Consider the following 57,671-nt stretch of genomic DNA (forward strand, 5'->3'; position numbering starts at 1 on the left):
AAGCCGAACTAAATCCTTATAATCTACCTTACCATCCGCTTTTTCAAGCGGCTTGCGATCCTCTTCCAGATCAACAGTGAGCATTATACTTCCGTCGACTCCATTAACTGCTGGTTCACCCGTAGCAATAGCGACTTTGCTCCAAAAAAACTCCTCCGGATGACTACAAATACGTTCAACAACATCTCGCTGGATCCCGTAGCGAATATTGTGACTGTTCAGGAAGCTTTCCAATTCTGTAGGTGAGCAGGAAAATTTCTCATCTTTTTTGGAGAACTGCAAATACGCGATCCCTTTGTCATCCGAAAAAGTAATACTTAAGTACTGATCCAAAGCATTTTGACCGATCAATTTTGCTCCCCCTTGTCACCGCTAACGGTTAATCGTTCTGCATAAGTAGATCGCGATTTTTCTCAAGCGTTCCCCTCAGCCGTAAAATGGCCTTGGAATGAAGCTGCGAAATCCGTGAAGGAGATAATGACATGACCTCTGCGATTTCGCTCAATGATAAATCTTCATAATATAAAAGGGACACGACGGTCCGTTCTTTCACCGTTAATTTCTCAATACCTTTGGTGAGCGCTTCGCGTAAGTAGAACTCATTTACCTTGCTATCCGGATTCTTAGCTTTATCGTCCACCAGTATGGACATTCGGGTCTCTGATTCCTCTTCACGGATCGGGTCTTCTAGTGAACATAGTGACATAACAGCCACATCCTGCAACATATTTTGAAATTCTGTTACACTTATATCCAGGTATAGACTCATTTCCTCATCACTAACGGATCTTAGATACTTCTGTTCCAGTTGCTGATAAGCGTCCTCGATTTTTTTAGCTTTTTCTCGCACAGATCTAGGAACCCAATCACTTTGGCGTAAGGAATCTAAAATTGCACCCCGTACTCGCCAGGAAGCATATGTCTGAAACTGTAATCCTCGTTTGTAGTCGAATTTTTCAATCGCATCAATTAGTCCCATTACTCCATTGCTCGCTAGATCATCTTTAGAAACATTCTTGGGTAATCCCACAGCCAAACGGCTGGATACATAATCAACAATATGGAGGTAACTCTCTATCAGCTTCTTTTTGGCTTCAGGGTTATTGTGTTCTTTCCACTGTTCCCATAGCTCGTCAGTTTCCAATTGAGAAGCTTTACGCTCGTTCAATAGCTTTCACCCTTCCCAAAGTTTAGTCAGAGAGCTTGTCGCGGCGAAACCTGCCTTGTCACAAGCATAAACGCCTTCGGTGTCCTCATATGGACGGCAGCGTTTAAGCGAGAAATATAAGGATAATGTATAGTGGAAGCTTATATATCCTTATATTTTAAGATAACCGATTCCGCCACAGCGCTCGCTTATTCTTCTTTCAGGTGACGAACGGCCTTGGCCAATTCTTCAGGATCTTTCATAGAGACTAGTTTTGGGGGTGTAAGAGGCTTGAACCCCTCACTGTTCCCGCTTCCTTGTCCTGGCTTCGGTTTGAGCAGGTTGATTAACTCTTCATCCTCATCAGGGGTACTGATGTCTAGTTTCGCACCAAGTTCTTCTCCGTCAGCATCCTGTTCAACTGGAGGTGAAGATTGATACATAATAAAACCCAATACCCATCTTAGGAGGAATGCAAGCAGAAACCATATGATAAATCCTAATAGGCTTCGTAATAAACTAGTGCCGAGAACATTATTACTGTAGGTTACAAAAAATGTGAATACAAAACCTATCAAACCAAACAGCAAGTTTATTAAAATGTTTCCTATCATCTTCATATTTATATTTCCTTAGCGCCTTTTTGCACACTGCGGATGAACAATACACCAGTGTTGCAGGCAATTTCTATCGTACGGCCATAATTACCGCCCGTGTCTTCCGCAATTAATGGAATTTTCAAGAGCTCAAGAGCAAGTTTACAAGATTCAACATTACGAGGCCCGATCCTCATGGTGTCGCTCCCCCCGGCAAAGGCAAACATTTGTGATCCTCCTGCCATCTTGGCCACGATCCGACTTCGAACCGCACCAAGTTCCAACAAACGGGATAAGAGCTCCGGCACTGCAGTATCTGCAAACTTAGCGATGTTTAATTGCCCTTCCCTAGCAATCTCAGAAGTAGGGAGCATTACATGCGCCATACCTGCGAGTTTTTTTCCAGGGTCAAACAATGTCAATCCTACGCAGGAGCCAAGACCCGTTGTACGAATCAAACTATCCTGGCTTCCAATGTTAAGATCTGCCATCCCTACTTTAATGATGCTTTGTTCTTCAATCATTTTCGAACGGGACTCCTAGCGATTTGAAGATTTTCGGGAATGATTCCGGATCGGGAATAAGGAAAAATTGCCCTTCAATTTCGTTTTTCCCCTCAAAAAAGGTAGTATCGATCAACAATGCATCGTCGCCCATTTGCCCAAATTGCAGCAAACCGTAGCTTAGGATGGCTCCAGCCATATCCATAGCAAGTGCAGGAACTGTTGGATACATAGAAAGTGAGGTGAAGTCTGCAAGAGAAGATAGGTACGACCCGGCCAAAATATTGCCAATTTCACTCAGCGCAGAAAGCTCCATTTCTCCAAGCTCTTGGTCACTCAAAATCTCGATACCTGCGATGCGACTAAGTAAGTTCAAAGCCGCTTCCGGTGAAAGAATGAAGAACAGGTTGCCCGGAGCTTCACCCTCTACACGTAAGAAAACTGCGTAAACAAATTCTTCAGCTCCACCAACTTTGTCCGTAATCTCTTCAAAGTTGAGAAGCTGTACCTTGGGAACTGCCATATCAATCGGCTTATTCAAAAGCTGTGATAATGCGGTGGCTGCATTTCCAGCTCCAATATTCCCGACTTCCTTAAGCACATCCATTTTGAAATCCTTATAGTGCTTAAATAATTCCACAGGTTAGCCCTCTAGGCTTTCTAATTGAACGATTTCGCCTTTGTTAAGCACTTCTGACAGATTAAGCATGATCAGCAAGCGCTCTTCGCCTATCTTGGCCACCCCATCTAAATACTTTGCTTTGATGCCGCCAACAACATCTGGAGGTGTATCGATAGAATCTCTGTTCAAATCTATTACATCATTTGCTGAATCTACAATGAAACCTACTTCCATTTCATTAACAGATACGATGATTACACGAGTCTGATCCGTGTGCTCCGCCTCTTCAATCCCAAAGCGGCCCCGAAGGTCAATCACGGGAATAACAACTCCACGTAAATTAATTACACCTTTGATAAAAGAATACGTTTTAGGTACGCGTGTAATTGGCATCATACGCTCAATAGTCTGTACCTTCTCAACTTCGATACCGTATTCCTCTGAGCCTAATTTGAACACTATCACTTTAATATCTTCAGCCATGGAATGAACCTCCCTGTTCTATCCTAGTTATTTAATAAAAGCGTTCGGATCGATAATAAGTGCTACTTGACCATCTCCAAGTATCGTTGCACCAGATATCCCTTGAATTTCAGGTAAATATTTACCCAAATTCTTGATAACTATTTCGTTCTGACCAATAAAATCCTGTACTGCTAAAGCCACAAGACGTTCTCCCTTACGAACAACTACGATCTCTGTCTCTTCTTCAGTACTCTCGTCATAATCAGGTACCGAAAATAGACGACTAAGCGAAACCAGTGGAATATGAGAATTCCGGAATTCTAACATTTTGTTGCCATGAATCGTACGAATCTGAGTGTTCTTCACGATTCCAGTTTCCACAATAGAGGATAATGGAATGGCATACTTCTCAGAGCCCAATCGAATAAGCATGGCCGCAATAATGGATAGAGTAAGTGGCAGCTGAACTGAGAAATTCGTTCCTTTTCCTGGAGAAGAATAGATCGTTACATTACCACCCAGAGAAGAAATCTTAGCTTTTACAACATCCAGCCCTACGCCACGACCAGAGACATCAGAAATAACTTCTGCTGTACTGAAACCTGGTGCAAATAACAATTGATAAGCTTCCTCATCCGTCATATTCGCTGCTTGCTCTTGCGTAATCACGCCTTTTTTCACAGCAGACTTCAGGACCTTCTCTGGATAAATACCTGTTCCATCTTCCTCGATTTCAATGAAAACATGATTTCCACTGTGGAAAGCTCGAAGATGAACGGTTCCAGTCTCTGGTTTACCTGCAGCAATGCGGTCAGCAATGGATTCAATCCCGTGATCCACCGCGTTACGCAATAAATGCACTAACGGATCACCAATTTCATCGATTACCGTCCGGTCAAGTTCAGTTTCGGCACCCGTTACGATTAGATCTACTTTCTTATCCAGCGACTTAGCTAGATCACGAACCATACGTGGGAACCGGTTAAATACGGTATCTACTGGAACCATTCGAAGCTTCATAACGATATTCTGTAGATCACCACTTACTCTGCCCATATGCTCTACGGTTTCCGTAAGATCACTATTCTGGACCTCTGAAGCCAGCTGCTCCAAACGAACTCGGTCAATCAGAAGCTCACTAAATAGATTCATGAGCACGTCTAAACGTTCGATATCTACACGAATTGTACGGGAAGGTGCCCCTCCTGTTTTGGCTGCTACCGGCTTATTACTTTCATCTTTGGTAGGTGATGGTTTAGCCGATGCTACTGGAGCAGGAGCTGCTTCCATCTCGACGGCTGTTGCGGCCACCTCTGACACAGCGGATGCAGATTCTTGACCAAGCATTTTCAAGGATTCTTGATCTAGTGCTACTGCCGTTACTTTATCAATTTCAGACAAATTCATAATCATCGCCTGAATTTGATCCGCGGTTTTTTGGGTTATGTAATAGAGTGAGAAGCTTTGGTCAAATTTCTCTTGTTCTATATCTTGAACGGATGGGAAGGATTTAACCACTTCACCCGAACGTTCGAGTAGATCGAACACCATGTATGCACGGACAGCCTTAAGTTGACAATCCTTACGGATTGTTACGTCCACATACAATGCATGATGCCCTTCCTGAATCGATTGCTCTAGAACAGAAAATTGGAACTCGTCCAAATGAATCGGAGTTTCACCTGCTTGTGCAGCAGGAGTTGCAGCAGCAGATGCTCCGCCGCCTTCAACAGGAATCTCTCCTCGAACAATAGCCTGTAGGGATGAAACAATGGCTGATACATCTGCTTTACCTTCGCCACCGCCAGTAATGTCCTCAACCATAGACTCTAAGGCATCCAAACTTTTGAATAACGTATCAAAAATAAAATCCTGCATGCGCAGCTTGTTATTACGTACAAGATCTAACACATTTTCCATTTGGTGTGTAAGTGAAGCCAAATCTTCAAAACCCATAGTTGCTGCCATACCTTTTAAGGTGTGCGCAGAGCGGAATATTACCTGTACGATACTAAGATCCTCAGGATTCGCTTCTAACCCCATCATGCTCTCGTTCAATGACTGCAGATGATCATTCGACTCATCAATAAACATGGATAAATATTGGTTCATGTCCATAGTAGAGCACCTCCCCTTCGAGTTCGCTTTTCCGTTATTTAACGGCTTGCACTAGCCTTGGAGCAATTTCTTGCAAAGGTAGTACATATTTGACGCACTGCAATTCCACCGCAGATCGCGGCATCCCGTATACGACACAGGTCTCTTCACTTTCAGCAAAAGTTGAGGTTACGCCTGAGTCATAGAGAGATTTCATCATCCTTGCACCATCACTGCCCATCCCTGTCATCAGCAACACATGCCGATCTAGAGATGTGAGTGGAAGCAATGATTCGAATAAAACATCCACTGAAGGTCGGTGGCCATTTCGTGCCTCCTCCTTCGTGAGTACAACTGCATATTGCCCTTTAGCTGATGGGGTAACTTGTAAATGATAACCTCCAGGCGCAATGTAAGCAGTCCCTTTTCGTAATATCATCCCCTGCTCTGCCTCTAACACTTCTAGCGGACTGAATGTATTCAGTCGCTGGGCCAGTGATTTCGTGAAGTTAGGTGGCATATGCTGCACAATGACTATCGGAGCCGGAAAATCTGCGGGAATCTTCTCCAGAAGCACCTTTAGTGCACGGGGGCCGCCTGTAGAACAACCGACAGCAACTAATTTTTGCAAATTCTTGCTACCAACCATTCGATCCGGAGGAAGTACCGGAGGATCAGAGGATACCTCCACTAAAGATTCTATCACCGGTTTGCGGGGAGTTGGTTTATTCTCTACTTTAGACTTTGGTTTGGTCTTTTCAGATATCGGTGTTTTAGCAGAGATTATTGGTTTAGTTGCTACTTTAGGGATAGTACTATCTACTGGCTGTTTTCCCCGAGGTTTCCTTACCCCTTCATTTTTGAGAGAAGATTTAGGCGTAGCCTTGGGTTTGTCTGGTATAAATCTTGTAGCAGTCGGCAGTAATGGCTCTAAAGGTGCAATGTCAGGCATCCTAAATGCAGATGCTCGCGCTTCTCGCTGCTCCCGAGCCAACATAGCTTCTTTCATTTGTTCTCTTAGGGATTCCCCTACTCCCGTTATATCCTGAGAGTTTGATATCGAAGGTTTACGAATGAAATCAAAAGCGCCCCATTCCAGTGCAAGAATGGTTTCCTTCATACCCTCTTCATTGATACCTGACAGCATAATCACTGGCAGCGGATCTGACGCCATTATTATTTTCAGCGCTTCCAGGCCGTTCATCTCCGGCATTTCCACATCCATGGTAACTAGATCCGGACGCAGCTTGTTAATTTTCTCGATAGCTTCACGCCCGTTTGTGGCTGTTGCCGTCACCTGAAAGTCAGCGTCATTTTCAATTAAATCGGAAATGATCTTGCGCATAAATGCAGAATCATCAACAACCAAAACTTTATATGGCTTCATATCATTTCCACCTCTGTTCCAGATTCAGAACAATTATTTACTTCGCTTTAACCATTTATGGATAAAGCCTTTAATACCTTGAACTTTTGTATCCTTTTTACCATCTATGGTCAAATAACTTAGGGCTAGCCGATGTATATCTCTTGCAGCAACGCTGTTTGGAAAAGCCAATGAGAATGGCGTTTGCCTTTTGACGGCCTGCACTACATGGGCATCTGAGCTTATATGACCAAGATAGGAAACATCTAATTGTAAAAAACGACTGGCGGCCATACGAATCTTATCACTTGTCACTGACGCTTCTCTTTCATCACCCGCTTGATTCACGATCAGTTTAAATGAAATTTCCGGATGCGTCCGATTCACAACCTTCATTAAAGCATAGGCGTCTGTAATAGCAGTCGGTTCTGGCGTAGTAACTACTAGGCAATCGTCCGCAGAGGTTATAAATTTCATCGTTTCCTTAGATAATCCAGCACCTGTATCAAACAAAATATAATCCATGCTGTCCGCTATATGAGCTATCTGGGCTGTGAAATAATTAAGATCCGATTCCGAAAGGGAGAACAACTCATCCATGCCCGATCCACCAGCTATAAAAGGAAGGCCGTTCGGTCCTAACTGAATAATCTGCTCAATATCCGCTTCTCTTTTTAACAGATGATATAGGTTATACTTCGCCGACACGCCCATTAACACGTCTATGTTAGCCATGCCAATATCTGCATCGAACAGCAATACTCTCTTTCCCATTGCTTTTAAGGTTAAAGCGAAATTAAGCGTAAAATTCGATTTACCTACGCCACCTTTACCACTACAAACAGTAATGATACGGGCGGATGTTTCCCCTTTTTCAGCTAGTTTCGGCTCCTGACTGGATACAAGCTGTCTCAAGGATTGTGCCTGATCCATCATGATTCACCTGTTCCAAGAAGCATTTCACTAAGTTGTTCTTTGGAAGCCATCAATAAATCGTCGGGTACATTTTGACCATTGGTCATATAAGATAATGTGAGAGGGAAATCATTCAGGACGTTAAAGAGTGGTCCATAACTTCCCGTCTCATCTAGCTTGGTAAAAATAACTTTATCCAGCCTGTACCTGCCGAAATGCTCTGCAATCAATTTCATATCACGGCTTTTCGAGGTCAAGCTGAGCACAAGATAGGTCTCACTTCTTAATTCCTTCGCTAACAAGCTTTGCAGTTCTGCTACAAGCATATCATTGCGATAATTCCGTCCAGCTGTATCCATAATTACAAGATCACAACTCTCTAATCGAAAAAGTGCTCTTTGTAAATCACCTGGCGACTGAACCACCTCTAACGGAACATTTAGAATAGATGCGTATGTACGCAACTGCTCCACAGCTGAAATACGATACGTATCAGAGGTGATAAAACCAACCTTGCGTCCGTATTTGAAAAGCTGTTCAGCCGCAAGCTTGGCTATAGTAGTTGTTTTCCCTACTCCGGTGGGACCTGCAATATATACAATTTGGGTATCCTGTGCAATTCCATCAGCGATTCGACCTGACAGAAATCCATCGAGTTGTTCTTTCAAGGACTCCTGAAATTTCTCTGGCCCCCAAGTACGTCCTTCATCTGCCCAACGTTCTGAGATATTACTAATCCATTCTTCAACAAGTACAGTATCCATCTCCTGCTCAATCAAAAGATCTCTAAGCTGCTGAAGACTGTCCGGCAACTCCCTAGCCCCCGAAGATTGTCTAGCGATTCGTTCCATCCACTGCTTCATATCTCTAATCTCACGAAGGACATCATTATCAATAGCCGAAGCAACGGCGGGTGTCTGTTCCAGACCAAGAGACTCATAAAGTGCAGATACAGATGTCATATCCTCCTGATTTGTTTCAGACACTTTGAGATGATCCTTGCTAACATTCCGAGATTCTTGTAAGGGCTCTGGATGCTTTATCGTCGATTGCTCTACATCAATTGCTTCGGACAAGGCTGCGGCGATCTCAGCAAAGGACCTAGGTTCTTCGGGCTTTTCCAACGTAACAGTAGCTGTAGATGTTGTAGATGATGCTTTTTGGTAAGCCTGCGGGACAGCGCTGCGCGGAATGTTCATCGCAGGCTTGACAGGCTTTTCAGGAATACTCCCCTGTTGAGCTTTTTCAACAGCCGCTACAACCTCTATTTTTTTCTTTTTAAACAATCCTAAAAATCCGCCAATCTTGATTTCTTTCGTACTTAAAATGACGGCCTCGCTTCCAAGCTCACTGCGAATGGAATGCATGGCGTCAGGCATCGTATCGACAACATAACGCTTCACTCTCATAAATTCACCACTCCGACGCTCTGTATTTCAATGTTAGGCTCTAGTTCGCTATAAGACAGCACAGGAATATCCTGCATTGTCCGTTCAATCACCTGTCGCAAATACATACGAATGGTTGGTGATGTGAGTACAATGGGCTGTTGTCCAGACTGTAGCAGTCGATTGATCTGTTCGCTTAACCGCTGATAGATCGTTTGAGTCGAAGCTGGATCCAGTGCCAAATAACTGCCCTGTTCTGATTGCTGTACACTCTCAGAAATTTTCTTCTCCAGATTAGGTCCCACCGTGATAACTTTCAGAGTCTCTCCTACTTGCGAGAATTGCTGAGTAATCTGTCTGGACAAGGACTGACGAACATATTCGGTAAGAATATCAGGATCCTTGGTGTACGTCCCATAGTCTGCTAACGTCTCAAAGATAGTGACCAAATCCCTGATCGATATCTTCTCGCGCAGCAACTTGGCAAGTACCTTCTGCACATCCCCAATCGCCAATACGGAAGGAATTAGATCGTCAACAAGCACTGGATAATTATCTCTTAGGTTATCCACCAGCATCTTAGTTTCTTGTCGTCCTATCAGTTCATGTCCATGCCGCTTAATGAGCTCCGTCAAATGTGTTGCAACAACGGATGGTGGATCTACGACGGTATACCCGGACAATTCAGCCCGCTCTTTAACCGACTCGTCAATCCATAGCGCAGGAAGTCCAAACGATGGTTCAATGGTCTCAATACCGTTTATAGATTCATCATCATAACCTGGACTCATAGCCAAGTAGTGATTAAGTAATAATTCACCGCCGCCGACAGTATTTCCTTTAATTTTTATGACATATTCATTCGGTTTTAGTTGAATATTGTCGCGAATGCGAATAACAGGCACTACAAGACCCATTTCAAGGGCACATTGCCGTCGAATCATGATGATACGATCTAGCAAATCGCCACCCTGACCTGTATCTGCCAAAGGTATAAGACCATAACCGAACTCGAATTCAATTGGATCCACAGAGAGTAAATTGATTACACTTTCCGGACTTCGTACCTCTTCAATCTGCTTCTCTTCAACAAGCTGCTCTTCAGCAATCTGTTTTCGATTTAAATTTTGTCCCATACTATAGGCTGCAAAAGCCAGCAAACCTGCTAGAGGGAGCGTAGTAATCATATGTATAGGTGTGAAGAGACCTAGAAAAGCAACAGTAACTGCAACAATGTATAACAGCTTTGGATAGGACAGCAATTGCCCAGTTAGTTCTTCTGCCAGATTTCCTTCCGATGAAGCTCTAGTAACGATAAGACCCGCTGCAGTCGAAATGAGCAAAGCAGGAATTTGGCTGACTAGACCGTCCCCGATCGTCAATACGGAATAAGTAGATAACGCAGTGGAAAAATCCATTCCGTGTACAACCATACCGATAATAAATCCACCAATAAGATTGATCAACAGGATAATGATACTCGCAATCGCGTCTCCTTTAACGAATTTACTCGCACCATCCATGGCTCCGAAAAAATCCGCTTCCCGCTCAACATTGCGGCGCCGCTCACGTGCCTGAGTTTCGTTAATCATGCCTGCATTAAGATCGGCATCAATACTCATCTGCTTGCCGGGCATCGCATCCAAGGTAAATCTCGCCCCTACCTCAGCTACACGCTCTGATCCTTTGGTAATAACAATAAACTGAACCACTACCAAAATTAGAAACACGATAAATCCAACGGCAATTTGTCCGCCGGCGATCCAGCTACCGAAAGTCGATACCACCGAACCGGCATCTGCGTAGGTCAGGATCAGTTTTGTTGTCGAAATGTTTAGTGACAGACGAAACAATGTCGTAACCAGCAATAATGAAGGGAAAATTGAAAACTCGAGTGCATTCTTTGTGTTCATAGCCACTAATATGATAATTAATGCTATAGAGATATTAATGACAAGCAAAACGTCCAAAAGCCAGGACGGGATAGGCAGAATCATCATAAGCACGATACCGATGATGCCTAGCAAAACTGTTAAATCTTTAGCTTTCAATGTCCTAACCCCCCCGCCTTATTTCCTCTTACCTTTTAGCTTATATACATATGCCAGCACTTCAGCCACAGCCTGAAACAGATCATTTGGAACGACATCTCCAATTTCTGCTCTTTGGAATAATGCCCGTGCCAGCGGTTTGTTTTCCATAGTCACGACGCCATGTTCTTTAGCCAGCTCCCGAATACGAAGTGCTACATAATCCTGCCCTTTTGCAATAATCTGAGGCGCTTCCATCTTGGAACCGTCATACTTTAGTGCAACAGCAAAGTGCGTTGGATTTGTAATAATTACATCCGCGTTAGGAACCTCCTGCATCATGCGCTGCATGGCCATTCTACGTTGGCGTTCCCTGATCTTGCCTTTGATTAGAGGGTCACCCTCCATTTTTTTGTATTCATCCTTAATATCCTGTTTAGACATTTTCAGACTCTTTTCGTGTTCGTACTTCTGATACATAAAGTCAAGAAAAGCCATAACTAGCAGAGCAACCCCGATTTTCAAACCAAGACTCATCGTCAGCTTGGCCGCAAACTTAAAAATCCCCTCCGCACTGATATGCGACAGGGATGCAAAGTTCTTCTTTTCTCCCCATAATGTGCTATATACCAGATAAGAAATAATTAGAAGCTTGAATATTGATTTCAGGAATTCTACAAAAGAACGCATAGAGAAAATATTTTTGAAACCTTTTATAGGATTAATCTTACTGAATTTAGGAGTAATCCCCTCTCCCGTAGCCATAAAGCCTACCTGCGCCAAGTTGGAGACAAGCGCCATAACAAACGTAATTCCAAGTAATGGAGCTAGCAAAATCAAGATTTGCAAGCCATACTGATTAAATAGCAGCGTTATATTCTCAGGCGTAACGTCCAGCATCATTCGATTCTGAAATACGTCCGTGTATAGCTTCATAAAACGCTCTTTCATAAAACCGCCAAACATCATCAAGCTAACTACCGCAGCTAACAATACAACCGCACCAGACAGCTCAGCACTTTTGGCTACTTGGCCTTTTTTACGAGCATCCTGCCGTTTCTTCGGGGTTGCTTTTTCCGTCTTTTCACCGGCGAAGAGTTGAAGATCTAGTCTATAACGCTTCGTCTTAGGCATAATACTCTCCCCTTACGGTCACCTACGGCTTCTTCCCCATGAGACCCAGTAAATTCTCCATGGATTCGAACATGATTTCGAAGAGATTCTGAAACAGCACAGCCAGACCTGGCATCAGCACTAAAAGAAGTGCAAGACCTATAATGATTTTGAGAGGAACCCCTATAACGAATACATTATATTGCGGAGCCGTTCTCGCCAAAAAGGCAAGGCCAACATCAGTCAGAAACAGTGCGGTTACTAATGGTGCAGACATTTGAAAAGCTAATACAAACGACTGCGCAAATGTTCGGACCAGAAACTCTGATAAACTACCATCTACCATGCGTAGAAATAAATCATTATTCATAGGAATCCATTTATAGCTGTATACAATGGCATCTAGCAAATGGTGATGTCCATTCATACTCAGAAACATTAGCAGGGCTATCATATATTTGAAATTACCGAGAATAGGTGCTGACGTTCCAGTCATAGGATCAATGACGTTCGCGATACCGAAGCCAATCTGAATATCAATAAAAGAACCCGCTGTCTGAATCGCCATAAACATCAAATATCCAATGAAACCTAGTAAAAGACCTATTAATACCTCTCTCATAATCAGCAAAATATAACTAAAATCCTGCGGAATCGTAATTCCGGTTCCACTAGCACTAAAGACTACCAAAGCTACAAAAAAAGAAATGCCAATCTTAAAAGTTGTCGGTACCCCTTGAGAAGAAAACACTGGAACGACAACAAAAAAAGCGGTAATTCGACAAAAAATAAGCAAAAAGACGGGTAAACTTTGCAATAGGGTATCCATGTTCATTGCTTAACCAATATACATATAAAGATTTCCTAGAATTTGGCTAGTAAAGTCAATTAGCTTCGTGATGATCCACGGACCAAATAGCAATAAAGCCAGCAGTACTGCGACGATTTTGGGAACAAACGCTAGCGTCTGTTCCTGAATCTGTGTCGTAGCTTGAAAAATACTGATTATTAGCCCTACCACCAGACCAAGAATCAGCATGGGAGCGCTGACTTCCAGCACTAAATATACGGCTTGGCTTGCTAGACCGATTATAAACTCCGTACTCAATCCTCATGCCTCCTCTTAAGGTCAGGTGTTAAAACTAAGAAGTAGTGATTTAATGACTAAGTACCAGCCGTCTACCAGTACAAAGAGCATTATTTTAAAAGGTAATGAAATCATGACCGGGGGAAGCATCATCATCCCCATGGCCATCAGCGTACTCGCCACAACAATATCAATAATCAAAAATGGAATGAAAATTAAGAAGCCCATTGTAAAAGCTTTTTTCAATTCCCCAATTGCGAAAGCAGGCACCATCACCGTCAGTGGAATATCACTGTATGTAGCAGGTTTAGCCGATCCCGTATAACCGGTATACTTCATAAATAACAAAAGGTCTTTGGAATTGGTCTGTTTAAACATAAACTCTTTCATCGGATCAGCAGCTTTATCAAAAGCCTCAGTCTGTGTAATTGTCCCCTTCAAATACGGCTGTAACGCCGTTTCATTGACTTGTGCCAAAGTTGGCGACATAACGAACAGGGTCAAAAATAGAGCAAGCCCTACCAGCACCTGATTCGGAGGCATGGACTGAGTACCAAGTGAGGTTCTGACAAAGCCGAGCACGATTACAATTCTAGTAAAACTGGTCATAAGAACTAGAAACGCCGGAGCAATACTCAGAACCGTAACGAGAAGAAGAATTGATATGGAACTGGTACCACCACTTGAACCATCATTACCGACCTGAATATTAACATTAGGTATAGGATCAGCATGTATCGGCCGCATCATAACTATACTAATGAACCCGAACAGCAGAATAGCAAGAATTAGCTTTTTTTTCATAAATTCCTCGACTCATCCTTAGTAGCATCATCCCGGAACAACTCTTCCATTTTCTCTTTACGCTCTGGTGCAGAACGAAGCTTGGATTGCAGTGTCTCGTAAAAAGATGATGTTTCACTAAGCTCGATTTCCTCTGATGGAACCTCCCCACGCAGCTTAACCTTAACCTTGGCAATAAGCGGTGCGAGAAAATTATTCTGGTTAGAGGATTGATCCTCAAATGCTGCAATGATCAAAGCCACCTCATCTGGATCAGTGACTTTATCCAAGATGGATATGTTCTCACCAATCCCGATTAAGTAAAGGCTGCTTCCCAGTTCAATAACCTGCATCGACTTGTTAGGTCCCAACCCTACAGCACCAAGCGTCCGAATGGAGCGCCCGCTCATAAAGGTCTGATTACGACGTCCAAGAAAACGGATCAGCAGCACAATAAGTACAATGATTACCGCAAGGACAATAATAACGTTAAGCAAATTCAGCAGGGTGTTATTGCTACCGAGCGGTTCTGAATTGACGGGCATGTCTCTTTCCTACACACCCAACGTTTTGTTGATAGCTTCGATAACACGGTCTGCTTGGAAAGGCTTCACAATAAAGTCTTTTGCTCCCGCTTGAATAGCATCGATAACCATAGCCTGCTGGCCCATGGCTGAACACATGATAACCTTAGCAGCCGGATCTACTTTCTTGATTTCTTTCAGGGCGGCGATTCCGTCCATCTCAGGCATAGTAATATCCATCGTGATGAGGTCCGGACGCAGTTCTTTAAATTTCTCTATAGCTTGAGAACCGTCCTGAGCTTCGCCCACTACTTCAAATCCGTTTTTCGACAAAATGTCACGGATCATCATTCTCATAAATGCTGCATCGTCCACGATTAGAATTCGGTTAGCCATTTTTACAAAATCCTCCCTAAGTATGCTTATTGTAATTTCTGAATTCGGTCCCACTGGCTGACGATATCCGTAACGCGTACGCCGAAGTTTTCGTCGATAACTACGACTTCGCCTTTGGCAATAAGCTTGTTGTTAACCAAAATATCTACAGGCTCACCGGCGAGCTTGTCCAGCTCAATGATCGAGCCTTGAGACATTTCCAAAATATCTTTAATCTGCTTCTGGGTCCTTCCTAATTCTACGGTTACTCTAAGCGGTATGTCCATCAATAAATTTAAATTATTTTCATCAATATTACCAAAAGCTCCACCGTTAAGGTTAGCAAATTGTACAGGCTGTACATTTACATTGCGATTAGCTTCAGGACTAAGCGGTGGTGTCTGCCCATAAGGCATGCCTTGTGGCGGCATTCCGTATGGCGGCATCCCCGGCATACCATACGCCGGCATGCCTGCTGGAGGATAATAATATCCGCCTTCCGGCATTCCAGGATAACCAGGCATCCCTTGCGGTGGATATGGCGGAGGAGTTTCTCCTGCGGGCTGTGAAGGCGCCTGCTGCACTGGAGGAGCCGCAGGCGGCGTCTCATGCACTGGCTTAGCAGGAGTCTCTGTTGACGTAACTGCAGCCTCCTGTGCTGCAGGACTTACATCACCCAGAAGCATCGTTACCATATCCTTAGCAAACTGGACAGGCAAGAGCTGCATAATGGTAGAGTCTATTAAATCTCCTATTTTAAGACGGAACGAAATACGAATTAAGGTTTCGTCATTCGGCAAGCTGCCTACGCCTTCACCGCTGGACATATTCAGGATGTCTATACCGGGAGGTGAAATATTAACAAAGCGATTGAAAATAGTTGACATTGATGTGGCAGAAGAACCCATCATTTGGTTCATAGCTTCCTGCACAGCACTAATGTGAATTTCATTCAATTCTTCATCCTTGGGTTCACCTTCCCCGCCAAGCATTAAATCGGCGATGACCTGTGCATCTCTAATCTTAATTACAAGTGAATTAATACCTTGAAATCCGTCTACATATTCCACGTGTACTGCTACATGTGGTTTTGGAAAAGCCACTTCAAACTCCCCGCGTGTAATGATGGAAACTTGAGGGGTTGTAATATCAACCTTTTTCCCAAGTAAAGTGGAAAGTGCTGTTGCAGCACTACCGAATGTTATATTACCGATTTCACCCAAAGCATCCTGTTCAAACGGTGTTAAATAGTCATTTACCGTTTTCTCTGTAGGAGCCAATGAGCCTTCCGCAGATTGTCTCAAAAGAGCGTCGATTTCTTCTTGGGATAAATAATCTTTACTCGTCAAATTCTTCAACTCCTTCACTGACAATCTCGTCTATTTGCACGGCTACCCGGTCTTTCACCATTCCAGGACTTCCGATGAACTTAAGCTTCTCTCCTACCTTAATCGAGAGTCCGGAATCTACATTCCTGTTAAGAGAGATCACGTCACCGACGCTAAGCCCAAGAAACTCAGATATTGATAAGCGTGATTCTCCAAGTTCAGCGACAATCGGCAATTTCGCCTTATGAACTCTAGCCTTAATGGCTTCAAGTTCATCTGCATCCCGCGTCTTCTTCTCTGTTACAAACCATTGGTGAACAGATAGTCTAGACATAATAGGTTCCAGAACGACGTGCGGTATGCAAAGATTGATCATGCCTGTTGTATCTCCAATTTTGGTGCTTAACGAGATTAATGCAATGGTCTCGTTGGGGGATACAATTTGCATGAACTGCGGATTCGTTTCGAGCGCTTCCATGCGCGGATGGATATCCAGCACAGTCTTCCAAGCTTCCTGCAAGCTCTCAAAGCATCTGCTGAAGATACGCTCCATGATCGTTGTTTCAATCTCAGTTAAAGCATTAATTTTAGAAGGCGCTGTCCCAAAACCTCCCAGCAATCTGTCCAGCATAGCGAAAGCAATGTTTGGATGAACCTCCATTACCATTCGACCTTCTAAAGGTTCAGCTTCAAAAATGTTCAGTATTGTCATTTTTGGAATGGAACGTATGAATTCATCATAAGGGAGCTGCTCTACTTGAACGACATTAATCTGCACGAAGGTGCGTAATTGGGCTGAAAAGTACGTTGTAAGATAGCGGGCGAAATTGTCATGAATCCTTGTAAGACTACGGATATGATCTTTAGAAAAGCGAACAGCCCGTTTAAAGTCATAAGATCGGATCTTCTTCTGAGTTTCTTCCTTTTTAAGTTCATCGGCATCCATCTCACCTGAAGAAAGTGCAGCAAGTAGAGCATCTATTTCGTTTTGTGATAGTACATCAACCAATTCAATCACCCCCCCATCAAAGAATTATCAGGCCTGAAGCTACATAGAAGCCAAAAGGTATTTGGTGACTTCGATCTGAGTGATTTTGCCTTCGGTCAATGTCTTATTGATCAAATTAACAAGCTTGCTGCTAAGCTGATCTTTGCCATTTGCTCCGTTAAGCTCCTCAGGTTTGGTATCTGCAAGCGTTTTGATAATAATCGGCTTGATTTTGATCTCTTTTATTTTCTCGAATGCTTCCTTTGATTTCGCAGAATTCAATTGGAAAGCGAAATCTATTTGAACGATATAATCGGGATCAGCAAGATTTGTTTTGATGTCTTTGATCTCTGCCGTTAGTTCGACGATTTCATCTGCAGTTAAATGTTTGGTTTCCACACTTTGTACCGCAGCATTTACATCATTCGTATCTTTCGGAAAGATCTTGTCCATTAATAAAAATGCGGCTATCACAATAAGTGTAATCGCAAGCAAAATCGTAAGTAACCACGGCAGCATCTTCTTCATGTTAGCTCCTCCATTGACTGGACTTTAATGGTGGCAGCATATGTGCCTATGTCCCTGTTATAATCCCGGATCTTCGTAATAACTTCATCCGCTTTTTCAAGCACGATCAGTCTTTTTCCGGTTACGAGCGTAATATATGTATCCGGGCTTTCTTCTACCATTTCTACCAGTAGGGCATTGATCCACATCGGTGTTCCATTTAATCTCGTTACCGATATCATAACAGGCCTCCTAACAAAAATAGGGGGAGGGGTACCTCCCCCACGACTCCGCGTTTATCTTTAAAAAAGATATTTAATTATTGATAAAATTAACGCTTCAGGTTAACTACTTCCTGTAGCACTTCATCAGAAGTCGTAATGATACGGGAGTTCGCCTGGAATCCACGTTGCGATACGATCATTTCTGTAAATTCATTCGTAAGATCCACATTGGACATTTCGAGTTGACCAGAAATGATAGCGCCTGTTCCAGTTTCAGTATCATTTGCTACTGTAGGAACAAGCTCACCTTCTGCATTCGCATTAAGTGACATACGGTATAGATTGCCACCAATCTTCTCTAACCCAGATGGATTAGTAACCTTAGCTACACCGATCTTCACACCTGCTTCAGTCGTTCCATCCGACATGGTCTGAACAATCGTTCCATCATTGGAAATGGAGAATGCTGTTACATCATCACCCAGTTGAATGGGTCCGCCATCGGAATCTAGCACATGAAGTCCGTCAGAAGTTACAAGATTACGTGCAGCATCTACATGAAAATCTCCTGCACGAGTCAAGAAAGGTGTTTCTTGATCTTCTGATAGCTTTACTAGGAAAAATCCATCTCCGTCAATGCGTAAATCTGTCGGGTTATTAGTAGTTTGAGCACTACCGGACAAATGGAGTGTATCGATAGAAGCGATACTTACGCCCAGTCCGATTTGTTTAGCATTAATACCACCTGTACCATCATCACTAGGAGCAGTTACACCAGAAACGGTTTGACTCATAATGTCCTTGAACATAACCCGTCCTGATTTAAAACCAATTGTATTGACATTGGCAATGTTATTACCGATTACATCAAGCTTAGTCTGAAAGCCTCTCATCCCCGAAACCCCTGAATACATAGATCTTAACATTTGTGTTGTCCTCCCAGATTATAGAGTCCTAATAACTTACTAAGTGAATGGGACCGCGTCAGTCGGTCAGCGGCCGCCTCGGCTTTCCGTTAGGACCAGCCGGTTATGAAATCACAATTGCACTATCAATTTGCGTAAATACGTTATCTTTAATCGAATTTCCATCCATAGCGGTTACAACCGTACGATTCGGGACACTTACGATAAATGCCAAGTCCTTCATTAATATCAAGGATTCTTTACTGCCTTTGGCAGCAGCTTTATCCACAGCAGAAGATATCTGATCCAGTTGTCTGCTTCCAAGTTCAATTCCTCTTTGTTCAAGACGCTTAGCAGCATGATTGCTGAATTTTAGTAGCTTCTGTTGCAGTACGCTCTCAAAGGTGGCTTCTCTAGCCACAGTCTGCTTCGGTATCGAAGATCGCTGTAACGTTGAGGAATGTAGGGACGACGCAGGATACAGTTGGCCTATGGTCAGCCTGTCACTCATATTGTCGCCTCACTTCCTCCGTTATTCTCAGGAGTATTACTATCTGTACCAGAACCATTCTCTGTTGTTGCGGGATTCTGAATTTGTGTAATATCGGTTAAAGCAATTCTGTCTTTCCCCACAACCGCATATTGAATCCCTTTGCTGACAACGATGGATTCAACATTCCCTGTCTTAGGTAGATTTGTGGCGGTATCCGTCCATGTGATATCTTTACCAATCAAGCCGGATACTGAGCCAAGAGACTGATTCATTGATGTAAGCTGTGTAGAGATATTCATCAGCTGCTCAACAGATGTAAACTGTGCCATTTGAGCAATAAATTCTTTATCTTGCATCGGCTGCATCGGATCTTGATTCTGCAGCTGGGTGATCAATATCTTCAAAAACTGATCCTTACCCAATACAGAATTCCCTGTTGTTTTAGTAGAATCAGGAGTTGTATAATTCCACTGGTCTTTGGTAGAAACAGGAGGAGTTGTTGTTGTCGTCATAACCGTTCACCTCTCTTTCACTTGTGATAAGTTTAAGCTTTGGCAGAGAAGGAGTTCCCTTGATTATCATCTTCTTGCCCTGCGTTTGAAACCCAATCTTTCCATTCACCATTTAGCTCTGCGGCAAGAATGGCATCATTAGCTTCCTCACGACTTTCTTTGGAGCGTCTTCCCTGCTGACCACTTCCAGAACCAGGTTGGCGTCCTTCTTGACCCCATTGTGAATTGAGAGGGGTATTATTTTGTGTGACTTCCAATTTTTCTACTTGGAGGCCTTGAGACTGCAATGCTGCTCGAAGCTGGTTCATCTGCTGTTCCAACATATCCTTTGCTCCGGAATGTTCAGTCATAAACTGTGCAACCAGATGGCCGTTTTGCATAGTAATCTTAACATCTACTTGTCCGAGATTTTCTGGAAAGAGTGATATCGTAGCCTCAGCTACTCCGCCTTTTTGCACAATCTCCAATTTACCTGTAATAAAACCGGTCATTTCCTGTGCAAACTGATGAACGGGTACAGGTGCTACTGGAACCTCAGCCTTCAGTGGAGCTGTAATTCCTCCCCGAAGAGCTAGTTGACCGGCAGTTACAACCTCATGATCTCCTTCAATGGTGGTAGTCCCTGATGTGGAGTCTTGTGCTGATTCGACCAGCTTCGTTTCTCCGGCTGTACTGCTCTTCATCACTGGAGTATTCGCAGGCTCTGCATCAGGATCTTGAATAGTCCCTGAGGTCACAGTCGAAGTAAGGACTCCCTCACTCTTACTTGCAGCAGCTTCTCCAGCACGGTTACTTAGATTTTGAATGGTCTTGTCCACCGTTTTATCGTTGCTTTCAGTTACAATAGGTTGTTGTACAGATACACCAGAACTATCATTCAAACTGGAGACCTTCCCCTTACCCTTATTACTGTTAGCCGAGGTCTGTTCTAGCAGTGCCGTGAAGTTATTTAACAGACTTACTCCCTTACTTGCAACTTCATCATTACCACTTACTGCAGCTTCCTGAATCATAGTAACTAAACTCTGCAAATCATCTTGAACAGCAAATCTTAGCGTATCTGCATTCTGTGCTAACGGTGACAAGCTTCCTGCCGACTCCGTCTCTGACGCAGCATCGCCCTCTGTCGCTTGACTTCCTGATAGAAGAGCAGAGACCTGAAGTAGCCAAGCTTGCAAAGCTACCAAAATAGCAGGATCGCTATGGATGGTATCATCCAGATTTTCAACATCTGCAGTAAGCTTCTCAATGAGATCGGAATTCTGAGTGTCTTGTCCCCCTTGATCTTCTCCAGTCGTTTTAACTTCCTTTAGAAGACCTTGCAATAAAGAGGCTATGTTTCCCAGTAAAGGATCAGTGGGCACCGATGTGTTGTTCGCTGTAGTTCCTCCCATTGTTTGCACTAATGTCTGAGCGAAAGGTACAGCAGTTGATGTTCCAATAGATGTTGATGAACTACCACTTGCAGCTGTTGTATTTGCACTCACAAGCGATTGAACAACTAAACTCATGTTATTTTCACCTCCTTTCAATATTTATTTAGCGCCCATCAAACGATTAACAATCTTCGCAGTTTGCGCACTATCATTTTTAGTCATTTCCCCCAAAATCGAAGAACGGACACTATCACTTACGGTATTCATAATCGTTACTACTTTATCAGGGCTAATCTTGTACATTTCTCCTAGTAGAGAAGCTGCATTGGCAGGCGTCATTGAACTAAAGGTTTGGTTCAACTTTTCCTTATCCAGATTTGTACTGGTTTTAGTCGTTGGAGCAGTGCCTGCTTCTTTTTTCAATCTAGATTGAAGAGCGGCAATAGCCATATCACTCGAAGAGGTAGTTTCTTTCAACTTAATCGTGACATCGGCCGCTTTTTGAGGATCCATTTTTTCCAGAATCGCAGTCTTACTTGCTTTATTCATTACGCTGAATATTTGCACCATTTCTTCTGTAGTCAAATTCTCCATAATCGGCGCAGCTTTGGAAGCTTTCATACCCGCGTAGAGCTTTGCCAGATCAGCAACCTGCTTTTGATATGGGTCTTCTGTTTCCTCCGCGTTTACCTCAGCAGCTGCAGCAGCTTCTGTCTTCATTCCATCGATCTGCGACTCAAGCGCCTGAACCTTGGTATCCTGGGCTGTTTTTTCATCTGTAACCTTCTTCAGGTTCTCTTCCTGTTGGGCGAGCTGAGCTTTAAGCTCCTTAATCGTAGTCGCTGAGCTCACTTCCTGCTTTTTGCTTTCTTCCTTCGGTTTAGAAGGATCTCCAGGCGGATCAGGAACCCATTTTTCCAGGATAGGAATTTTATTCGCAACCTCAAGCACATTATTACGAATGTCCATATTAAAAAGCGTCAACAGTACTCCAAGCAGTACTAGCGTGAAGATAATCGGTATCATTAAAAATAAGAACCGCTCAAATTTCCCCGCTGACCCTTCATTTTCAAGTTCCATATCATTGTTAGCCACTAGCGGAAACCTCCCGGGTTAGAGGGATTTCATCGCGAAGCGGACGGTTGCCATCTCATCCAGTTCGTTTTGTTCCCGTAAAATCATACTTTGCTGAAACTGTGTCTCAGCCTTATCTTTTGCCTTTAACCATACTTTTTCGTCTAATACCTTTGTGCTTAACTGGTCTTGCTTCTTCAAGACTTCCTGATGTGCACTTCTAATGTCCGTATGCTTACGGGCAATGCATATATCCAGGTATTCTACATACTCTTGCATTTCACGAATCTTCGCCATAGGTGTCTTTTGTTCTGCGGCATTTTGTAAGGATAACATGATAGCGCTCCGCTGAAAGGTGAGTTCATCCAGGCTTCTTTCTTGTGCCTGCAATTCTCCAAGCGCGCTTGAGAGCATCCATTCTGCCTGTGTCTTCTCATTGCCCTTCAAGTCAACGACTTTTTGAAAAGTATAATGAAATCTCATAATACTGAATCAACTCCTCGAGAAGTGTGAAATTAAAGACTGTTGAACTTCAGCCAGCGTAACTTTTTCATTCACCCTTTGTTTGGTGAATTCCCATATACTGTCTATATACTCCATCGACTCATCGATTTGAGCATTCGAGCCTCTTTGATACGCTCCGATATTAATTAAATCCTCTGAATCCTTGTATACAGCCATTAGTCGCTTCACATTCTCTGCTGCAGCGATCTGTTCTTCTGGCGCAATATCCTTCATTACACGACTAATGCTGGAAAGCACATCTATTGCTGGAAAATGTCCTTTGTTCGCAATACTTCGATTAAGGACGATATGACCATCGAGTATCCCTCTAACAGCATCAGCGATCGGTTCATTCATGTCATCGCCATCAACCAGTACAGTGTAAAAGGCTGTTATAGACCCCGTAGGTCCAGTTCCAGCACGTTCTAGTAGTTTGGGCAAGCTTGCAAACACCGATGGTGTGTAACCCCTCATAGCTGGCGGTTCCCCTACTGCAAGTCCAACTTCACGTTGAGCCATAGCATACCTAGTCACCGAATCCATCATCAGCATCACATTAAGTCCTCGATCCCGAAAATACTCAGCAATCGTTGTAGCAATAAGAGCTCCCTTAATTCGAATTAATGCAGGCTGATCAGATGTAGCAACGATAACGACTGACCGCTGCAAACCCTCAGGTCCCAGATCGCGTTCTATAAAATCCAGCACTTCCCTGCCACGTTCTCCTATCAAAGCGATAACATTTACGTCTGCCGATGTATTACGCGCAATCATTCCCATGAGCGTACTTTTGCCGACCCCTGAACCAGCGAAAATCCCCACCCGCTGACCTTTACCGATCGTTAGCAAGCCATCTATCGCTCTTACTCCGATGCTAATAGGTTCTTGGACTCGTGGTCTATTGAGTGGATTGGACGGAATGTTAAAGGTAGAACTATGTGGCATTCGAGCTGGGATTAGAGAACCATCAAGCGGTTGTCCAAGTCCATCCAGTACCTTGCCCAACAATTCTGAACCCACTTGCACACTAAGCGGCTTGCCAGTACCCACTACATCACAGCCAGGTCCAATAGCTTGCAGTTCTCCAAGTGGCATTAATAGCACCTTGTTGTCACGGAAACCAACGACTTCAGCTTGCAGCGGCTTATTTCCTTTAGAAGGATAGATGTAGCAGACATCTCCAATGCTAGCATCAGGTCCTTCCGATTCAACCATAAGACCGATAACCTGCGTCACTTTCCCATTGATCCTCACCGGATCGAGATTACGAAGTTGCTCCTTATAACGGTTACTATCAAGCATCTTCTTCCCCATTTCTCTGCTCATCGGTGTCCAGCGCGATTCTAACCAGCTCTTTCTTGATTTCTGCAAGCTGAGTATCAATTCGGGCATCTATGCTGCCAAAGGAAGAGCGGATTACACAACCTTGATCTTTCACAGTCGAGTCAGGCAAGATCTGTAATTCAGCCTGTGAGTCAACCGCTAATGACAGTTCTTCCCTTGCTGCGTTTACGAAAGCGAACTGCGCAGGTGATACGCACAGCGAGATCAACCCCTGTTCACGTTTACGAGCCAGATTCTTCCGAATCAAATCCATTGCAAACTGCGGCTCTACCGTTAACTGCTTGTCCACAATTTTCTCGGCAATATCACAGCTTAACTCTACTAAGAAAGGTTCAGCTTCCTGAATAATGACATCTCTTGCCTTATATGCCTCAGCTAAAACAGCACGTGCTTCATCCATCATCGCTGCAACCTTGAGCTTCATCTCTTGTTCAGCTTGAGAGACACCCTCCTGATACCCTAGCTGATAAGCCTCGGCTTTGACAGCCTCTACCAGATGTTCATCCTGCTCACGCCGCTTCTTCCACCACTCTTCAGCCTCCGCTTTTGAGGATTCAACAATCTGTTCCGCTTCTAGAGAGGCATTTCGAACCTGCTCTTCAGCAAATTCTTGGGCGTCTTTAAGCATTTGCTTACGTGCTACTTCTGCCTCTTCACGAGCGGGATCATGATAGTGAGTCTCGCTTACAGCCTCCTCTGGAACGGGCTCCTCAGTTAGGCCCGCATAGTGCCGGGCCTGCTCCAATCTTTTCAGTACATCAACTGGAACATACTGAGAATGCTTAATCAGCTTAGACAATGATGTCATCTCCTCCGCCACGAGCGATGATAATTTCTCCAGACTCTTCGAGTCTGCGAATCGTACCTACAATGCGCGTTTGTGCTTCTTCTACATCACGCAACCGCACCGGGCCCATGTACTCCATTTCTTCTCGGAATGTCTCTGCCATACGTTTGGACATATTCCGGAAAATGACATCTCGTACTTCTTCGCTTGCAACCTTAAGGGCAAGCTGCAGGTCCGCATTATCAATATCACGAATAATACGCTGAATCGAACGATTGTCCACATTGACGATATCCTCGAATACGAACATCCGCTTCTTGATTTCCTCGGCGAGCTCTGGATCTTGAATTTCGAGAGAATCCAGAATTGTGCGCTCTGTCCCCCGGTCAACTCCATTCAAGATTTGTACGATTGATTCGATACCGCCAGCATTTGTATAATCCTGAGTTACAGTAGCAGAAAGCTTCTGCTCCAGCACTCGTTCAATTTGTGTAATGACCTCTGGAGAGGTGCTGTCCATTACAGCAATTCTTCTAGCTACCTCTGCCTGCTTCTCTTGAGGTAACGAGGAGAGAATGGCTGCTGCTTGTTCGAATTGCAGATAAGACAATACAAGTGCGATAGTCTGAACATTCTCATTCTGGATAAAGTTCAAGATCTGATTTGGATCAGCTTTGCGTGCAAAATCGAAGGGTCTTACCTGTAAAGTTGCAGTTAGACGGTTAATGACCTCCATCGCTTTTGCTGAACCAAGTGCTTTCTCCAAAATCTCTTTGGCGTAGTTAATACCGCCTTGTGAAATATATTCCTGAGCGAGGCATATCTGATGAAACTCAGACATGATTGACTCTTTCTCACTGCTGTCCACTTTACGGACATTGGCGATTTCAAGAGTGAGTTGTTCAATCTCCTCGTCTCTTAAATGTTTGAATATTTGCGCCGATACCTCGGGCCCTAGTGTGATAAGCAGGATCGCGGCCTTTTGACGACCACTAAGCCCCTGCTGACTAGCCTTTGCCATTAGTTCACCTCTGTTCGTCTGCAAGCCATGTACGCAGCAAATTCACGAATTCGTCTGGCTTCTTCTTCGCCAAACTTTCCAATTGCTTACGAACTTGACTGTCATTCGTCACACTTTCCAAATTAATAGATGGAAATTCGGTAGGAACCTGCAATGGAATGTCTTCATCTTCCTCTTCCACAGTCTTCTTACGACTCCGATAGATTAGATATCCTCCACCTGCTCCAACCAGTAATGCAGCTGCTCCGATAGCCCATAACATCCATGTGGCAAGACCACCTGGTGCGGTATTAGCAGCATTACCACCAAATTGTTGAGAATACACCGAAACCTTTTTGGTTAAATCAGCGTCTGTATATGTAGTACCTGAATCTGCAAGAGAAGCACGAACAATATTTACCAAAATGTTTTGAATCGCTGCCGATGTAGCAGCATCCAAAGTATTTTGTCCTGTAGGTGGTTCAACCGCAACATTTATGGTTAAATCTTTTACAGTAAAGGGACTAGCAATAACATCCTTTGTAATTCGGTTAACTTCATAGTTCCTCGTCTCAGAAGATTCCTCTGAAGTAGAAGTATCCGTGCCGGCTTGTGAAGGGTAGCCCGTTACATCTTGTGAACCAGTGCCTGCCACTCCGCCAGTTGTATTTCCCTGACCCGAATACGAATTACTGATAATTTGTGAACTGATCTCAATCCCCTTCATGTTCTCTGTATCCACAGGGGTTACAAGATTTTCCTTCCGGTTTTCCTTGTCAAAGTTCAGCTTCGAAAATACAAGTACATCAACTTTATCTGGACCCGTAAGAGTGCTAAGGAATTGTTTCACATCTTTCTTGACTTCTTCTTCGAATTTCTTCTGTAGAGCGAAGTTCTCTTCGACCTGGTTAGAAACTCCTGCTTGTCCACCTTTGGCCGTTGGCATTAACTCAACTTCATTATTAGCAATCGTAATGTTATCAATTGGTAGATTTGGAACCGCAGTCTTTACAAGGTTGAAATACCCATCGATATTATCTTGACTGGGTCTGAATCCCGGATTAAATGAAAGCACAACGGATGCAGATGCTTGTTCTTGATCCGCCTGAGATGCAAATACTGTCTCTTTAGGCAGATTAATCAGTACTTTAGCATCCTTAATTCCTTGCATGCGTCTCATTAGCTGTTCTACTTCACCGTTTAATGCATTATTATACTTCACATTAAACTCACTATCTGTCGTTCCTATCATTGACGAATTTTCATTAAAGACCTTATAACCGATAGAGCCCCCCTGAACAATCCCCTGAGAACCGATATCCACCTTTATTCGAGCCGCTTCTGTGCTTGGCACTGAGATGCTCTTTCCATCTTGGCTTAATCGGTATGAAACACCTGCTGTATCCAAGTAGTTCATTACTCCCGCTGAATCTGTGCTGTCCAAATCTTGAAACGCCACTTCATATTCTGTCTTTGAAAGCTGCATGGTTAATACTACGATTATTATTAGAATGATAAACAATGTTGAAAAGAATAAAATCTTCTGTTTACCACTAAATCTGTTCCAATACAGGGTAACCTTCTCCCGATATTGGGCAAATCTTTCATTCACAGTGTCACCCCATCCGGAACTAAGCTAGGATTTAATTAAATTTGAGTTCTCATAATTTCTTGATAGGCTTCAATCACTTTGTTCCGGACTTGTGTAGTCAACTGCAAACTCAGTAAAGCCTGTTGGGAAGAAATCATTACTTCGTCTATATTCACTTCTCCCAATACAAATTTATTACTCATATCCTTTGCTTGTTGTTCCTGATCTGCTACTTGATTGAGTGCATTCTCAAGATAAGAACCAAAGCTCTCCATAGAATTAGCAGGAGTGGACGAAGCTTCGGTAGATGTTGGTTTCATGGCAAGCTGCTGTACAGCTTGAACTCCATTAGTGATATTCTGTATCAACTGTTTCCCTCCTAAAAGTTTTGTAAGCCTATGCTTCCTAAATTCACTTCGTACAAAACTCACTTTGGAAGCGTTCCTTGTGAATTACGTTTAGCGACCAATTTCTAGCGCTTTACTTACCATAGCTTTAGATGCATTCAGCATCGTTACATTGGCTTCATATGAACGTGATGCAGATAACATATCTACCATTTCTTTGGTAATATCCACATTTGGCATATAAACATAACCTTCGGCATCCGCATCAGGATGACTTGGATTGTATACCGGCTTTAACGGAGAATCATCTTCTATAATGGATTGAACCTTTACGCCTTCACTGCTACTACCGTTCATTTTCGAATTTAGTATATTCGAGAACTTATTACTTTCTGTAGCCTCCATAACAACAAGCTTACGCCGGTAAGGAACGGCTTTGCCATCAACCACCGATGCTCTGGTAGTTTCCGCATTGGCCACGTTGGAGGAGATTACGTCCATCCGTAATCGTTGAGCTGTTAACGCTGATGCACTTATTCCAAAACTACTCCCAAAGTTCATGCAATCTTATCCTCCTTGAATTACAGCTCGCATCATCGAAATCTGACTGTTAATCTGTTCGACATAAGAACTATACCTGAGTTGGTTCTCAGCGCTTAACGCCATTTCTCGTTCTACATCCACATTGTTCTCGTTATTATTCATAGAGGTAGTCTCATCCGTACTAACGACAGCAGCCGGTACAATGGTGTTGGTACCAAATTGAAAATGTCGGGAGTCCGTTACCTTCGCGTTAAGTGTAGGTTTTATTCCACTTTCCTGTTGCTGAAGGAAACTTTCGAATGAAACATCAGAACGTTTGAAATTTGGCGTATCTTCGTTAGCCACGTTATTTGCTAGAACATTTTGTCGTTTATAGGCAGCATCAATGCCTCCCTGCAATCGTTGAAAACTGACACTATTCAGCAATCCCAAGATAATTCCTCCTTTCAAAGCTATCATAATGAAATGAATTCCACAACTTTCCTCAAAAAACCTGCTTAATTTCGACAAATAAAGTATAAAAGTCCTCTATTTATCAGCTTTCACGTCGAACCTTGTCGCAAAGTATAACTTATTAGTATTTTCACATACATTGATTTTCATTTAATTTGTATATTATTACAATAAGAAATAAGCCCTATCTTTTAAAAAAAGACAGGGCTTTAAGCACTTTATTGCTATTTTATTCCTTTTTTCATTCAATAATATCTTTTTAATTGCATATTTTTACATTTTTTTCCCTATAACTGACACTATATTGTAATTTTCTAATTCCTTATGCCCAAATTCCAATGAATAAATTTTGTCGCTTTAGAGAATATACTGACTTAAATCACGATCCTGTGCAATACTTGCCAATTTCTCACGCACATACTCAGGTGTAATTACCATTGTGTCCAAAGTCAACTCTGGTGCTTCAAACGATAAATCCTCTAATAACTTCTCCAAAATGGTATGAAGTCGCCGAGCACCTATGTTCTCCATATTTTGGTTCACTGAAGCCGCTATTTTGGCGATTTCATAAATAGCATCCTTCTGGAACTCCACTTCAATGTCCTCAGTCTTTAACAAATTAACATATTGTTTTGTCAAAGCATTCTCTGGCTCTGTTAAAATGGATACAAAATCCTCCAGCGTCAGACTGCTCAGTTCTACGCGGATCGGAAAACGACCCTGAAGCTCAGGAATCAAATCAGAAGGTTTAGCAACATGAAATGCCCCGGCAGCCATGAAGAGCACATAATCCGTCTTTACAGGACCGTATTTTGTCATGATTGTAGAACCCTCTACAATTGGAAGAATATCTCTTTGCACACCCTCACGTGATACATCGGGACCGGAACCCTTGCCTTGACTTGCAACCTTATCAATCTCATCGATAAAAATAATACCCGATTGTTCAGCGCGTGTCACAGATTCCTGAATAACATCGTCCATATCAATCAGTTTGGTCGCTTCATCCTGAATCAGTACTTTACGAGCCTCACGGATAGGAAGCTTGCGCTTCTTCGTCCGCTTCGGAAGTAAACTACCAAACATTTCTTGCATATTCATCCCCATCTGGTCGTTCCCTTGCCCTGCAAACATATCCAGCATAGATGGCGCTGTATCCTCAACGTCTATTTCAATGATATCGTCTTCCAATTGACCAGCTAGCAGCTTAAATCTAACCCCGCGACGGCGTTCACTTAAGCTTCCATCCGGTTCGGAATCTTCTTTAGAATCCTCTTGCGAAGAGTTCCCGCCAAAAATCATCTCAAAAGGATTCTTCTGAGATTTATTTTTTGAAGACGAAGGCACTAAAATAGAGACAATCCGCTCGTTAGCCAGTTCTTCTGCACGGTCCTTGACCTTTTCCGTACGTTCTAGCTTCACCATACGAATAGAGGTCTCTACCAGATCACGTACCATAGACTCCACATCTCGCCCTACATAACCCACCTCTGTGAATTTGGTTGCCTCCACCTTGATGAACGGAGCATTAACAAGCTTAGCAAGACGCCGGGCAATCTCGGTTTTCCCTACACCAGTAGGTCCGATCATCAAGATGTTCTTAGGAACAACTTCATCACGCAGTTCCTCAGCGAGTAGACTGCGCCGATAACGATTACGAAGCGCGACAGCTACCGATTTCTTAGCTTGTTTCTGACCTACAATATATTTATCCAATTCGGCTACAATTTGACGGGGTGTTAGCGATTGATTCACCATCGTGAATTCCTCCTTGTCTCTATGGCACTGAGCCTATAATTGCTCAACAATAATATTGGAGTTAGTGTACACACATATTTCAGATGCAATCTGAAGAGCCTCTCGAGCTATATCCGCAGCAGCAAGTGCTGGAGCATGACGTTTAAGCGCACGACCGGAAGCAAGTGCAAAATTACCACCTGAACCAATAGCAAGCACATCATCATCCGGCTCGATAATTTCACCGTTTCCGGAGATCAATAGCATGCCTTCCTTGTCCATAACAATCATCAATGCCTCAAGTTTTCGAAGAATACGATCTTGACGCCAGTCTTTCGCTAATTCTACGGCTGCGCGCTGCAGGTTTCCATGATGCTCCTCCAGCTTGCCTTCAAATTTTTCGAACAAGGTGATCGCATCCGCCACAGAACCTGCAAACCCCGCTATTACTTGTCCCCGGTATAAGCGACGAACTTTTCTAGCCGTCGTCTTCATAATTACACTCTCTCCGAATGTAACCTGACCATCACCTGCTATAGCTGCCTGTCCGTTATGTCTTACAGCACAAATTGTAGTCGCATGAAAGCTGGGTACCATGATTGTAGTTACCTCCTTAAGATGATGGACTTTCGTTATCGACAGCCTCCGGCTCAGTATAAGCGATGCCCGTACGATTAGCATACTCGGCAAGACTGTCAAGTGCACGATGCGCTAGCATCTCATTCTTTTCTTTTTTATTACGGATTTTCTTCTCTACCTTCGGCAAAAGGCCAAAATTGGCATTCATAGGCTGAAAATGCTCCGGATCAGCAGAAGTGATATAAGCAGGCATACTGCCAAGCACCGTGTCCTGAGGGAAGATCAGTCCTTCTTGACCGAGTGCGGCTCTAGCAGCATTAATGCCGGCAATCAAGCCTGAGGCCGCTGATTCTACATAACCTTCTACACCTGTCATCTGTCCAGCAAAGTACAGCCTTTCCTTGCCCTTCATTTGATAAGTAGGATGCAAGAGTTTAGGGGAATTAATAAAGGTATTTCTATGCATTACGCCATACCGAACGTACTCAGCGTTCTCAAGACCCGGAATCAGCGAGAATACACGCTTCTGTTCGCCCCATTTCAAATGCGTTTGAAAGCCAACAAGATTGTAAAGCGTTCCAGCAGCGTTATCCTGGCGAAGCTGAACTACCGCATATGGAAGCTTACCTGTGTGCGGATTAATAAGTCCTACAGGTTTCATCGGTCCAAATAATGCTGTTTGCTTACCGCGCTTCATCATGATTTCAATAGGCATACAGCCCTCGAAGTATATCTCTTTCTCAAAATCCTTGAGCGCTGCCGTCTCCGCAGAAATCAACGCATCATAAAACACGTCAAACTCCTCTTCAGTCATTGGACAGTTCAGATATGCCGCTTCTCCTTTGTCATAACGGGAAGCCAGATATACTTTATTCATATCAATACTGTCTTTCTCAACAATCGGTGCAGCAGCATCATAAAAATAGAAATACTCTTCACCTAACAGTCCCTTAATTTCTGCAGATAAAGCGGGTGAGGTAAGCGGACCTGTTGCAATAACAACAATCCCTTCCTCCGGTATATGCGTAAGTTCTTCATTTATGACTTCCACGAGCGGATGATTATGCAATGTACTCGTAATTTCTCCCGAAAAACCGTCCCTATCTACGGCAAGTGCGCCGCCAGCAGGTACAGCGTGGCGATCAGCTGCACCTAATACAAGGGAATTCAAACGTCGCATTTCTTCCTTTAATACACCTACCGCATTGCCTAGACCATTTGCACGCAAAGAGTTACTGCACACTAGCTCTGCGAATTGATTCGTGTGGTGTGCCGGTGTCTTCACCACTGGTCTCATTTCATACAATCTTACCGGTACGCCTTGAGAAGCTATTTGCCAGGCCGCTTCACTTCCTGCTAGACCTGCTCCAATTACTGTTACCTTTGCTGTATCTGTCACTGTCTTCTTTCCTCCTGTGGAGACTATTATTCTGCTAACTCTTCTTCGTTGTCTAAAACTGCCTCTGTATGATCACAAGACGTACATTGCAGCTTGGTGCCTTGCTTATTGCGTTTCTCAATCATCCAAGCCCCGCAAGATGGACATGGCTTAGTGGAAGGTCTATCCCAAGAGACGAAATCACAGCCGGGATATTGATCGCAGCCATAGAAGACACGTCCTTTTTTGCTACGACGCTCTACAACTTTACCTTCATGACACTTAGGACAAGTTACACCGATATCTTTGATGATCGGCTTCGTATTCCGGCAATCTGGAAAGCCAGAGCATGCTAGAAATTTCCCGAAACGCCCTAATTTATATACTAGTGGTTTACCACATTTCTCGCAGATCTCATCAGAGACTTCATCTTCAATCTCAATTTCTTTCATCTCTTCTTCGGCAAACACTAAGCGCTTCTCGAAAGACTCATAGAATTCGGAAAGAACCTTTACCCAATCTTCTGATCCTTCTTCCACATGGTCAAGATCCCCTTCCATATTCGCCGTAAACTCTACGTTCAATATTTCCGGAAAAAATTGTTCCATCTGCTCGATGACTAGTTCTCCAAGCTCTGTAGGCATGAATTTTTTCTCTTCAATAGCTACATAACCACGCTTCTGAATAGTTTCAAGTGTTGGTGCATACGTACTTGGGCGTCCTATTCCTAATTCCTCAAGAGTCTTTACAAGCCTTGCTTCTGTATAACGCGGCGGCGGCTGTGTAAAATGCTGCTTCGGCTCGATCTCTTGCTTATTTAAAGCATCTCCCGCTTGAAGAGGCGGTAAATACTTATCTTCATCTGTAGTCCCATCATCGTTGCCTTCCACATAAACCTTCATGAACCCTGGGAATGAAACCTTCGAACCTACGGCTCTGAATGTTGCCGTACCCGCTTCTATATCAACTGAGAGTGTATCAAGAAGAGCTGAAGCCATTTGACTGGATACGAACCGCTCCCAAACCAGCTTGTAAAGACGGAATTGATCGCGGCTCAAGAACTCTTTAACCATCTCAGGTTCACGAAGTGCTGAAGTTGGTCGAATCGCTTCATGCGCTTCTTGGGCTCCAGCTGCTTTCTTTGAATACTGGCGCGGCGCCTCTGGTAAGAACTTTTCACCATATTTAGCAGTAATCAGCTCTTTAGCTTCATCCTGTGCTGTGACAGATAAGCGAGTCGAGTCCGTACGCATATAAGTGATCAAACCTACGGTTCCCTCTTTGCCTAGTTCCACACCTTCGTATAGTTGCTGGGCAACAGACATTGTCTTAGCTGCTCGGAATCCAAGCTTACGTGCGGCTTCTTGTTGAAGGGAACTTGTTGTAAAAGGAGCCGAAGGATGCCGTTGTCTTTCCTTCTCTTTCACATTACTCACCTTAAAAGCTGCGTTCTTGATTGCCTCAAGGACCTCTTGAACATCGCTCTCTTGATTAAGTTCTTTCTTCACACCGTTCAGCTTATGAAACTTAGCTTCAAAGACGGAATCTCGAATCCCTAGCTTTGCCGTAATGCTCCAATATTCAGTAGGCACAAAAGCGGAGATTTCATTCTCACGATCCATTATGATCTTTACAGCTACTGATTGAACACGTCCAGCCGATAACCCTTTTTTGACTTTCTTCCATAATAGGGGGCTAATCTTGTAACCTACCAGCCGATCCAGTATACGTCTTGCTTGCTGGGCATTCACAAGATCCATGTTTATCTTGCGTGGCGTCTTAAAAGCATCCTTCACCGCTTGTTTGGTGATCTCATTAAATACAACTCGACATTCCTGTGTTTGATCCAAATTTAGTGCATGCGCCAAGTGCCAGGCGATCGCTTCCCCTTCGCGGTCAGGGTCAGCTGCGAGATATACTTTTTTCACTTTTTTACTGGCGTCTTTCAATTCCTTCAATATAGAACCTTTACCACGAATAGTAATATATTTAGGATTAAAATTATTCTCCACTTCGACACCCGTTTGGCTCTTCGGTAGATCTCTGATGTGTCCCATAGATGCCTTCACAATATACTTACTACCTAGATATTTGCCAATTGTCTTCGCTTTTGCGGGCGATTCGACAATTACTAATGCATCTGCCATAGACTCTTCCTCCTCGTTAACACTCGTACCTCTATATTAAATTACCTTATAAATAGCTCCTGGTAATTGTACTACCGCTTTTTTTATGATTAAAGATAACAGAACTGAATGCAAATGTCCAAAATCCCATCCAGTCTTCACAAGCAGATCGTCCAAAATAAAGGGGCCTTGATGCAGTATATGGTATAGGTGTGACTCCTCATTTGTCAATTTCTTTTCAATTAATAAGTCATCAATCACCTGTTTTGGGGGACAGCTTTCATCCGCTTTTAAACGGTTTATCGGGAGATAAGAAGTATATTCTTCTAAAATATCTAATGCACTGGTTACCAGTTTTGCCCCCTGTTTAATTAGATCAAGAGCACCTCTACTTTTAGGAGATGTTATCGGTCCAGGGACAGCAAAAACATCACGTCCTGCTTCCAAGGCAGCATCAGCGGTAATGAGTGACCCACTTCTACTATCCGCCTCTACAACTACTGTCCCGTATGTGAGACCTGCAATAATACGATTGCGCTGCGGAAATAACCCAGGATGACTTTTGGTTCCAAGGGGATACTCTGTGATCACTAGCCCATCACTGGAAATCAATCGCTCAAGCTCTTTATTCTCGGGAGGGTAGACCCGATCAAGTCCTGTAGCTACTACCGCTATAGTGCCTCCACCGCGTCTTAGTGCAGCTTCATGACACACACTATCAATCCCCCTAGCTAATCCGCTAACCACTGTTAGACCAGCTGTACAAAGCTCTTCCGCGAGGATCTCCCCTACCTTCCGTCCATAAGCTGTTGGCACACGAGTACCGACCATCGCCACACTGGGTGTCGATAACAGTTCCAAACACCCACGATAATAAAGAATCCATGGCGGCTGAACTGTCTCCTTCAATAAATTTGGATAGCCTGAATCAAAAACCGTAACCATGTTCACAGCACTTTCTTTCATTAGTAAGCGGCGGTTTGCTATCCACTCCAATGTGTATATGGAAGCAAGATGAATCGACATTTTCTCGGTCAGCCCAATCTTTTCCCAGTCTTCTGCGCTACAAGAAAATGCTTTTTCTGACAAAAGCCCGGCTCTGCGAATCTTGTCGATTGTTTTCCAGCCAATACCTTCCACTTCATTAAAGCCGAATAGTAGTTCCCGTTCTTCCATATCATTTTTCGCTCCTTAACATGGAAGGCCTAGCCTTCCCTATTTTGTGTTACACATTCTGAAAACGCAAGCATTTCTTTAAATTCTATAAATTTCTATTTAAAATAAAAAAAGCAACCTTTCATCCCTGGATAGGAACAAAAGGTTGCTTACCTCTTAAATTAATTATACACGAAATAACCTCACTACGTGGAGTGATTTACATGTCATAACGTCAATCATTAGTGCGATGTAAAAGCATTGAGAATACCGCGTTCTTCTAGCACACTTACGAGCGTTGAGCCCATTTCAGCAGGTGTAGGGGCTACCTTAATTCCGCAAGCTTCCAGTACGGCAATTTTTTCACTAGCCGTACCTTTACCTCCAGAAATGATAGCGCCAGCATGCCCCATGCGTTTGCCTGGAGGAGCAGTTGCTCCTCCAATGAAACCTACAACCGGTTTGGTCATATGTTCACGAATCCACTCTGCCGCTTCTTCCTCTGCAGTACCACCGATCTCTCCGATCATGATAACTGCCTTTGTACCCGGATCCTCATTAAACAGCTTCAAAATATCAATAAACTCAGAGCCTTTAACCGGGTCCCCGCCAATACCTACAGCAGAAGATTGCCCAATTCCACGTGTGGTTAGCTGATGAACAGCCTCATAGGTTAGCGTTCCGCTACGTGAGACTACTCCAACATAACCAGGCATATGAATATAACCAGGCATGATTCCAATCTTACACTCTCCAGGAGTGATAACACCCGGACAGTTTGGACCGATCAACACTGTAGAACGGCCTTCCATATAACGTGAGACTTTTACCATATCAAGTACGGGAATTCCTTCGGTAATACAAATAACCAAATCCAGCTCTGCATCAACTGCCTCCATGATGGAGTCTGCTGCGAATGCTGGTGGTACATAAATTACACTAGCAGTTGCTCCAGTAGCTGCCTTAGCGGCTGCAACAGTATCAAATACCGGAAGACTAACTTCACTGCCATTTTCAAGGGTGATATTAACTGTCGTTCCACCTTTGCCCGGCGTTACTCCTCCAACCATTTGTGTCCCATAATCCAGCGCACCCTTAGTATGGAACAAGCCCGTTGCTCCCGTAATACCTTGCGTGATAACTTTCGTATTTTTATCTACAAGAATGCTCATGCCTTAAGTCACATCCCTACTTATATTGTCAAATACGATAACTGGCTCCTACTTCCAAGCCATTATTGCACAAGAGATACAATCTTACGGGCACCGTCCGCCATAGAATCAGCAGCTACAATGTTAAGTCCCGATCCAGCCAAAATTTGCTTGCCCAATCCAACATTTGTTCCTTCTAGACGCACAACAAGCGGTTTGGTCAATCCCAATTGACTGGCCGCTTCCACAACACCGTTAGCAATAACATCACAGCGCATAATACCGCCGAATATGTTAACGAAAATTCCATTTACCTTTTCATCCGATAGAATGATTTTAAAAGCTTCAGTAACTTTCTCGGTTGTTGCACCGCCCCCTACATCGAGGAAGTTAGCGGGTTCGCCTCCGTAATATTTAATAATATCCATCGTTGCCATCGCTAGGCCTGCACCGTTCACCATACAACCAATATTGCCATCAAGCGCAATATAGCTTAGGTCATACTTCGAGGCTTCGATTTCTTTCAAATCTTCTTCATCTAGATCCCGAAGCTCTTGAATATCCTTGTGGCGGAACAAAGCATTGGGATCAAAATTTAACTTAGCGTCTAGAGCCATCACATTACCATCCGCAGTAACTACCAATGGGTTAATTTCGGCAATAGAGCAATCTTTATCCACAAAAGCTAGATATAGCGCTTGCATAAACTTTACAGTCTTGCCTACCAATTCATTCGGAATAGAGATGCTGTAAGCTAGCTTACGAGCTTGGAAAGTCTGCAAACCTACTGCCGGATCAATGATTTCTTTAAAAATCTTCTCCGGATGTGTTGCTGCAACCTCTTCAATCTCTGTGCCTCCTTCTTCAGAAGCCATCATGACCACTCGACCCGTTCCTCGATCAACAACGATACCGATGTAATACTCTTTAACAATTTGACAGCCCTCTTCTATGAGAAGCCGCTTTACTACCTTACCCTCCGGACCAGTCTGGTGAGTAACCAAGGTCTTGCCTAGAATCTCGGTTGCGTAAGTACGCACTTCATCGATATTCTTAGCAACCTTTACGCCTCCAGCTTTACCGCGTCCACCTGCGTGAATCTGAGCTTTGACTACAACAACCGGTGTACTCAGTGACTCTGCGGCTTCTACCGCTTCCTCCACTGTATAAGCTACTTTTCCATTCGGTACGGCCACACCGTACTTCTTAAGCACTTCTTTTCCCTGATACTCGTGGATATTCATAGCGGTAGCCTCCTAAAGTAGCGTGGTGACCTAACAGGCAGCCTGTTGTCATCTCGCCTTCCGTTTTGATTGCCGCGGGGTTAGGGATAGGCTCATGCTAAACATGCAGCACTATTCCGGAACCAGCAGAAACTGTTCTACCACTCCTATAAGAATGGCCTTGTTTCTGTGAGAGACATTGAGTAAATCTATAAGACTAAGCTTATACTTACCTATATGCCATATAAAGGAACCCAGAATAGTGTAACATGTTTTTAAAACGCTTTCCTTAAATATATTCATGATTTGTACACATTTTTTCGCTTGGTTTCATGCCGGAATGCGAACGATCGCATTGACTGCGGAAGACACTTACTTTTTACTAACCTGAGTATTCGCCTCATGAACACGGTTCAGCAAGCTTTTGAACTGTTCAAGCAGCTCTAAAGTCTCAACACTGGACATCGTTGTTTCTTCCATCATTTTACCTGGAATGCAAGCCGCATTACTTTGAAGAGCCCAGCCCTGTTCCGTTAGTGATATCAGAACTTTTCGCTCATCTTGTGTCGAACGCTCACGCACGATTAAACCTGCAGCCTGCAGACGTTTCAAAAGAGGCGTCAGCGTACCCGAATCCAAAAATAGCGCCTCACCGATTTCCTTAACTGTACATTGCTGCCGTTCCCATAATACAAGCATTACTAGATATTGCGAGTATGTTAAACCGATCTTATCCAAATAAGGTTGATACAGCTTTGTCATCTCACGAGAGCAAGCATAAATGGTAAAACAAAGTTGATTCTCAATCAGCAGCTCAGGTGTGGTCGTCATCTTTTGCGTATCTTCTTCATTCATTTTCATATCTTATTCACCTGCCTTATTCCTTTATTTTATCATAATTCACTCATAACATCATGTTAATAGCGAAAAATCAATTTGACTTTTATATTAATTGTGTTAAATTAGATTGTACACAAACTAATTTGGAATTGGAGAGATACAATATGATGACCATTCAGCAAAAAATGTATGAAACAACTGTTAAAGCTGTAGGAGGAAGAAACGGTTATATCGAATCAGAAAGCCCTAAGCTCAATCTTACAATCAGTACACCACGCGAAATGGGTGGTGCCGGCGGCGAAGGTACAAACCCTGAACAACTATTTGCATCGGGATATTCCGCTTGTTTCGATAGCGCGCTAAACATGGTTGCTCGACTCGGAAAGGTGAAAATTGAAGGTAGTGAAGTAACAGCTACGGTCAGCTTCGGTAAAGTTGAAGATGGAGGTTTCGGCATCGCAGTTAAGCTTGATGTGCTGGTTAAAGGTGTTGACAGAGAAACTGCAACTTCTCTAGTAGAAGCTGCTCATGGCGCGTGCCCTTACTCCCGCGCAACTCGTGGCAATATCGCTGTTGAATTGAATGTACTGTAAGCAGCTATAAAAACATCCTCGGGCGGAATTGTTGGCCCAAAATACCAGAGCAGCCATTCGCCATTATCGGGAATCGCTGCTCTATTTTATTTATTCTTCTGTCATCACTTGCCGGTCTAAATTACGGTACTGAACAGCCTCCGCAAGATGAGCAGAAGTAATATCCTGTACGCCTTCCAGATCAGCTATTGTACGGGATAGCTTAATTATTCGATCATGCGCTCGCATACTTAGACCTAAATTCTCCAGAATATCATACAGCAATTCGGCACCTTCACGGCTAAGACTTGCATAGCGCCGAAGTGAAGCGCCAGAAAGTTCACTGTTCCAAGAAATAGGCAAGCGTTTAAACCGTTTAGCTTGTATCGCCTGTGCCGCCATCACCGCTGCATACATCTCAGCCGAAGATAAAGCATGCCCCTGTCGACCCCATTCCTTGGGGCGAGGAACATCCACTTGTAAATCAATACGATCCAATAAGGGGCCTGATATCTTTGCGCGATATTGAGCAATCCTAGCGGGACTGCAAGTACAATGTTGTTGGGAAAGCCCACTCCCAAAATAACCACAGCTACATGGATTCATCGATGCAGCGAGCATGAATTTTGCAGGATAGGTAAAGGAAGCACGAGCACGACTTATAGTAACAACCCCATCTTCGAGCGGTTGACGCAACACTTCTAGTACATTCCGAGAAAATTCGGGCAATTCATCTAGAAAGAGAATACCTCGATGGGCGAGACTGACTTCACCCGGCTTCGGAATTCCCCCACCCCCAATAAGGCCTGCGGCTGATATCGTATGATGCGGAGAGCGAAAAGGACGACTACGCAGCAAGCCGTTGTGGGCATCTTTTAAAGTTCCTGCTGCGCTAAAAATTTTGGTTACCTCAAGTGCCTCACTCTCAGTCAATTTTGGAAGTATGCTCGGGAGTCGTTTAATCAGCATCGTCTTCCCTGTACCGGGTGGACCCATGAGCAAAATATTATGCATGCCCGCTGCCGCAATGGTTAGGGCTCTTTTTACATGCTGTTGACCAAGCACATCACTGTAATCATCCATCATCTCATTCATTGCACACGAGGAGACCTCAGAAGTACCGTAAATCGGGGTATATTTAAGATGTTCCAAAGAAAGGACAAGTACCGGAGGTCGTTCATTTAGATCCATCCCCTTGCTTACAGATACAGGAAAAGGAAGAGTTGATATAGACGGTTTTTCTACCGAATCTCTCCCATTCAATTGATACTGCTCGTTGCTCCCTTTTATATCCATTGCTGAGTTGGACTGCTGTTCTTCTGGGTTCGCTAAAGCTCGCAAATGGTCGATTGCGTAAATGTTAATGCCACTGATCAAAGCTGCCTCGACTGCATTGCCTTCCGGGAGCAGAACAGCCTTAAATCCATTCTTCCGGGCAGCTTCCACCATCGGCAGTACTCCTGATACTGGCCGCAGACTGCCATCGAGCGCAAGCTCTCCAATGAAGAGTACCTCTTTAGCTGAGGGCATAACCACTTGACCACTAGTAATCAGTATTCCCAGAGCAATCGCAAGATCAAAGGCGGAGCCTTCTTTTCGTAGGTCGGCTGGAGCTAGATTTATCGTGATGCGCTGCTGTGGATAGCGATAACCGCAGTTCTTAACGGCGGCTCTTACTCGTTCTACCGCCTCACGAATCGCTGAATCCGGTAAGCCAATGATATTTGTCTGCGGTAATCCATTCGCAAGATCAATTTCAACACCAATCATTACCCCTTCAATTCCATACAAGCACGCACTATGCATTTTTCCATACATAAAAACACCTCATCTCCTGAAATACACCCCTGATTGGGCGTCAAATCTTCAAGAAAAAAGGTGCTTCCTTATTTTCCGACTATAAAATAGCTATTATATCTTATTATATAGAGAGAAACTTATCGTAATCAACAATTATTCAATAATTATCAGCAAAAAACTATATTGCATAAATGCGCATCCGTAACCCTTTAGACCTAAATCATCCTTCTTCACTGACTACTACAGAGTCTCTGATCTGTTCAAAGGTCAACGGTTTATAGTTCCAATGCTCCACACAAATATTAAAATAATTATTCCCCTCATATTTTTGACCGTGAATATGACCGTGCACATTTACGTAAGGCATATGCTTATTCATATACATTGGTTCATGGGAGAGAAAAAAGAAGTCCTTGTAAATCAGCGGATATTCACTTACCTCGTCAAAGCCTGCTTCAAGCCACCACCTACGACTGCGCCCGCGATCATGATTGCCGAGAATCAGAGTCTTATAACCATGTAACCTCCGCACAATAGCACGTGTCGCTTCCTTGTTAAGAAACGAAAAGTCACCCAAATGAAACACTTTATCATCCGGACCCACTACTGAATTCCAACTCTCAATCATGGCTTCATTCATTTGCTCAACATCTATAAAGGGTCTGGATTCAAAATCAATAATCAACTTATGTCCAAAATGATGGTCGGATGTAAAAAAAACGTTAGCCATGTTCACCCTTCTTTCTTTTTTGATCATAGTTTGTATGATTATCTCCAGTCACGCCGCTTATGTGATCTTTTTTTATTATCGCTCTGGATCAGTTCAGCTAGAGGAGGAGTCTCTTCATTCTCAATGAGCCAGCCACGCATCTCTTTAATCGCTTCTACCTGTCCATTTCCTTTATCACGCCATGTAAGAAGCTCTATGACTTTTATAACAAGCGCTAAGAGACTGCTATTGCTGTTTTGTGATTTATCAGCACGGATTTTTTGAAATAGCGCCTCATTTTTCCAATCGATTAATATTTCCTCAGCTATAGTGGGCCGCATAACCGTGAAGTTCTTATTGCAATTTGCACAACAGACAACGGATACTGGTTCTGCGGTAAATTTCACTTCAATCTTCTGCTGGCAATATTGGCAAGCAAAACTAACCTGCATTTCAAAAGGTTTATTCTTCACTTAAACAGCCCTCCTCATGATGACATTAAAAAGTTACTCTAATGTTTACCCATTTCTTTTGAGAAATGACCCACTGCGCGGAGGCTATGTAAAGACTTTTTTACAAGAATGCTAGTGCCCATAATGAATGGAGCGAGAATATGGGGTGCAGCTTAAAAAGCCTCACGTATATGCCCCAAAGAAGCGATGCTTAAATCTTCATTCAGTAAAATGCTAATGACGTCAAAAGTTACTCTTCGATCACCATAACCTTTCATATGCAAATAAACCTGTGCTGTATTTCGCACTTGATGTATTTTTCGAGTATTCACTGATTCCTCCGGAGTCCCCTGATATAGCTCTCCACTACGACTGCGAACTTCAACAATAATAATACAGCCTTCGTTCTCCGCAATAATATCAAGTTCTCCAGTTCGACAACGCCAATTTCGTTCTAAGATCTTGTATCCACAAGTAGATAAGTACTGCACAGCCCCGTCTTCAGCAGCGGCCCCCTTCTGTTTGCGGTTATAGCGCTCTCTTGTGTATCGCTCTTTCATTCCGGTCTCCGTTCACCGGCGGAACGGTCGCTCTGATACACAAAGCTGAGGATTTCAGCCACTAGCTGATAAAGTTCAGATGGAATCTGTTGATCTAGATCGAGCTTTGAAAGAACTTCTACGAGAGCTGCGTCCTCTTGGACAGCAACCCCACTCTCTTTAGCTTTTTGCAGAATCAGATCCGCTATCGCCCCTTGTCCTTTGGCAACAACGACAGGCGCCTCGCTTTGTCCTGGGCTATATTTGAGAGCGACCGCTTTTTTGAGCCCTTGTGAAATTGGAGGTACAGGCTCATTTTCGTTCATATACGGTAATCCACTCCTTTATAAGCATCAGGAACATAATCAACAAGCTTGCTATGGGGATTGGCAAGTTCTGTAGATAGTTTTAGTTCCGGTAAAGGTTCAGTTCTTAATCCCGACAACTGATAACCAATAGATTCCACTGCCGTTTTAATATCATCACGCCGCTGTTCCAGCAGCTCAAGCACCCAAGGATGATCATTATGCAGCTTAAGACTAACGATTCGATCAACAACCTGTACATCAACCAGCGTCTGACCGATCTGCTTCATGTCCAAATCAAACCAGAGACGGCAATTAGCTGCATCCAATTCACCCTTGCGTCCCCGACGCGACTGAATATGAACGGAAGCTGTCTCCTGCCCATCTGGACCTTGCAGCGGCAAAAATAAAGTCACTTGCGCGAAAGGAGCCGTTCGATCTGTATTGAGCAACAGCTGTTGTCCTGTCAGCTGCTGCACTAGTCCGCTCGCGGCTTCTTTGACCGCGGGCGGCACCTCACTGCTGCTCATGATCTGCAGCAGCACGCCTTTCAGGGTGTCGGCAGCTTGATCGCTGCCGACACCTGCACTGCCAAGCGCGGCCGTACCTGCCGCCGCGCGGGCCGTCTCAGCGGCGGCTACTGCGCCGCCGCGCACTGCCTGCTGCTCGTGCTCCGCACCGAGCAGCTTCAGCACCCGCCCCACCCACGACTCCGCGTCCGCGGGTGGGGCGGTGTCCGGCTGTATCGGCGAAGCCGTCACAGCCGGGGTCTCCCCGCGCGGCGCAGCAGCCGCGGGGGCAGGGCTTGCTCCCGCCGCGTCAGCGAGCGGGAGCATGGCGAGCTGCGGCAGGGAACCGCGCAGCTCGGTGAGCACGCCCTGCAGCTTCGCGAGCAGGGCGGCACCGCTAGGTGCAGCTGCCTGGGGCGCAGCACCAGCAGCAGTGCTTTCGGCGCTCACACTCGCGCCACCAGCCCCTGCCCCGCTCTTATCAATATTCATTGCCAAGCTCTTATCTGCAAGAATAGCACTATCCAGTGCTCCATCCTTATTCAAATTTAAGGTATTACCTTGAATCTCACCTTTACTGGAGCTGATGAGATTGCTCGCCGCAACATCAGCTTGAGCGCTTAAAGCATTATTCAGAACGCTAGAAGCCGTAGCAGCTGTCGTTTTACCAGCCGCAGGTTCCGTAACCAGTGTACCCTTGGAAATCTGTGCACCTTCAGCCGCTTCATCAAGAGCTACTGGTTTACCAGTTGCAACACCCGTTTCATTATCAGTAACTATGTTAAGATCCGCTTTAACTGGTGCAACTTGTTCATCCGATGTCATAGTAGCCGTAAGGCCGGAGGCATCTACAGCGGCTCCTCCCGAAAGAGAAGTACTTCCGCTTGTGACAGTACCATCAGTAGCTTTACTCACAGCTTGTGCATTTCCTCTGGCTGCCAATTGGATGGCATCCGCCTCTGTAGTGTCACTCTCCACAACACCCACTTTATTCCCACTTGTTGCACTTGTATTTACAGAAGGATCGAGCTTTCCAGTACTGGTGCCCATTCCAGCTTTAGGTTCCGCGGTTATTGTTTCTTCACTAACGATTTGCCCTGCCCATATCGTAATCTGATCTTCTAGTGCTGACAAAAGCTGATGCAGCTGCGGACCAAATACAGCCTGTTGCAATCCTTTTACACTCTCAGCTGTAACAGGGAGTCCACGCTTTACAGAAATGACTGCCGCGTCAAGCCACTCTGATGTAGGCACACCAGCTGGCTTGGCATTCATTACCGCATTCAGCGCAGCCGCTGTCTCTTTGGTCAGCGGGACGCCCCCTGATTGCATCGCTAATACGATTTCTCTACCTGCCTTGGAATCAGCTAGCCCTAGTGATTCCAAGGCTTCCCCCATGCTTTGAGGGGTGACTAACGCCGTTTCACCGAGGGAGACCGGCTTCAATACGGGTAATCCGCCTTCTCCGGGTGGTCCGACCTGTAAATTCATGGTTTCTCCAGGCAGCAGCGGTGTTTCTAATTCCGCACGAACAGGTGTACCTTGGATTTGTACAACCGCTTCTTTTCCTGAATCCGATACAGAGAGAACAACACCCCGAACAACTTGCCCTTCTTTTAACTCTAAAGACTTGGCCGCGCCCGGTTTTTGATCTCCAAGTAATCCACGGATCAATGTTCCGATATTCATACCGTTTCTCCTCCCTCCATTTTCTCTCTTCTTACTATATCGGTATTCATCCTACTTTTTTAAGCATGGCTTCTAGAATAACGTTTGCTGCTCCGCGAGAATCCGCCCAATAAAACTGCGCCGATGCATAGGTGTTGGACCTAGAGCCGTAATTTGTTCCCGGTGAAGCTTGGTCGCGTAACCTTTATGTATCGCAATCCCATACTCAGGGTATAATTCCTCCCACAGACCTTCACACAGCCTGTCTCGTGTCACTTTCGCAATAATCGAAGCTGCTGCAATAGACTGACTATTTGCATCCCCCTTAATAATTGCCCGTTGCGGCAAAGGGAGGTCTACCTTTTCAGCATCGATCAGCATATAGTCAGGAACGTGTTCCAGACTCTCTACCGCTTTTTTCATGGCTAAGCGTGAAGCTTGCTTGATATTAATTTCGTCAATGACAGTAGAATCCACATACCCCACACCTACCGCCAGCGCTTGCTCCATAATAATCTCGTATAAAGCGTCTCTCTTTTTAGCTGTAAGCTTTTTGGAATCATTTACACCATCAATAATAAGCCCCTCTGGCAAAATCACCGCTGCTGCTACGACGTCCCCAAACAAGCAGCCTCTTCCCACTTCATCTACGCCTGCTATACGGCGATAAGACTGTTCCCAGCCCTCTTTTTCATAGGCTAACATATCTAACGAACTCACTATTTTGTCACCGCCAATTATGAATTATTCAATGATCTATATAAGTCAGCTTATCACAGTAAAGCTTACATGGTCATCTTAAAATAGACGTTCCAATTTGATCCATTCCCATAAAAAAAGAGCCTCCGAAATTTCGGATGGCTCTTCCATACCTAGTCATTAAACACTGAATTCAATGCACTTAAGGCGTTTCCAGCGTAAAACGTCCAAGCTTACCTGCCCGCAGCTCATGCAACAAGGCTCGGGAAGCTTTTTCCAGATCTACACGTCCACCGCTAATCAGACAACCGCGCTTACGACCCACGGCTTCCATAACAGCTACAATCTCATCTGGATTCTCCAGATCCTCAGGAAGCTTCTCAATGCCAAAGCGTTCTTGAAATCTAGATCCGTAGTCTTTCACCAAATATTTCACCGCGTAAAAGGCGATGTCCTCAACATTCAGAATTTCTTCTTTTATTGCACCCGTTACCGCTAGGCGATAACCTACATCCTGGTCCTCAAACTTCGGCCAAAGAATACCCGGGGTATCCAGAAGCTCCAAATTACCGGCTGTCTTAATCCACTGTTGACCCTTGGTTACCCCAGGGCGGTCACCAGTAGCAGCGATACTCTTACCAGCCATCCGGTTAATGAGTGTTGATTTACCAACGTTAGGAATACCGACAATCAATGCACGCATAGCTCGCGGATTCATTCCCCTTGCGATCTGCCGGTCAATCTTTTCTTTTAGCAGCAGTTTGACCTGCTCTGGTATTTCCTTAATACCCGTTCCAGTAGATGCATCAACAGGATAAGCAACATGCCCTTGTCCCTTGAAGTACGCCAGCCACTTCCGTGTAATCTCCGGATCTGCCAGATCCGCCTTGTTCAAAATAATCAATCTTGGCTTGTCCCGCAAAATATCGTCAATCATCGGATTGCGGCTGGAAAGCGGCAGACGGGAATCGAGCAATTCTATTACAACATCAATCAGCTTCAGCTTATCCTCGATTTGCCGCCTAGCCTTCGTCATATGACCAGGAAACCATTGAATGGCCATTGCCGTCACCTCCTTTGACTTCTGTCAACTTAATGGTTAATCAGTGTAATATCCTTTAAAGGCCAGAAGATTAAATCTGCACGACCCACTATATCCCCCAGTGGTACATAACCGATCATTCGGCTATCCGTACTATCCGAGCGATTATCCCCCATAACAAATACATGTCCTTCAGGTACGGTACCATCCGTAAACTTTTCATTAGGGAAGTCTTTATTATTATACAGAGCGTTGTTACTATGCGCAGCATCAATAGCGCCTTGGATATATGTCTCGTTAACAACCTCTCCGTTAACTGTAACTACATCCCCTTCTACTTTCACGGTATCTCCAGCCACACCAATTACACGTTTAATAAAATCTCTACCCTCAGAAGGCACGTGGAATACTATAACCTCGCCCCGTTGCGGAGATCTAATATCGTACAAAATCTCATTTACGATAACTCGTTCACCCGTATGGAAATTAGGCTGCATGGAAGGTCCATCTACAATAAAAGGCTTGAACAAAAGCCAGCGGATCAGAAAAACCAATACTAAAGCAATCGCAATGGCTTTAATCCATTCCAAAACTTCATTTTTGGGTTTACGTGGGTTCTGCGCGCTTGATTCCAAAGTTTCACTTTGTTCCTGCTGCATAGTTCACCGTCCTCTCTAAAATACTACTCTTACTATACAACACAAAAAAACTCCTGCCAAAAACCCCTCCACAGATACTCCTTCAGGAGGCCTTTTCGGAGAAGCTGATCCCCAAGCGTATATGTCGTACGCATTGTATACCAAGTTAAAACGCCATTGCGTCCTTTAAGGACAGAAAGCGTTTATGCGAGAAATATAAGAATAATGTATAACGTGAAACTTATACTTTCTTATATTTTCAAAAAAAATAATAAAACGAAAGGGGCTTGAACTCAAGCCCCTTTCCTTTGTCACTATTCTAGCGACGAATTTCTTTAATTCTCGCTGCTTTACCACGTAGTTCACGAAGGTAATAAAGTTTAGCACGACGCACTTTACCACGACGAGCCACTTCGATTTTCTCGATTTTAGGCGAGTTGATTGGGAATGTTCTTTCCACACCAACACCGTAAGAAATTTTACGAACCGTAAAAGTCTCACTGATTCCACCGCCACGACGTTTGATTACAACGCCTTCGAACAACTGGATACGCTCACGAGTTCCCTCGATAACTTTTACATGCACCTTCAAAGTGTCACCCGGGCGAAAACTCGGGATATCTTTACGAAGTTGCTCTTGCGTAATAGCTTGTAGGATATTCATTAAGGACTTCCTCCTTCCGTACAGGTGTTCTTGCCTCTTCCGGAGAGATCTTTCTCTCCCTCATTATCCGCAGCGGACCACCGTATTCCACACAACAGAAATAATAATACCATAAAGGACGGGCTAATACAACTTATTTTTCTTAATTTTGTCTATTTAAAGCGGCAACATATCTCTTTTTTTCGCCTTCGATTGGCAATCCTTACACAGGCCAACTACAGTTCCATTATCTTGAGCGTAGAAGATTAATTTTCCATTCTTCTTCTTACAAGAAGAACAAGGCTGCTCCCCTGGGCTCTGTTTGGCTTTTCGATGACTGTCCATTGAGATCACGTTACTCCGTGTGGTGTACGAATGATTGCTTGTCGTGTTTATTTTCTGCTTCTTGACTAAAAAATACACGACTGCCAAAACTACTAAGGCAAGCAAAATGGCTACATATTTCATTTGGCTCCCTCCACCCTTCAGGATTTATTAAATGAAAGTAAAAAGACCGCCCTGTTCTTCAAGTGAGGTAACGGTCTATATCTGTATACAAAGTAGCCTTAGCACACCTAAGCACTTCTATCCGAAAAAAGCGGTTTCCAGAAGCAGCTGAAGGTTCTATATGAGGGCTGGCTTCCACGCCCTTTTTATATGTACCTATACCGTATTTCAATAAGAGATCTTTCATTTATTTTAGCACAATTAAAAATCGAAGTGTAGTGGACACTTTAGTGACCTAGTCTTTGGTCCAGTATAATAACCCGCCTCCAGCCGTTTTTACAGAAAAATTCCATAAGCTATACTTACAGAAGTACATAACGAAGTCACATTGTAAGATCACATACACCCATATATGAGGAGGAGTTCGTTTCATGAGGAAAAGAAATAGCAATAGCGTATTAGCAGCAGTAGCCGTATTATCTATCGTACTTTTGGCAGGTTGTACAGAATTACCAGGCAGACAATCCGCGAAAAATGAGGTGGAAAAGAGTATTTCTGAGGATGCACACCAGAACTTTGGTGAAGTTGTCAAGCAAGAGCTAGGTAAAGCAGCTGCAACTGTACAGCAAGCCGTTGAGGAAACTGCTACTACGGTAGTTGACGAAGTTAAAGCAGATAGCATTAGCAAAGAACTATCAGTATCACAAGCGATCGGTACAGCATCCGTACTCAGCATGGACAACGCAGTAGGAGAAATAGAAGTTGCAGCTGTTACAGGAGATCTGATCCATGTAAGTGCAACCATCTCTTCCCACAACAGTTCCTTCCATACCTCTGACCGTCAAAAGATTATGGATGATGCTGAAGTTTCAGTTAAGGTGAGCGGCGATACATTAAAGGTGTCCACGCATTCTAAATCAAATCCTAAGAAGGATTTATGGACATGGGCGCAAGACAAATATGGTTATTCCGATTTTAGCATAAGCTATAATATAGAGCTCCCTGCCAGCATGAATAAATATATCATCACAAATAACGTAGGACAAATTCGTCTTCGTAATCTGGAGGGGAATTATCAAATCGTCAGCAACGTTGGAGCAATCAATATTGAAGGAGCTAAATTCACTGGAAAATCTATTGTAAAGTCCGATACGGGTAGCATACGTATGGATATAGCAGGGATGAAGGGTGACAGCAGCCTACAAGCTAAAACAGAGGTTGGCAGCCTCAGCGCTGTCCTAGCCGATGGAATGAAATGCAGCTTGGAAGCCAAAAGCGATCTCGGACAAATCAAAGGGGTAGAAGGCGGAAAGACCGATATCAATGGAGGCGGTCCTTTGGTGTCCCTCAGCTCAGATATAGGTGCAATTACAGTACAGTAAATAGACAATAAAAAGACCGCCGGGATAATCGGGCGGTCTTTTTTTGATTCCTGATGATTAGATTAATGCGATGGCCAACAAAGTGAATAAACTCAAAGTTAAAATCTGATTTGAGGCAAAAGGATTTCCCCAAAAAGCAGAAGTATGCACAGAGCCATTGTCAGTTCTTAAGTAAACATTGTATCTGTCTACATCTGTTATAACGCCTTCGTGCTGTCTACCATCTCTAGTCAGAATCCGCACCCTTCTATCCTTACAACGCAAACAGTTATAATATGCTTCCACTAGTGTACTCCTCCTTGTCAGTAATGATATACTCTATGTGTAGGAGTACAGGTCGGTAACGGCGAAGTTACATAGGTCGGAGTTTGGGTCAATATTTACTTTTTCGTCCCCTGTATCTTTCGTATTCCTCTTTCACCTGTAGTTCGTCTTATTCCATCCATTCGAGGAGGCCAATCTCATGAATGTAGAAAGAAAACAGTTTATTAAGGAAGGCGTACTGCGTATTACCATTTTCGTTATTTTAGCATCGCTTACTTACACCGTTCGCAACTATGCATGGGCTGTTACTGTTCTCGTATGTGTTGCGCTGTACTCCCTCCTTACAGGAGTACACAAAATCTTACGCAAAGAATAACATGTGCCTCCACGAACTCTTATAGCAAGCTAAAACGCCTTAAGCGTCCTTTTAAGGACGGTAAGCGTTTGTGCGAGAATTATAAGAATAAAGTATATCGTGAATCGTGTACTTTCTTATAATTTCAAAGAATAACCACTTTCTCTCTAGATCCTAGATCTCGAAGGAAAGTGGTTATTTACAGTTTAATCGGGGTAACAGAGTTCAAACCATGTTACATTCTAAAAAAATAAAACCATTAGCGACAGCGAATACAAAATTCACTGTATCTAATGGTTTTATTCAGCCTAACAATCAATCCCTAACGTTCGATCTTATATGTTCACTCTTTATATGGCGAATGGGAATTGCGATTTGTATAAAAATCGATAATATCATTCACGGTGCGGAGCGGCTCCGCTTCCTTGTGGATCGTGTCCACGTTAGGCTTGAATTCTTCATGCGTCTTCGTAGTCACTTCAGTTCATTCCTTTCAATAGTTAAGCTTGCTGTATCTTCAGCTGCATATATTAGTGCGGCACCTCTATTCATTACCCTAAAAAGAAGCTTTCAACGCACCAATAAGCATATTAATTTGAAAACTATTATTTTATTTGTTCTCAGGTTCACATAACAAAAACGCCTCCTTAACGTAAGATACGTTAAAAAGACGTCAGATATACCTGTTTCATTAAATTATCACTCCGGCTTGTCCACATTTCTTAGACGTTCCAGTGTCTTCTTGTCTTTCAACGTAAGTTCTGCAGTCTCAAGCAGGTCCGGTCTGCGTTCCAACGTGCGCAGAAGTGCCTGCTCTCTCCGCCATATATCAATATTTGCATGATGACCACTCAGTAAAATATCTGGTACCTTCCAGCCACGAAACTCGGCAGGACGTGTGTAGTGTGGATATTCTAGCAGTCCAGTGCTGAACGAGTCAGATATCGCAGAGGTTTCATTTCCCAGTGCTCCTGGCTGAAGCCGGACTACGGAATCTATAACCGTCAAAGCAGGCAACTCTCCGCCAGTTAGCACATAATCACCGATTGAAAGCTCATCTGTTACCAAATGCTCACGAATCCGTTCATCATACCCCTCATAATGCCCACAAATGAAGATTAAATGCTGCTCTTGTGCCAGTTCCTCAGCAATCTTCTGATTGTAGGTTTTTCCTTGTGGACACATAAGGATGATACGTGGTTTTACAGAAACCTCTTCATCAGATGGACGTTTATCTTCCTCATTCGATGTAATACCGAGCACATGCTCGACTGCATTAAAAATCGGATCAGGCTTGAGCACCATGCCCCCGCCGCCTCCATACGGAGTATCATCCACACTATTGTGTTTATTCCCTGAGAACTCGCGGAAGTTCACAGCATTTAAGGATACGATTCCTTTTTCACGCGCTTTACCAAGAATACTTGTGCTGAATACGCCTTCGCACATTTCTGGAAACAGCGTAAGCACATCAATTCTCATCATGGCAATAGCCCTTCCATCAAATGAACAGTAATTCTTTTGGCTTCTATGTCTACATTCAGCACTACATCATTGATTACAGGAATAAGGATGTCTTGTCCTTTTGCAGGCTTAACAACCCACACATCATTCGCGCCTGGCTGTAAGATTTCCGTTATTGTACCAAGTGGTGTGCTTTCATCTTCATCCGTGTATACCTCACAACCGACGATTTGGTGGAAGTAGTATTCGTTCTCAGGCAGATCAACCAGATCATTACTTGGAACCTTCAGGAGGCTTCCTTTGTACTTTTCCACTTCGTTGATGTTCGTATATCCCTTGAGCTTAACGATGAACATCCCCTTATGCTCACGAGCGGATTCTACAGTTACTTCGAATTTCGCACCGCCATCTGCAGGGATCACCAGCAGCTTCTTGCCTGTAGCAAAACGAACTTCAGGGAAATCGGTATGTGATAATACTTTAATCTCCCCGCGAATACCATGCGTATTCACAAGTCTGCCTACGGTTAACTCTTCTGTCATACAACCCTCTCCTTTACAAGCTTCATCTAATCTATATTTCAAGCATAAACGCCTTCGGCGTCCTTATAAGGACGGCAAGCGTTAATGCGAGAAATATAAGACATAAAGTATGGTGTGAAACTTATACTTTCTTATATTTGAACAAAAAGGAGCCGGGATATACTATCCCTAGCCCCTCATTGTACGCATCATTTAAGATAAAATATCTACAGTTACGCGTTTATCGCTCTTGACTGCTGCAGATGTGACTACTGTACGGAGCGCCTTAGCGATCCTTCCTTGTTTGCCAATGACCTTTCCTACATCATCAGGATGCACGGACAGTTCATAGACAATTAGGTGATCCTTCTCCACCGCTCGTACCGTCACATCTTCTGGATGATCCACTAAAGCCTTAGCAATTACTCCAACTAATTCTTCCATAGAGGACCCTCGCAATCAGTCATTATTTCTGTTGCTTAAGCTCATGAAACTTCTTCATTACGCCTGCTTTGGAAAGCAAGTTGCGTACTGTATCAGATGCTTGCGCACCTGTTTGAAGCCATTTAAGAGCTTTTTCCTCATCGATCTTAACTACTGCCGGTTGTTCAATCGGATTATAATAACCGATTTCCTCGATAAAACGACCGTCACGAGGGGACCGGGAATCGGAAACCACTACACGATAGAAAGGCGCTTTATGCGCTCCCATTCTTTTTAGACGAATACGTACTGCCACGAAAAATCACCTCCTTATAATAGTTTCGAGATATTAGAACAGCAAGATCATTTAAAAGGGAACTTCATCCCTTTTCCGCCTAGTCCTTTAAGCTGCTTCATGGCATTCTTCTTGGAGGCCTTACCGCCTCCGCCCATCATGCCGGAGAATTGCTTCATCATCTTACGCATCTCATCAAATTGCTTGATGAGGCGGTTGACCTCAGCGACCGAGGTTCCGCTACCGGCAGCAATACGCTTGCGGCGGTTATGGTTAATGATCTCAGGCTGGCGTTTCTCCGTTTTCGTCATAGAATGAACTATGGCTTCAACGCGACCCATTTGCTTATCATCAACTTTTAAATCTTTAATGCCCTTGGCTTTGTTCATGCCAGGCAGCATATCAAGTATTTGATCGATCGGACCCAGCTTTTTCACCTGATCCATTTGCTCAAGGAAATCATCAAACGTAAATTCTGCATTACGCATCTTACGTTCCATTTCCTTAGCTTTATCTGTGTCTATATTCGCTTGGGCTTTCTCAATCAGCGACAGCATGTCACCCATACCTAAAATCCGTGAAGCCATACGTTCCGGATGGAACGGCTCCAGCGCGTCGATCTTCTCACCTAACGCAGCGAATTTGATCGGACAACCAGTAACAGCTTTGACGGATAGTGCAGCACCACCACGGCTATCGCCGTCGAGCTTTGTCAATACAACCCCTGTAAGCTCAAGCTGCTTATTGAAGCTCTCAGCCACGTTCACAGCGTCTTGACCGGTCATTGCATCTACTACTAACAGAACTTCATCTGGATTTACAACATTGTGAATCTGCTTCAGTTCTTCCATCAATTCTTCATCAATATGCAGGCGGCCTGCAGTATCGATAATGACGTAATCAAGTCCGTTATCCTTGGCATGTTGTACAGCTTGTCTGGCAATCTCTACCGGACTAGTCTGATCACCTAGCGAAAATACCGGAACTTTAATTTGTTCTCCCAGCACCTGAAGCTGTTTGATCGCAGCAGGACGGTAAATATCTCCCGCAACGAGTAATGGACGATGATTGCCCTTCTGTAACAGCTTGGCCAGCTTACCCGAAGTGGTTGTCTTACCTGCCCCTTGTAGACCCGCCATCATAATGACAGTCGGTGGCTTGTTCGACTTGGCCAGCTTCGCTTGGCTTCCGCCCATCAGCTCGGTTAGTTCCTTGTTAACGATGTCGATAATGACCATACCTGGTGTAAAGCTGTCCATAACTTCTTTACCAATAGACTTTTCTTTCACCTTGGCCACGAATTCTTTAACTACCTTGAAGTTTACATCGGCTTCCAGAAGGGCCAGCCGCACTTCGCGCATAGCTTCGTTTACGTCATCTTCGGATACTTTACCTTTACCGCGCAGCTTGCTGAACACATTCTGCAATCTTCCGGTTAAACCTTCAAACGCCATATGCAGATTTCTCCCTTCATGCTACTCTAACCTCTGCAAGCGATCCACGATCTCCGCGAACCGAAGTTTATATTGCTCAGGCAGCATCCCATTCTCCGGCAGTCTGCGCAGTTCATCTAAATATTTGGTACGACTCTCATGTTTCTCTAATAAACCAAGTTTTTCTTCATAATTCTCTAAGACTTGCTCCGCCCGTTTAATATGCTCATAAACGGCTTGGCGACTGATTTCAAATTCAGCGGCGATCTCTCCCAAGGAAAAATCATCGTGAAAATAATATTTAAGAAACGTTTGCTGCTTATCTGTAAGCAGTCGTTCATAGAAGGCAAAAAGCAAATTGATACGATTCGTTTTCTCGAGTCTATTCTCCTGACTCATTAAGGGCACTCCCTTCGTCAAGGAAAAACACTTTACACCTTCACAACGTCCCTTATGATACCTAAAAGAAAGAGAGATGTCAAGCATTTTTGCTTGTCATCTCTTTCTTTATTAAAAATCCTTTTTTCATGCAATTTATTCGCTTGAAATTATTGGATCGGCAGTACATAAATCAACACGGCGAAGAAGTGTGTGACACTACCTGCAAGGACAAATACATGCCAAATCGCATGATGGTACGGAAACCCTCTCCATACATAAAACACCGTACCTAATGTATAGAGCACCCCACCAGCCATCAGCAGGATCATACCACCGTCTGCTACAACAGCCGAAAGAGGGTTCCAGGCGATTACAATCAGCCACCCCATCGCGATGTAGAATATGGTAGACATGAACAGAAACTTTTTCACAAAAAATGCTTTGAAGAAAACGCCAAACACTGCGATCCCCCAAATAACTCCGAATAAACTCCAACCAAGCGTACCCCGAATGGCGACTAACAAAAAGGGTGTATACGTGCCTGCAATAAACAGATAAATAGCGGAATGATCGAAAAATTCGAACAAATCCTTCGCCTTACCCTCTTTGAGACTATGCACTAGTGTTGAATTTAGATATAGAAGCAGCATTGTCGTTCCATAAATGGAGAAGCTGACCACATGCCATGTCGTTCCTTTTAGACTTGCAAAAACAACAAGCAGGACAAGTGCAGCCACGCTTAATACTGTTCCGATCCCGTGCGTAATCGCATTCGCGACTTCTTCTCTCCGGCTGTAGGTGTGAGTATTTGCCATATCCATATCCTTCCGTCTAAGCTTTCTTTCTATTATACCACGCGTACCCTACTTGATTACAGTTTGTAAATCTCCGTATACTTCGCTTCTAAATAATCAGCCAAATAATCCGGACTTAGCGGTTCACCTGTTACTTGTTCAATGATTTGGGATGGCGTTAAACTATTTCCGAAACGATAGATCTTTTCCGTTAGCCATTCTTTAATAGGGAGTAGGTTTCCTGCTGCAATCAATTCATCAAACTCCGGTAACTCTTTGCGAAGTGTATTCAAAATTTGTGCAGCGTACATATTACCTAAGGAGTAGGAAGCAAAGTATCCGAAATCCCCACCAGACCAGTGGACATCTTGCAGCACACCAAGTGCGTTAGAAGGTGGAGTAATACCCAAATACTCTTGATACTTAGCATTCCATACTTGAGGCAAGTCTTTTACAGAAAGTCCTTCATTAAAAATAAGCTTCTCGATCTCATAACGCACGATAATGTGCAGATTGTATGTAAGCTCATCTGCTTCGATCCGGATAAATGAGTTCTCCACGCTATTGATCGCCCGGTAGAAATCTTCCAAATCCACATTTGCAAGCTGCTCTGGGAATTGTTGTTGAAGATCCCCGTAATAACGTTGCCAGAAGGCCCTGCTGCGTCCGATCATGTTCTCCCATAGTCTCGACTGAGATTCATGAATCCCCATCGATGCACCTTGTGCCAGTGGTGTTCCAACAAAATCCTTGCTGATATTTTGCTCATAAAGCGCATGTCCACCTTCATGTAGTGAGCTGAATATGGCACTAGTCACATTATCAAGCAAGTAAGCAGTCGTGATACGAACGTCGCCAGGATTCAATCCTGTAGCAAAAGGATGCACACTCTCATCTAAACGACCTGCGTCAAAATCGTAGCCCATTTGCTCTAAAATAAAGTTGCCGAACTTTTCCTGCTGCTCTTTAGGGAAGATCTGCTGTAAGAAGCTTGTGTCCGGCTTATTAGGCGAAGCTGCGATAGCTTCAACGAGTGGAACCAAACGGCTACGCAGCCGGCTGAATACTTCATCCACTTTTTCTACCGTAAGATCGGGCTCATACATATCCAGAAGCGTATCGTACCGTGTTCCTTTTACACCCCAATAATCGATAAATTC

The 57,671-nt window shown here is 43.9% G+C and carries 66 protein-coding genes (2 of these 66 only partly in view); 3 read left to right on the top strand and 63 right to left on the bottom strand.

The genetic code is table 11. The features are described from left to right. The 42 genes from NSU15_RS18285 to NSU15_RS18490 all read right to left on the bottom strand — a co-directional run. Positions 1-351: the start of a FapA family protein gene (locus NSU15_RS18285; RefSeq protein ID WP_042128888.1), read on the bottom strand. The gene continues 1,053 nt to the left of window position 1, outside the view; only the first 351 of its 1,404 coding nucleotides appear in the window; it begins with the start codon at positions 349-351; its stop codon lies off the left edge, out of view. A 28-nt stretch (positions 352-379) separates the two neighbouring features. Next, positions 380-1,168, bottom strand: a complete 789-nt coding sequence (locus tag NSU15_RS18290) for a FliA/WhiG family RNA polymerase sigma factor (RefSeq protein WP_042128890.1) — start codon at positions 1,166-1,168, stop codon at positions 380-382. 188 nt (positions 1,169-1,356) lie between these two features. Further along, on the bottom strand, positions 1,357-1,767 hold the full coding sequence (locus tag NSU15_RS18295) for a hypothetical protein (RefSeq protein WP_331281337.1): 411 nt from the start codon (positions 1,765-1,767) through the stop codon (positions 1,357-1,359). Positions 1,768-1,769: 2 nt separating this feature from the next. Continuing rightward, the gene (locus NSU15_RS18300) at positions 1,770-2,267 is read right to left on the bottom strand and encodes a chemotaxis protein CheD (protein WP_042128892.1); all 498 of its coding nucleotides are present in this window, start codon (positions 2,265-2,267) and stop codon (positions 1,770-1,772) included. Next, a complete protein-coding gene (locus tag NSU15_RS18305) occupies positions 2,260-2,886 on the bottom strand; it encodes a chemotaxis protein CheC (RefSeq protein WP_042128893.1) in 627 nt (208 codons plus the stop codon). Before NSU15_RS18305 ends, NSU15_RS18300 begins: the two co-directional genes overlap by 8 nt. 3 nt (positions 2,887-2,889) lie before the next feature. Continuing rightward, positions 2,890-3,351: a chemotaxis protein CheW gene (locus tag NSU15_RS18310; protein WP_042128895.1), complete on the bottom strand. Its 462-nt coding sequence runs from the start codon at positions 3,349-3,351 to the stop codon at positions 2,890-2,892. Between the two features lie 27 nt (positions 3,352-3,378). After that, positions 3,379-5,451, bottom strand: coding sequence for a chemotaxis protein CheA (locus tag NSU15_RS18315; RefSeq protein WP_339287133.1), 2,073 nt, complete (start codon positions 5,449-5,451; stop codon positions 3,379-3,381). Between the two features lie 34 nt (positions 5,452-5,485). Then, entirely contained in the window at positions 5,486-6,817 is a 1,332-nt protein-coding gene (locus tag NSU15_RS18320; RefSeq protein ID WP_339287135.1) for a chemotaxis response regulator protein-glutamate methylesterase, read from the bottom strand. Between the two features lie 33 nt (positions 6,818-6,850). Continuing rightward, entirely contained in the window at positions 6,851-7,732 is an 882-nt protein-coding gene (locus NSU15_RS18325; RefSeq protein WP_042128902.1) for a MinD/ParA family protein, read from the bottom strand. Then, positions 7,729-9,120, bottom strand: a complete 1,392-nt coding sequence (gene flhF, locus NSU15_RS18330) for a flagellar biosynthesis protein FlhF (RefSeq protein WP_339287137.1) — start codon at positions 9,118-9,120, stop codon at positions 7,729-7,731. The genes NSU15_RS18325 and flhF overlap by 4 nt, the downstream gene beginning before the upstream one ends. Beyond that, entirely contained in the window at positions 9,117-11,150 is a 2,034-nt protein-coding gene (gene flhA / locus NSU15_RS18335; RefSeq protein ID WP_042128906.1) for a flagellar biosynthesis protein FlhA, read from the bottom strand. Before flhA ends, flhF begins: the two co-directional genes overlap by 4 nt. A gap of 18 nt (positions 11,151-11,168) precedes the next feature. Next, the gene (flhB, locus tag NSU15_RS18340; protein WP_042128908.1) at positions 11,169-12,263 is read right to left on the bottom strand and encodes a flagellar biosynthesis protein FlhB; all 1,095 of its coding nucleotides are present in this window, start codon (positions 12,261-12,263) and stop codon (positions 11,169-11,171) included. Positions 12,264-12,285: 22 nt separating this feature from the next. Next, positions 12,286-13,071: a flagellar biosynthetic protein FliR gene (gene fliR / locus NSU15_RS18345; RefSeq protein WP_042132278.1), complete on the bottom strand. Its 786-nt coding sequence runs from the start codon at positions 13,069-13,071 to the stop codon at positions 12,286-12,288. A gap of 9 nt (positions 13,072-13,080) precedes the next feature. Further along, positions 13,081-13,350 (bottom strand): flagellar biosynthesis protein FliQ, encoded by a 270-nt coding sequence (gene fliQ / locus NSU15_RS18350; protein WP_036688516.1) that lies wholly within the window; start codon positions 13,348-13,350, stop codon positions 13,081-13,083. Positions 13,351-13,371: 21 nt separating this feature from the next. Then, positions 13,372-14,133, bottom strand: a complete 762-nt coding sequence (fliP, locus tag NSU15_RS18355) for a flagellar type III secretion system pore protein FliP (RefSeq protein WP_042128910.1) — start codon at positions 14,131-14,133, stop codon at positions 13,372-13,374. Then, positions 14,130-14,657, bottom strand: a complete 528-nt coding sequence (locus NSU15_RS18360) for a flagellar biosynthetic protein FliO (protein WP_042128914.1) — start codon at positions 14,655-14,657, stop codon at positions 14,130-14,132. Before NSU15_RS18360 ends, fliP begins: the two co-directional genes overlap by 4 nt. 9 nt (positions 14,658-14,666) lie before the next feature. Continuing rightward, positions 14,667-15,032, bottom strand: a complete 366-nt coding sequence (locus NSU15_RS18365) for a response regulator (protein ID WP_036688523.1) — start codon at positions 15,030-15,032, stop codon at positions 14,667-14,669. Positions 15,033-15,058: 26 nt separating this feature from the next. Then, positions 15,059-16,360 (bottom strand): flagellar motor switch phosphatase FliY, encoded by a 1,302-nt coding sequence (gene fliY, locus NSU15_RS18370; protein WP_339287139.1) that lies wholly within the window; start codon positions 16,358-16,360, stop codon positions 15,059-15,061. Then, a complete protein-coding gene (fliM, locus tag NSU15_RS18375) occupies positions 16,350-17,348 on the bottom strand; it encodes a flagellar motor switch protein FliM (RefSeq protein WP_042128918.1) in 999 nt (332 codons plus the stop codon). The genes fliY and fliM overlap by 11 nt, the downstream gene beginning before the upstream one ends. A gap of 39 nt (positions 17,349-17,387) precedes the next feature. Beyond that, on the bottom strand, positions 17,388-17,855 hold the full coding sequence (locus NSU15_RS18380) for a flagellar basal body-associated FliL family protein (RefSeq protein ID WP_042128920.1): 468 nt from the start codon (positions 17,853-17,855) through the stop codon (positions 17,388-17,390). Then, positions 17,852-18,076, bottom strand: a complete 225-nt coding sequence (locus NSU15_RS18385; protein ID WP_042128923.1) for a flagellar FlbD family protein — start codon at positions 18,074-18,076, stop codon at positions 17,852-17,854. Before NSU15_RS18385 ends, NSU15_RS18380 begins: the two co-directional genes overlap by 4 nt. 89 nt (positions 18,077-18,165) lie before the next feature. Then, entirely contained in the window at positions 18,166-18,984 is an 819-nt protein-coding gene (gene flgG, locus NSU15_RS18390; RefSeq protein WP_339287141.1) for a flagellar basal body rod protein FlgG, read from the bottom strand. A gap of 103 nt (positions 18,985-19,087) precedes the next feature. Then, positions 19,088-19,474 carry a TIGR02530 family flagellar biosynthesis protein gene (locus tag NSU15_RS18395; RefSeq protein WP_339287142.1) on the bottom strand — a complete coding sequence of 129 codons (387 nt, stop codon included), beginning with the start codon at positions 19,472-19,474 and terminating at the stop codon, positions 19,088-19,090. Then, positions 19,471-19,968 carry a flagellar hook capping FlgD N-terminal domain-containing protein gene (locus NSU15_RS18400; protein WP_339287144.1) on the bottom strand — a complete coding sequence of 166 codons (498 nt, stop codon included), beginning with the start codon at positions 19,966-19,968 and terminating at the stop codon, positions 19,471-19,473. Before NSU15_RS18400 ends, NSU15_RS18395 begins: the two co-directional genes overlap by 4 nt. Positions 19,969-20,000: 32 nt before the next feature. Beyond that, a complete protein-coding gene (locus NSU15_RS18405) occupies positions 20,001-21,479 on the bottom strand; it encodes a flagellar hook-length control protein FliK (protein WP_339287146.1) in 1,479 nt (492 codons plus the stop codon). Between the two features lie 24 nt (positions 21,480-21,503). Continuing rightward, positions 21,504-22,439, bottom strand: a complete 936-nt coding sequence (locus NSU15_RS18410) for a kinesin (RefSeq protein WP_339287147.1) — start codon at positions 22,437-22,439, stop codon at positions 21,504-21,506. An 18-nt stretch (positions 22,440-22,457) separates the two neighbouring features. After that, positions 22,458-22,901: a flagellar export protein FliJ gene (fliJ, locus tag NSU15_RS18415; RefSeq protein ID WP_042128929.1), complete on the bottom strand. Its 444-nt coding sequence runs from the start codon at positions 22,899-22,901 to the stop codon at positions 22,458-22,460. A gap of 9 nt (positions 22,902-22,910) precedes the next feature. After that, positions 22,911-24,236, bottom strand: coding sequence for a flagellar protein export ATPase FliI (fliI, locus tag NSU15_RS18420; protein ID WP_042128931.1), 1,326 nt, complete (start codon positions 24,234-24,236; stop codon positions 22,911-22,913). Then, positions 24,217-25,065: a FliH/SctL family protein gene (locus NSU15_RS18425; RefSeq protein WP_339287150.1), complete on the bottom strand. Its 849-nt coding sequence runs from the start codon at positions 25,063-25,065 to the stop codon at positions 24,217-24,219. The genes fliI and NSU15_RS18425 overlap by 20 nt, the downstream gene beginning before the upstream one ends. Beyond that, the gene (gene fliG, locus NSU15_RS18430) at positions 25,058-26,074 is read right to left on the bottom strand and encodes a flagellar motor switch protein FliG (protein ID WP_042128934.1); all 1,017 of its coding nucleotides are present in this window, start codon (positions 26,072-26,074) and stop codon (positions 25,058-25,060) included. The genes NSU15_RS18425 and fliG overlap by 8 nt, the downstream gene beginning before the upstream one ends. A gap of 4 nt (positions 26,075-26,078) precedes the next feature. After that, the gene (fliF, locus tag NSU15_RS18435) at positions 26,079-27,665 is read right to left on the bottom strand and encodes a flagellar basal-body MS-ring/collar protein FliF (protein ID WP_042128936.1); all 1,587 of its coding nucleotides are present in this window, start codon (positions 27,663-27,665) and stop codon (positions 26,079-26,081) included. A 35-nt stretch (positions 27,666-27,700) separates the two neighbouring features. Further along, complete coding sequence (fliE, locus tag NSU15_RS18440) at positions 27,701-28,012, bottom strand: flagellar hook-basal body complex protein FliE (RefSeq protein WP_339287152.1); 312 nt, start codon at positions 28,010-28,012, stop codon at positions 27,701-27,703. A 90-nt stretch (positions 28,013-28,102) separates the two neighbouring features. Beyond that, complete coding sequence (gene flgC / locus NSU15_RS18445) at positions 28,103-28,552, bottom strand: flagellar basal body rod protein FlgC (protein WP_042128940.1); 450 nt, start codon at positions 28,550-28,552, stop codon at positions 28,103-28,105. A 6-nt stretch (positions 28,553-28,558) separates the two neighbouring features. After that, a complete protein-coding gene (flgB, locus tag NSU15_RS18450; protein ID WP_042128942.1) occupies positions 28,559-28,966 on the bottom strand; it encodes a flagellar basal body rod protein FlgB in 408 nt (135 codons plus the stop codon). A 378-nt stretch (positions 28,967-29,344) separates the two neighbouring features. Then, positions 29,345-30,745, bottom strand: a complete 1,401-nt coding sequence (gene hslU, locus NSU15_RS18455) for an ATP-dependent protease ATPase subunit HslU (RefSeq protein ID WP_042128943.1) — start codon at positions 30,743-30,745, stop codon at positions 29,345-29,347. 33 nt (positions 30,746-30,778) lie between these two features. Beyond that, positions 30,779-31,321 carry an ATP-dependent protease subunit HslV gene (gene hslV, locus NSU15_RS18460; protein WP_042128945.1) on the bottom strand — a complete coding sequence of 181 codons (543 nt, stop codon included), beginning with the start codon at positions 31,319-31,321 and terminating at the stop codon, positions 30,779-30,781. 16 nt (positions 31,322-31,337) lie between these two features. Next, positions 31,338-32,729 carry an FADH(2)-oxidizing methylenetetrahydrofolate--tRNA-(uracil(54)-C(5))-methyltransferase TrmFO gene (gene trmFO / locus NSU15_RS18465; protein WP_339291389.1) on the bottom strand — a complete coding sequence of 464 codons (1,392 nt, stop codon included), beginning with the start codon at positions 32,727-32,729 and terminating at the stop codon, positions 31,338-31,340. Further along, complete coding sequence (gene topA / locus NSU15_RS18470; protein WP_042128949.1) at positions 32,729-34,828, bottom strand: type I DNA topoisomerase; 2,100 nt, start codon at positions 34,826-34,828, stop codon at positions 32,729-32,731. Before topA ends, trmFO begins: the two co-directional genes overlap by 1 nt. 36 nt (positions 34,829-34,864) lie before the next feature. Then, complete coding sequence (dprA, locus tag NSU15_RS18475) at positions 34,865-35,983, bottom strand: DNA-processing protein DprA (protein WP_339287156.1); 1,119 nt, start codon at positions 35,981-35,983, stop codon at positions 34,865-34,867. 221 nt (positions 35,984-36,204) lie between these two features. Beyond that, positions 36,205-37,134: a succinate--CoA ligase subunit alpha gene (gene sucD / locus NSU15_RS18480; protein WP_042128953.1), complete on the bottom strand. Its 930-nt coding sequence runs from the start codon at positions 37,132-37,134 to the stop codon at positions 36,205-36,207. Positions 37,135-37,196: 62 nt separating this feature from the next. Beyond that, positions 37,197-38,357, bottom strand: a complete 1,161-nt coding sequence (gene sucC / locus NSU15_RS18485; protein ID WP_042128955.1) for an ADP-forming succinate--CoA ligase subunit beta — start codon at positions 38,355-38,357, stop codon at positions 37,197-37,199. Between the two features lie 351 nt (positions 38,358-38,708). Then, entirely contained in the window at positions 38,709-39,197 is a 489-nt protein-coding gene (locus NSU15_RS18490; protein WP_212567874.1) for a MarR family transcriptional regulator, read from the bottom strand. Positions 39,198-39,340: 143 nt separating this feature from the next. On the opposite strand from NSU15_RS18490, the gene NSU15_RS18495 reads away from it, so the two are divergent. Further along, complete coding sequence (locus NSU15_RS18495; protein ID WP_339287159.1) at positions 39,341-39,769, top strand: organic hydroperoxide resistance protein; 429 nt, start codon at positions 39,341-39,343, stop codon at positions 39,767-39,769. A 90-nt stretch (positions 39,770-39,859) separates the two neighbouring features. Here NSU15_RS18495 and NSU15_RS18500 read toward each other — a convergent pair whose 3' ends face one another. From NSU15_RS18500 to NSU15_RS18550, 11 genes are all read right to left on the bottom strand, one after another. After that, on the bottom strand, positions 39,860-41,566 hold the full coding sequence (locus tag NSU15_RS18500) for a YifB family Mg chelatase-like AAA ATPase (protein ID WP_339287161.1): 1,707 nt from the start codon (positions 41,564-41,566) through the stop codon (positions 39,860-39,862). 202 nt (positions 41,567-41,768) lie between these two features. Continuing rightward, complete coding sequence (locus tag NSU15_RS18505) at positions 41,769-42,278, bottom strand: phosphoesterase (protein WP_339287163.1); 510 nt, start codon at positions 42,276-42,278, stop codon at positions 41,769-41,771. A 38-nt stretch (positions 42,279-42,316) separates the two neighbouring features. Then, positions 42,317-42,730 (bottom strand): hypothetical protein, encoded by a 414-nt coding sequence (locus NSU15_RS18510; protein WP_139328534.1) that lies wholly within the window; start codon positions 42,728-42,730, stop codon positions 42,317-42,319. A gap of 152 nt (positions 42,731-42,882) precedes the next feature. Next, positions 42,883-43,269: a YraN family protein gene (locus NSU15_RS18515; RefSeq protein WP_339287166.1), complete on the bottom strand. Its 387-nt coding sequence runs from the start codon at positions 43,267-43,269 to the stop codon at positions 42,883-42,885. Continuing rightward, on the bottom strand, positions 43,266-43,574 hold the full coding sequence (locus tag NSU15_RS18520) for an EscU/YscU/HrcU family type III secretion system export apparatus switch protein (RefSeq protein WP_042128964.1): 309 nt from the start codon (positions 43,572-43,574) through the stop codon (positions 43,266-43,268). The genes NSU15_RS18515 and NSU15_RS18520 overlap by 4 nt, the downstream gene beginning before the upstream one ends. Next, a complete protein-coding gene (locus NSU15_RS18525; RefSeq protein ID WP_339287167.1) occupies positions 43,571-45,751 on the bottom strand; it encodes a DNA ligase in 2,181 nt (726 codons plus the stop codon). Before NSU15_RS18525 ends, NSU15_RS18520 begins: the two co-directional genes overlap by 4 nt. A gap of 72 nt (positions 45,752-45,823) precedes the next feature. Continuing rightward, entirely contained in the window at positions 45,824-46,435 is a 612-nt protein-coding gene (locus NSU15_RS18530) for a ribonuclease HII (protein ID WP_339287169.1), read from the bottom strand. Positions 46,436-46,631: 196 nt separating this feature from the next. After that, positions 46,632-47,492, bottom strand: a complete 861-nt coding sequence (gene ylqF, locus NSU15_RS18535) for a ribosome biogenesis GTPase YlqF (protein WP_042128970.1) — start codon at positions 47,490-47,492, stop codon at positions 46,632-46,634. 29 nt (positions 47,493-47,521) lie between these two features. After that, on the bottom strand, positions 47,522-48,130 hold the full coding sequence (gene lepB / locus NSU15_RS18540; RefSeq protein ID WP_042128972.1) for a signal peptidase I: 609 nt from the start codon (positions 48,128-48,130) through the stop codon (positions 47,522-47,524). Positions 48,131-48,428: 298 nt separating this feature from the next. Next, the gene (gene rplS, locus NSU15_RS18545) at positions 48,429-48,773 is read right to left on the bottom strand and encodes a 50S ribosomal protein L19 (protein WP_042128973.1); all 345 of its coding nucleotides are present in this window, start codon (positions 48,771-48,773) and stop codon (positions 48,429-48,431) included. A 156-nt stretch (positions 48,774-48,929) separates the two neighbouring features. After that, positions 48,930-49,220 carry a hypothetical protein gene (locus NSU15_RS18550; RefSeq protein ID WP_339287171.1) on the bottom strand — a complete coding sequence of 97 codons (291 nt, stop codon included), beginning with the start codon at positions 49,218-49,220 and terminating at the stop codon, positions 48,930-48,932. 410 nt (positions 49,221-49,630) lie between these two features. Here NSU15_RS18550 and NSU15_RS18555 point away from each other — a divergent pair, with 410 nt between their 5' ends. Further along, positions 49,631-50,581 (top strand): hypothetical protein, encoded by a 951-nt coding sequence (locus NSU15_RS18555; protein ID WP_076119541.1) that lies wholly within the window; start codon positions 49,631-49,633, stop codon positions 50,579-50,581. 57 nt (positions 50,582-50,638) lie between these two features. Here NSU15_RS18555 and NSU15_RS18560 read toward each other — a convergent pair whose 3' ends face one another. Then, the gene (locus NSU15_RS18560; RefSeq protein ID WP_076119540.1) at positions 50,639-50,866 is read right to left on the bottom strand and encodes a hypothetical protein; all 228 of its coding nucleotides are present in this window, start codon (positions 50,864-50,866) and stop codon (positions 50,639-50,641) included. 178 nt (positions 50,867-51,044) lie between these two features. Here NSU15_RS18560 and NSU15_RS18565 point away from each other — a divergent pair, with 178 nt between their 5' ends. After that, positions 51,045-51,221 carry a hypothetical protein gene (locus NSU15_RS18565; protein ID WP_156113147.1) on the top strand — a complete coding sequence of 59 codons (177 nt, stop codon included), beginning with the start codon at positions 51,045-51,047 and terminating at the stop codon, positions 51,219-51,221. Positions 51,222-51,543: 322 nt separating this feature from the next. On the opposite strand, the gene NSU15_RS18570 is transcribed toward NSU15_RS18565, so the two are convergent. From NSU15_RS18570 to NSU15_RS18610, 9 genes are all read right to left on the bottom strand, one after another. Further along, positions 51,544-51,678 carry a hypothetical protein gene (locus NSU15_RS18570; RefSeq protein ID WP_269321964.1) on the bottom strand — a complete coding sequence of 45 codons (135 nt, stop codon included), beginning with the start codon at positions 51,676-51,678 and terminating at the stop codon, positions 51,544-51,546. A gap of 221 nt (positions 51,679-51,899) precedes the next feature. Continuing rightward, positions 51,900-52,682, bottom strand: a complete 783-nt coding sequence (gene trmD / locus NSU15_RS18575) for a tRNA (guanosine(37)-N1)-methyltransferase TrmD (protein ID WP_339291391.1) — start codon at positions 52,680-52,682, stop codon at positions 51,900-51,902. After that, a complete protein-coding gene (rimM, locus tag NSU15_RS18580; RefSeq protein WP_339287175.1) occupies positions 52,682-53,206 on the bottom strand; it encodes a ribosome maturation factor RimM in 525 nt (174 codons plus the stop codon). The genes trmD and rimM overlap by 1 nt, the downstream gene beginning before the upstream one ends. A gap of 192 nt (positions 53,207-53,398) precedes the next feature. Beyond that, positions 53,399-53,629 (bottom strand): KH domain-containing protein, encoded by a 231-nt coding sequence (locus NSU15_RS18585; RefSeq protein WP_042128982.1) that lies wholly within the window; start codon positions 53,627-53,629, stop codon positions 53,399-53,401. A 22-nt stretch (positions 53,630-53,651) separates the two neighbouring features. Continuing rightward, positions 53,652-53,924, bottom strand: coding sequence for a 30S ribosomal protein S16 (gene rpsP / locus NSU15_RS18590; protein WP_036688604.1), 273 nt, complete (start codon positions 53,922-53,924; stop codon positions 53,652-53,654). 47 nt (positions 53,925-53,971) lie between these two features. After that, positions 53,972-55,357 carry a signal recognition particle protein gene (ffh, locus tag NSU15_RS18595; protein WP_042128985.1) on the bottom strand — a complete coding sequence of 462 codons (1,386 nt, stop codon included), beginning with the start codon at positions 55,355-55,357 and terminating at the stop codon, positions 53,972-53,974. A 21-nt stretch (positions 55,358-55,378) separates the two neighbouring features. Beyond that, complete coding sequence (locus NSU15_RS18600) at positions 55,379-55,735, bottom strand: putative DNA-binding protein (protein ID WP_042128986.1); 357 nt, start codon at positions 55,733-55,735, stop codon at positions 55,379-55,381. A gap of 149 nt (positions 55,736-55,884) precedes the next feature. Further along, on the bottom strand, positions 55,885-56,532 hold the full coding sequence (locus NSU15_RS18605; protein ID WP_042128988.1) for a hemolysin III family protein: 648 nt from the start codon (positions 56,530-56,532) through the stop codon (positions 55,885-55,887). 56 nt (positions 56,533-56,588) lie between these two features. Continuing rightward, positions 56,589-57,671, bottom strand: partial view of a carboxypeptidase M32 gene (locus NSU15_RS18610; RefSeq protein ID WP_339287177.1) — the 3' portion only. It continues 435 nt past the right edge of the window; the window shows 1,083 of its 1,518 coding nt (coding positions 436-1,518); its start codon lies off the right edge, out of view — the gene reads right to left on this strand; it ends in the stop codon at positions 56,589-56,591.

It is taken from the genome of Paenibacillus sp. FSL E2-0201 (genome assembly GCF_037963325.1).
Classification (GTDB): Bacteria; Bacillota; Bacilli; order Paenibacillales; family Paenibacillaceae; genus Paenibacillus_AQ.

What these genes read in the sequence shown, in the direction of transcription:
- NSU15_RS18295 (WP_331281337.1), bottom strand. Translation starts at nt 1,767, where the DNA reads ATGAAGATGATAGGAAACATTTTAATAAACTTGCTGTTTGGTTTGATA.
- NSU15_RS18300 (WP_042128892.1), bottom strand. Translation starts at nt 2,267, where the DNA reads ATGATTGAAGAACAAAGCATCATTAAAGTAGGGATGGCAGATCTTAAC.
- NSU15_RS18310 (WP_042128895.1), bottom strand. Translation starts at nt 3,351, where the DNA reads ATGGCTGAAGATATTAAAGTGATAGTGTTCAAATTAGGCTCAGAGGAA.
- NSU15_RS18315 (WP_339287133.1), bottom strand. Translation starts at nt 5,451, where the DNA reads ATGGACATGAACCAATATTTATCCATGTTTATTGATGAGTCGAATGAT.
- NSU15_RS18320 (WP_339287135.1), bottom strand. Translation starts at nt 6,817, where the DNA reads ATGAAGCCATATAAAGTTTTGGTTGTTGATGATTCTGCATTTATGCGC.
- NSU15_RS18325 (WP_042128902.1), bottom strand. Translation starts at nt 7,732, where the DNA reads ATGATGGATCAGGCACAATCCTTGAGACAGCTTGTATCCAGTCAGGAG.
- flhF (WP_339287137.1), bottom strand. Translation starts at nt 9,120, where the DNA reads ATGAGAGTGAAGCGTTATGTTGTCGATACGATGCCTGACGCCATGCAT.
- flhB (WP_042128908.1), bottom strand. Translation starts at nt 12,263, where the DNA reads ATGCCTAAGACGAAGCGTTATAGACTAGATCTTCAACTCTTCGCCGGT.
- fliR (WP_042132278.1), bottom strand. Translation starts at nt 13,071, where the DNA reads ATGGATACCCTATTGCAAAGTTTACCCGTCTTTTTGCTTATTTTTTGT.
- fliP (WP_042128910.1), bottom strand. Translation starts at nt 14,133, where the DNA reads ATGAAAAAAAAGCTAATTCTTGCTATTCTGCTGTTCGGGTTCATTAGT.
- NSU15_RS18360 (WP_042128914.1), bottom strand. Translation starts at nt 14,657, where the DNA reads ATGCCCGTCAATTCAGAACCGCTCGGTAGCAATAACACCCTGCTGAAT.
- NSU15_RS18365 (WP_036688523.1), bottom strand. Translation starts at nt 15,032, where the DNA reads ATGGCTAACCGAATTCTAATCGTGGACGATGCAGCATTTATGAGAATG.
- NSU15_RS18380 (WP_042128920.1), bottom strand. Translation starts at nt 17,855, where the DNA reads ATGAAGAAGATGCTGCCGTGGTTACTTACGATTTTGCTTGCGATTACA.
- NSU15_RS18385 (WP_042128923.1), bottom strand. Translation starts at nt 18,076, where the DNA reads ATGATATCGGTAACGAGATTAAATGGAACACCGATGTGGATCAATGCC.
- flgG (WP_339287141.1), bottom strand. Translation starts at nt 18,984, where the DNA reads ATGTTAAGATCTATGTATTCAGGGGTTTCGGGGATGAGAGGCTTTCAG.
- NSU15_RS18395 (WP_339287142.1), bottom strand. Translation starts at nt 19,474, where the DNA reads ATGAGTGACAGGCTGACCATAGGCCAACTGTATCCTGCGTCGTCCCTA.
- NSU15_RS18400 (WP_339287144.1), bottom strand. Translation starts at nt 19,968, where the DNA reads ATGACGACAACAACAACTCCTCCTGTTTCTACCAAAGACCAGTGGAAT.
- NSU15_RS18405 (WP_339287146.1), bottom strand. Translation starts at nt 21,479, where the DNA reads ATGAGTTTAGTTGTTCAATCGCTTGTGAGTGCAAATACAACAGCTGCA.
- fliJ (WP_042128929.1), bottom strand. Translation starts at nt 22,901, where the DNA reads ATGAGATTTCATTATACTTTTCAAAAAGTCGTTGACTTGAAGGGCAAT.
- fliI (WP_042128931.1), bottom strand. Translation starts at nt 24,236, where the DNA reads ATGGGGAAGAAGATGCTTGATAGTAACCGTTATAAGGAGCAACTTCGT.
- fliG (WP_042128934.1), bottom strand. Translation starts at nt 26,074, where the DNA reads ATGGCAAAGGCTAGTCAGCAGGGGCTTAGTGGTCGTCAAAAGGCCGCG.
- flgC (WP_042128940.1), bottom strand. Translation starts at nt 28,552, where the DNA reads ATGAACTTTGGGAGTAGTTTTGGAATAAGTGCATCAGCGTTAACAGCT.
- hslU (WP_042128943.1), bottom strand. Translation starts at nt 30,745, where the DNA reads ATGGTGAATCAATCGCTAACACCCCGTCAAATTGTAGCCGAATTGGAT.
- hslV (WP_042128945.1), bottom strand. Translation starts at nt 31,321, where the DNA reads ATGGTACCCAGCTTTCATGCGACTACAATTTGTGCTGTAAGACATAAC.
- topA (WP_042128949.1), bottom strand. Translation starts at nt 34,828, where the DNA reads ATGGCAGATGCATTAGTAATTGTCGAATCGCCCGCAAAAGCGAAGACA.
- dprA (WP_339287156.1), bottom strand. Translation starts at nt 35,983, where the DNA reads ATGGAAGAACGGGAACTACTATTCGGCTTTAATGAAGTGGAAGGTATT.
- sucD (WP_042128953.1), bottom strand. Translation starts at nt 37,134, where the DNA reads ATGAGCATTCTTGTAGATAAAAATACGAAAGTTATCACGCAAGGTATT.
- sucC (WP_042128955.1), bottom strand. Translation starts at nt 38,357, where the DNA reads ATGAATATCCACGAGTATCAGGGAAAAGAAGTGCTTAAGAAGTACGGT.
- NSU15_RS18490 (WP_212567874.1), bottom strand. Translation starts at nt 39,197, where the DNA reads ATGAAAATGAATGAAGAAGATACGCAAAAGATGACGACCACACCTGAG.
- NSU15_RS18495 (WP_339287159.1), top strand. Translation starts at nt 39,341, where the DNA reads ATGATGACCATTCAGCAAAAAATGTATGAAACAACTGTTAAAGCTGTA.
- NSU15_RS18500 (WP_339287161.1), bottom strand. Translation starts at nt 41,566, where the DNA reads ATGTATGGAAAAATGCATAGTGCGTGCTTGTATGGAATTGAAGGGGTA.
- NSU15_RS18505 (WP_339287163.1), bottom strand. Translation starts at nt 42,278, where the DNA reads ATGGCTAACGTTTTTTTTACATCCGACCATCATTTTGGACATAAGTTG.
- NSU15_RS18515 (WP_339287166.1), bottom strand. Translation starts at nt 43,269, where the DNA reads ATGAAAGAGCGATACACAAGAGAGCGCTATAACCGCAAACAGAAGGGG.
- NSU15_RS18520 (WP_042128964.1), bottom strand. Translation starts at nt 43,574, where the DNA reads ATGAACGAAAATGAGCCTGTACCTCCAATTTCACAAGGGCTCAAAAAA.
- NSU15_RS18525 (WP_339287167.1), bottom strand. Translation starts at nt 45,751, where the DNA reads ATGAATATCGGAACATTGATCCGTGGATTACTTGGAGATCAAAAACCG.
- NSU15_RS18530 (WP_339287169.1), bottom strand. Translation starts at nt 46,435, where the DNA reads ATGTTAGCCTATGAAAAAGAGGGCTGGGAACAGTCTTATCGCCGTATA.
- ylqF (WP_042128970.1), bottom strand. Translation starts at nt 47,492, where the DNA reads ATGGCCATTCAATGGTTTCCTGGTCATATGACGAAGGCTAGGCGGCAA.
- lepB (WP_042128972.1), bottom strand. Translation starts at nt 48,130, where the DNA reads ATGCAGCAGGAACAAAGTGAAACTTTGGAATCAAGCGCGCAGAACCCA.
- rplS (WP_042128973.1), bottom strand. Translation starts at nt 48,773, where the DNA reads ATGAATATCCTACAAGCTATTACGCAAGAGCAACTTCGTAAAGATATC.
- NSU15_RS18550 (WP_339287171.1), bottom strand. Translation starts at nt 49,220, where the DNA reads ATGAAATATGTAGCCATTTTGCTTGCCTTAGTAGTTTTGGCAGTCGTG.
- NSU15_RS18555 (WP_076119541.1), top strand. Translation starts at nt 49,631, where the DNA reads ATGAGGAAAAGAAATAGCAATAGCGTATTAGCAGCAGTAGCCGTATTA.
- NSU15_RS18565 (WP_156113147.1), top strand. Translation starts at nt 51,045, where the DNA reads ATGAATGTAGAAAGAAAACAGTTTATTAAGGAAGGCGTACTGCGTATT.
- trmD (WP_339291391.1), bottom strand. Translation starts at nt 52,682, where the DNA reads ATGAGAATTGATGTGCTTACGCTGTTTCCAGAAATGTGCGAAGGCGTA.
- rimM (WP_339287175.1), bottom strand. Translation starts at nt 53,206, where the DNA reads ATGACAGAAGAGTTAACCGTAGGCAGACTTGTGAATACGCATGGTATT.
- NSU15_RS18585 (WP_042128982.1), bottom strand. Translation starts at nt 53,629, where the DNA reads ATGGAAGAATTAGTTGGAGTAATTGCTAAGGCTTTAGTGGATCATCCA.
- ffh (WP_042128985.1), bottom strand. Translation starts at nt 55,357, where the DNA reads ATGGCGTTTGAAGGTTTAACCGGAAGATTGCAGAATGTGTTCAGCAAG.
- NSU15_RS18600 (WP_042128986.1), bottom strand. Translation starts at nt 55,735, where the DNA reads ATGAGTCAGGAGAATAGACTCGAGAAAACGAATCGTATCAATTTGCTT.
- NSU15_RS18605 (WP_042128988.1), bottom strand. Translation starts at nt 56,532, where the DNA reads ATGGCAAATACTCACACCTACAGCCGGAGAGAAGAAGTCGCGAATGCG.